Here is a 57,671-nt window from a genome sequence, read left to right as displayed (position 1 = left end):
TGATTGCCGCTAAGGAACCCCGGCAGTGGCCAGTTCCACATCATATGGCCCATAGATAAATACAACAGTGGCACAAGAAAGCAAAATGACGCAATCAGTCTCTTCTTAAGAACCGGTGTTATCTTATCCTTCAGGAAATCTTCATCCCGGACTTCTTTTAATTTCTCCGTTCCTTTCATAGAAGCTCCGTATCCTGCCTTTTCTACCGCCTCTATAATCTGCTCTGGTGTAGCTGTTCCATCAACTCCCATTGAGTTTGTCAAAAGACTTACAGAACAGGATGTCACTCCGTCTACTTTCAACACAGCCTTTTCTACACGGGTACTGCAGGCTGCACAGCTCATACCCGTAACGTTATACTGTTCCATTCTGATCATCCTTCTCTTACTATTTCATCAGTTTTTGAAGTGTAGCTACCAGTTCATCCACTGTCTCTTCTTTTCCTTTGCGGATATCTTCTGCTACACAGGTTCGGATATGGTTTGCAAGCAACACTTTGTTGAAACTATTAAGTGCTGCATTCACAGCTGAGACCTGTACAAGAATATCGGTACAGTAAACATCGTTCTCCACCATCTTTTTGATTCCCCTTACCTGCCCTTCAATACGGTTCAGTCTGTGGATCAAATCTTTGTATTCTTTTTCCGAACGTTCTTTCGTTTTGTGACAGCATGTTTTTTCTTCCATATTCTTCACCTCTTTCCGGTCTATATTATATACCCCGTATAGGTATATTTCAACCATTGTTTTTCATTCTTACTGAATCTTTTTTTCGATACGGATGTCAGAATTTTTTTATAATATCTTTTCGAAACCTATGCGGAGTGCACCTTTCTCCGGTCCACCTGCCAGATGGATCTCTCCGCATCTTTCAAATCCGGCTTTTCCAAGCGCTCTCTGCATCGGAATATTCCCCGGGTGGGTATCAATACGCACACTTGAAAATCCAAGTGTTTCTGCCATACGGAACCCATGCGCAAACATCTTTCCTGCCACTCCTTTTCCTTTTGCTTCCTCTGCTACACATACGCGGTGCATTGCTGCATACGGTCCCGCACTAATCCACTCGCCTTCTATTTCATAATAAGATATGTCCGGTGTTGTCTGAAATGCAAAGATTCCAAGAATGATTCCATCTTCTTCTGCCACGTAAGTACATTGGTTCTTAATATCATTCTCCCAGATTTCTCTCGATGGATATCCTTTCTGCCACTGATCCAGTCCAAGATTTTTAAGTCCATCCTTTGCCTGTGCGGTAATCTCACACATACGTTCCAGATCTTTCTCTCTTGCAATTCTAAATTCCATTTTGTTTCTCCATTTCTGTTTATTTTTCTTTGCTTTTCATTTTTTATTCTTTGAAATAATATTTGCCGCTATTATTTGCAATCATTGCATTTCATTTCTATCCTCTTCAATTTCACATACTTCAGCAACACCATCCACTACCCGGAAACGCACTTCCATTCCTGCAAAGCTCATTCCATATACCCTCTCCGGGTTTTCCTGATACGCCGGTCTTGGATCTTCTGCAAGTATTTCCTTTAAAGCCGGAATCTTTTCACGTTTTTCTTCAGATAGTGACTCTTCAATTTCAGGAGGGATTGATACTCCCAGACCGTATTCTTTTACTCGTCCTGCAAATCCAGCTTCTGCTTCCGGATACGCATCGATATGTGGTAAATATGGTTTCACATCATAAATTGGTGTCCCGTTCATCAGATCTGCTCCGCTTACGATTAGCACCGGTCCATCCTCATGTTCCCAGTCAATGGTTGTCAGTTTTACACAGGATAACCCCATTCCATTTGGACGAAATGGGGATCTAGTTGCAAATACACCGACTCTCTGATTTCCTCCAAGCCTTGGCGGGCGGACAGTCGGACGCCAGTTTGTACCCTCTGCCTCTGAAAAATCCCAGATCAGCCACAGATGTGAATACTCTTCCAGTCCACGGAACGCTTCCGGCTTGCGGTATTCCGGCAGGAAATGAATCTCTGCCTGTGTATTTACAAGGCCACTCTGCCTTGGGATTCCGAATTTTTCCGGGAAATCCCCTTCTATATATGCAATTGGCCGAATACTCTTTTCTGTCATCATAACTGAAGCCCCCGGTAACGGTTCAGACATGCGCAGAGTTCCTCTTTTCGCGGAAGTGCCAGATTGCCTGGAAGCTCACGCTCTCCAAGAACATCCTTTAACCCCTGTCTTTCTATATCTCTGTATAAAGATTCAACCAGTTCACAAATGGAAGTCTTCCCATTCATCCGATGTGTTTCCAGTTCTCTCATAAGATACCCCAAGCAGTTAAGCTGTTCTTCATCTGCCACTTGTTCTACATAACGCAGATCAATTGTTTCTGATCCCAGCATAATACCATCTTTTCCCAGTGTTTTTAATTTGATTCTTCCTCTGTGCTCCAGTCCTGTATTTTTCTTTGGACATCTTTTCATGATCGGTTTCTGAATTTCTTTTTCTAAAAACTGAAGTCCCTGATATCCGGCTGTTGCCTCTTTTGCTCTGGACGTGATCTCACGTGGCTGGTAGCGGTCCATCTGCACGATCACATCTGCCACCTGAAAATAAGCCCCGGAACTTCCTGCTACAAGTACTGTTGAGATACCAAATTTCTTATAAAAATACTGCATCCGTTCTATAAATGGTGTGATTGGTTCCATATCTTTGTGAATCACTTTCTGCATCAGCTCGTCTCTCACCATAAAATTTGTTGCACTGGTATCTTCATCAATTAAAAATGTACTCGCTCCGGCTTCCATCGCTTCAATCACATTTGCCGCCTGCGATGTACTGCCGCTGGCATCTTCCGTATCAAAACTGACGGTATCTTTCTGATTTGGAAGATCACTTATAAACATAGAAATATCTGTATGTTTAATACTTCTTCCATCTTCTGCCCGAATCTTCACAGCATCCGGATCTGTGATCACATATTCTCTTCCGTCTCCGGCTATATGAGGATAAATCCCCATCTCCAGTGCTTTCAGAAGCGTAGATTTTCCATGATAGCCTCCGCCGACGATCAACGTAATCCCGCGCCTGATTCCCATTCCGCTTATCTCACCATAATACGGAAGCTTTAAAGTCACTCTCACAGATTCCGGTGATACAAACGGTACTGCATCTTTCATCGGCTTTTGGGATACACCTGACATTCTCGGCAGTACAGAGCCATCTGCCACAAAAGCCACCAGACCATATTCCTTAAGCTGTCTGCGGATTGCTTCCTGATCCTCCGAAAGTTCCATAACATTTTCAAGTTTCCTTATATCCAAATTTTTATAATAAAGTGTCTCCTGCACGCAAGACGGCAGATATTGAAAAAAAATCTTCTCCAGTTCTCTCGCATTTACCGTTCTTCCATTTGCCGGAAAGCCCACTTCAAACCGTAGAATAACGGTTCCGTCTTCCCTTATATCTGCGGCTGTCCGCTCCAGTACTTCCTGTCCGCAGTTTGTCACACGGATCAGACCACTTTTACCGGAACCTTTTGCCTGAAACGAATATTTTCTGATCCCGGATGCAAATATACGGATAAGCGCATCTTCAAGCGCCATCTTCTTCCACTGTTTATCATACAGTCTTTCTGGCAATCCTGCTGTTTTCTCCTCAACTTCTATATGTACTCTGGACGGTGCCGCAAACGGATCACCCTGCACATGGTCAATTCCAAGCACATATCCTGAAAACCGGTAACTGCCTTTCAGATTTTTGTATGCCGGATAGCTCTTACGATCGATCTGTCCTAATAAATTTCTTAATTCTTCTGCTGTTTTCATCTCTAATATGCCTCTGCTTCTTCTCTTGTCATCCAGAAATGGATACCGGTTGTGGAATCCATCCACCGGTCTTCGTTAAAATCTTTTACTTCCACCCACTCACCTCTTTTATATTCAAAGTTTTCATCTACGAGAGACCATGCCTCATCATAATTTTTTTTGAAATCGAAACTCTTGATCGTCAGGACCTTGGCTTTGTTGCACCGGCAGGACGGCAATGTTGCTGACGTGCGAAGTGCATCTGCCGGAATCAGAAGCTGTACCATCCGGTCATTAATGCATTTCTTATATCCTAAAAATGCTCCCGTCTCCGGGCAGCGCAGACGGAACCACTGTGTCGCTTCGTCCGACTGTATATTTGTAAGATCTGCATTTTCCAACACAGCCCCATAGAGGTTTGCGCCTTTTATATTGCAGTCACTCATATCGCAGAACCGGAAAGATGCGGTCCTCATATTTGCATTTTCAAAATTTGCACCGTGCATGGAGCATCCGTCAAACAACGCATTCTCCACACTGCTATAGCGGAAATCTACATTATTTAACATCACGCCATCAAAGGAACACAGTGTAAAATCCGTATTACTTAAATCCGTTCCGCTTAAATCTCCTTTTTCCAGCTGTACTTCACGAAATACAAGCCGTTCTCCCGATTTCCTGTTTTCAAGCTTCTCTTTCAGGTCGGATAATTTCAATTCCTGCATCCTGTCATTCATATACTCACATCCTTTTACAAATCAACAATTTTAGCTCTGTGATGAATATGCGGCAAAAATTTCTTCACCAGATCTTCTGTCTTAATCTTCAAATGCGTCGTATTGATTCCTGTATTGCATACAAAATACTCGCCCTCAGCCACCTCTTTATCAAGAATAAGCTGTACATAATCATCTTCATCATTCAAAAGTCCGACAACACTTGCAGATCCCGGTTTTGTTCCCAGATGCTCCCACATATGCTCCGGTGAAGCAAATGACATATGTGATACGCCTAGTTTTTTACTGAATGAGGACGCGTCAAAGTCTTTCTCCTCCGGCATTACAAGAAGGAAAAATGTAGTCTTCTTCCGGTTACACAAAAACACATCTTTCCGCACCGGTGCGCCAAGAACTTTACCGATATCCCTACACTCTTCCATGGAAGATGCCGGATCGTTATCGACTCTTTCAAATGGGATTCCAAGCTTGTCAAATACTTTATACACTTTCTGCTCCAGCGGCACACGCTCGCTGACATTTTCCGGTACTGTTGTTACAATTTCACTGATATACATTTCTATGTTCCTCCTGTCTGTTTCCTATTTTGCTATTATAACACAACACGCTTTTCTTCCAATATGGTCTTTCTATTTTTCTTATAATATAATAGCATTTTTCATTCGGTTTTTCAGAAAATACAAACAGTACTGTAATTAACTACAGAAAAAATATTGATTTTTACTTTCTTAGGGAAAACTGATATAATATGAAAGAATTTTCAAAGAAAGGAATTTTATTTATGAAATATATTTTAGCTTCTGCTTCTCCACGTAGAAAAGAACTGCTCAGAAAAACCGGCATTTCATTCGAAATCATGCCATCTTCCAAAGAAGAAGTCATTACCGAGGAATTACCGGCTGATGTTGTTACTGAACTGGCTTATCAGAAAGCCGCAGATATTTTTAGTCTTTACCACAAAATTCATGACGAAGATTTTACTGTCATTGGAGCAGATACTGTTGTTTCTTATAAAGATGAAATACTTGGCAAACCTGCCGATGAACAGGAAGCATTGGATATGCTTTCTATGCTCGCCGACCGTACCCACCAGGTCTACACAGGTGTTTCACTTCTAATCTGGAAAAATGGCAGAAAAATAATACGAACTTTTTATGAAAAAACAGAAGTTACATTCTACCCGATTATGAGAGAAGATCTGCTGTCTTATATCGCCACCGGCGATCCAATGGATAAAGCGGGTGCCTACGGCATCCAGGGGGATTTTGCTATCCATGTAAAATCTATCAATGGCGATTATAATAATGTAGTAGGTCTTCCAATCGGTCATCTGTATCAGGAATTGAAACTTGCATTTTAGCCTGCAAGTTTCAGCTCTTCGTATTTTTCTGCTGCGTCTGCAATGGCAGCTTTCATAATGATCATCAGTTCATCAATCTGTTTCTTTGTAACAATAAGCGGCGGGATCATACGGTTAACGCTGTCTCCGATCGCTGTGATCAGTGCCATGCGGTCCAGGCAGCCATGTTTTACTTCCAGTGCGATCGGTATATCATACTCACATCCAACAAGAAGTCCACGTCCTCTTGCTTCTTTTACATGTGGAAGTTTTGCAAGCTGTTCTTTCATATATTCTCCCATTTCTTTTGCATTTCCACTCAGATCGTTGTCCAGGATTTCACTGACTGCTGCATATGCTGATGCGCAAGCAAGTGCGTGTCCGCCATAAGTAGATCCGTGTGTTCCTGCTGTAAATGCTTTTGCAACTTTTTTTGTTGCGCAGCATGCTCCGATCGGCATTCCGCCACCCATTGCTTTTGCCATGGACACTGCATCCGGTTTTACGCCATATCCCATATATGCCATCGGCGCTCCGGTACGTCCCCATCCGGTCTGTACTTCATCAAACAGAAGTAACATATCGTTATCATCACATAATTTGCGGAGTCCTTCGATAAATTCCTGTGTTGCAGGATGTACACCACCCTCGCCCTGTACAGGTTCGATCATGATCGCGATTGTATTTTTTGTAACTTTGGATGCAAAATCTTCCAGATTGTTATATTCTGCATAAGAAAATCCTGGAAGCATCGGTTTGAACCCCATCTGAATCGCATTGTCTGTCTGACCGGTTGCAGACATTGCTCCGTAAGTTCTTCCGTGGAAACCATTTTTCGCTGTGATGATATGATATCTTTCCGGTCCGAAATTATCTGTTCCATATTTTCTCGCCATCTTGATCATACATTCATTTGCTTCTGTTCCGGAGTTTTGATAAAATATCTTATCCATTCCGATCGTATCACAGATTTTCTTTGCAAGTAATGCCTGCGGGATTGTATATGGATAGTTAAATGTATGTACAATGTCACCTAACTGGTCTTTGATTGCAGCTTCTACTTTTGCATTTCTATTACCTGCACTGTTTACAGCAACACCGCCGTAGAAATCAAGGTATGCATTTCCCTCTTCGTCATATATATACATTCCTTCAGCACGTTCTGCGATAAAATCATATCTTTCGTAAGTTTCTACCATGTATTTGTTGACAATTGCTTTCAGTTCCTTTGCTGATAAACCTGTATCTTTTAATCTCATTGTCTCATTCCTCCTAATAATAAATTTATCTTCCGCTCCGCGCAGGTGCGCATCCTGCGAAGCATTTTTATATATCTTTCAAGATATATTTTTGTTACACAGAAAATAGAATTTTCTGTGTACAGCGATAAAACACGCTTCGCGAGTTTTATCCGCTGATTAACGGTCGTCAAATGCTGCCATGCAAGCATGTCGCATTTTCCTCGTCGTTATAACAAAAAAGGACACTGTATCATCTGATACAGCATCCTTGCTTTGCACATATTAGTTATATTTGCGCTTTCTTGCAGCTTCTGATTTTTTCTTACGTCTTACGCTTGGTTTTTCGTAATGCTCTCTCTTACGAATCTCCTGCTGAATACCAGCCTTTGCGCAGTTTCTTTTAAATCTGCGTAAAGCGCTATCTAACGTTTCGTTTTCTTTAACGATTACATTTGACATAGTCTCACACCTAACCTCCCCTCCAGTCCTATATTGTGCATCATACGACTGATCGGGTATTTTTATTGCACTACATAAGATTATAGCACATATTTTCTTTACGTCAATGTTTTTCTTTAACTTTGGGAAAACTTTCCAATTTTTTATGCCATCTGATGCTGTTTCATCATCATTGTTACTACACTGTAATACAAACTGAATGCAATCACTGCACACACACCGGTTGTCACAATATATTGTGGTATCCGACTTATGAACAGCGCAGTAAATGATGTTTCGTACAGCATGCTCAAAGCATACGTTGAGACAAAGAGCACTGTAACCAGATTACTTACTGCTGTTGCAACAACAAAACGCATACAGCTTTTTTTCTCCCATCCCATCTGTTTTTCATTCTGTTCTGTTTTTTGCACTTCTTATAACGTGGCTTGCAAGCACGGACGTTGTTACACTGCCCACTCCTTTTGGAACCGGGCTGATATAAGAAGCCTTCTCCTTTACCTTCTCATAATCTACATCACCGCACATATTACCGTTTTCGTCAATGTTAATTCCTACATCCACCACAACAGCTCCTTCTTTTATCATATCTGCAGTAATAAATTTTGCTTTTCCTGCACAGGCAACGACAATATCTGCGTTCCTACATTCTTCTTTCAGATCTTTTGTTCTTGTATGACATACCGTGATCGTTGCATGATCTTTTAACATCATCATAGCCAATGGTTTTCCAACCACCATACTGCGACCCACGATCGTCACTTTCTTTCCTGTCAGATCTATGTGAAAATGACGAAGCATCTCCATAACAGCCTGTGCTGTGCATGGTGCATGTCCTTCATTCTCACCTAAAAATATTCTCGCACTGTTGAACGGACTCATGCAGTCCACATCCTTCTCCGGATGTATCATAAGCTTCACCGGTTCTTCATCCAGGCCTTCCGGCAATGGACGGAATAATAAAATTCCATCTACTTTCGGATCGTCATTTACTTCTGCAAATGCGCGTTCGAAATTCTCCTGTGAAATTGTCTTCGGAAGTTCTACAACCTTACAGTCAATTCCTACCATTTCCATACGTTTTTTTGCGCTTCTTTCATACGCAAGGTCATCTCCTCTGGCGCCAACACGGATGATCGCAAGGCATGGATGGATTCCTTTTCCTTTTAACAGTTCCACATCCCGAATCAGCTCTTCCTTCATGGTCTTCGCCACTTCTGTTCCAAGCATTACTGTACTCATAGCCTTCTCCTCCGTATTAACTTTTAAGCTGGACACAGACACCGGCATAAATTCTTTCTTTGTATGCCTGCCCCTCAGCAATAAGCCGGTTTGCAGTTTCATTCAGTTCGCAGGCACGTTCCGCGTTCTTCATTAGACCTGTATTGATAAATACATTCAGTGAAGCACCCTCCAGTGCCGCCTGCGCAAACAGGATTCCAACACCGACATCACTGATCGCGATGCGGCTGCCCTTCTCTCCCAGTATCTCCAGAAGTTTCATGGATTCCAGAACTGTTTTCATGATCTCCATCGGAGTCAGACTTGCCTCGTACAAAGCCTGCTCCAGGATCCGCTCTTTCTCCGCCTTCTCCTCCGGCGTATTCTTCGGAAGTCCATATGCTTTTGACAATGGTTCAAATGCTTTTGCATCCTCATCTGTAAGTACAATAAGACGATCTCTGATCTTCTCTAATCTTCCACATATCTCAATCATTTCTGCTTCTACATCCGCATACTTTTTCTTTCCGACTGTCAGATTGGCAACCATCATGCCAAGTGCAGCCCCAAAAGCACCAACAGCGGCGGAAGCTCCTCCGCCGCCTGGAACGGGTGCAGAAGAAGAAAGAACATTCAAAAATTCTGTTGTTTTCTTCTCCAGCATCATCCTTCATTCCTCCTGCCTTTTTATGCATTTCCCCAATAGCCGGAAGATGATATTGGAAATTCAGCTTTCGGCACTTTTTTCATTATATTTTAAAGTGCTGTCTGTTGCAACTAAATTTCTTCTATTTGGATGAATTCCTGTTAATTTTTATTTTATTTTTTCTTTTTTGGTGCAATATGGATTGCTCCACCTTCCAACTCTTCCAGTGCCTCCCCAATACCTTCATTGTAAGTCGGATGTGCGCGCATTCCTTTTAACAGCTGCGCTACTGTCATTTTATTTGCAACTGCTGTTGCGATCTCGCCGATCATATCTGTTGCACGTGCACACATCATCTGTGCTCCGAGAACAACATCTGTCTCTTCATTTGCAACAATTTTAATAAAACTTCTCTCTTCTTTTGTGATTAATGATTTTCCGTTGGCGCTCATAATGAACTTACCTGTTTTTACCGGAATTTCCGCTGCCTTCGCATCATCCTCTGTTATACCTACCGAAGCAATCTCTGGCTCTGTATATACACAGCCCGGCACAACTGACAAATCAATGGATGGATCTTTTCCGTTCAAATATTCGATCACAACCACCCCCTGTGCACTTGCTGTATGTGCTAACTGCATTCCCTTGATCAGATCACCGATCGCATATACTCCCGGGATGCTGGTCTTGAAATGTTCATCTACAACAATTCTACCTCTTTCCATCTCCGGCACAGCATCTTCCGCAAACAATCCTTCTGTATTTGGAATACGTCCGACTGCGCAGAGAACATACTGGGCAGATGCTTCGCATTCTTTCTCCTTTTCGGTATATTTGCAAACGTATGCGCCGTCTCTTTCCTCTACGGACTGTACGCCGGCAGATGTATGCACATCAATACCTCTCTTTTTCAGCAGCATCTTAAGGCTCTGTGAAATCTCTTTGTCCATATTCGGTACAAGTCTTGGCATTGCCTCAAGAATCGTTACTTTACATCCGAGTGCTGAAAATGCAGTTGCGAACTCGACACTGATAACTCCACCGCCAATAATTACGAGACTTTCCGGCATTTCTTCCAGCTTGAATAATTCATCACTGGATAATACCCCCTTAAGATCCATTCCAGGAAGTGGAAGCATAAATGGTTTACTTCCTGCTGCAAGAATAATATTTCTAGCTTCAAGTACCTGTATTTCTTTCCCTTCCACCTGTACTCTATGACTTCCAAGCAATGTTCCATGTCCGGATACAAGTGTTACTCCGTTCGCTTTTAAGAGCTGCTCGATGCCCTGAACAAGCTGATCGGTTGTTCCCTGTTTGTATTCCAGAATCTTACTGTAATTAAAAGAAACATCGGATGCCGACACACCAAATTTTTCTGCTTCCTTCATCTCTCTGTACAGAGAGGATGCATGAATCATTGCTTTTGCCGGAATACAGCCGCGGTTCAGGCATGTTCCTCCAACACGGACATTCTCTACCAGCGCAACCTGCATGCCTTCTTTTGCTGCCTTGATTGCAGCCACATAGCCACCCGGTCCTCCTCCGACAACAATTACATCAAATTTATCACTCATGTTCTCGATCTCCTCTACAATCTGATTACCATTCGACGGTTTTTAACCAGGCAATAATGTCTTTCATCATTTGGTTTTCACCGTCATCTTCCGACCAGTACAGCCCAAGTTCTGTACAAATATTATCTTTTTTATACTTGATTCCCTTTAAATATTTTGGAATTTCTTCTGCTATTGCCGGCTTTAACGCATCTGTATACACAATAATATCTGCAATCCTACCTTCCTGCACACACATATCCAGTGATATCTGTCCCCAGTTAAACCGATGTGTAAGTGTCTCGTCAAACGGAATTTTACGCCCAAACTTCCAGTTCCATGAACCCAGACGTTCTGTAATATTATTAACCTCAGCCGGTTCTGATTTTTCCATTGACAGCACTTCAGCCTGCCCGCCATATACTTCTTCGAATGCTTCTCTAAGCGCTTCTTTCATGCGGTCCACTGTAATATCCGGAACCAGCTCTTTTATATTCACTACCCTGGATTTTACAGAATTTACACCTTTGGACTGTAATTTTTCTTTAGAAACTGTCAAATATTTTGACATCTCATCCAGCTTTACATCCAACATGATTGTTCCATGATGATAGCAACGTGAACCTTCTTTGTAAAATGCATTTCCGGAAAATTTTCTTCCATTAATTAGAATATCATTTCTTCCGGATTTTTCAGTACAGACACCGAACTTTGCTACCGCTTTTTGAATAACTTCAAGCTGTCTGTCTACATTATAATTTTCTTCATTTACAAGGAAAGTAAAATTCAGATTACCAAGATCATGATAGACTGCGCCGCCGCCGGATAACCTTCTTGCCAGATATCCACCTTCATTTTCCAGCTTCTCTGTCAGACATTCTGCCCATGCATTCTGATTCCGGCCGATCACAACCGTATGCTGATTCTGCCACAGATATAAGATACATTCTTCTTTTTGACAGTGGAAGAAAAGATATTCTTCCACTGCCAGGTTTTTATAAGGATTATACTGCTCGCTCTCAATATATGTTAACTTATTAACCACTTTATTATTCTCCTGCCATTCTTATTAGTCTTCAAACTGATATCTAAGAATCGGATGTCTTGCTGCTCCTACTTCATCCATTCTTGTTACTGGTGTTGTCATCGGAGCATTATGAAGACTCTCTGCATCCTCACCGGCAGTCTCATACAATTTGCGGAATACTGCAATCGCCCCATCCATTGTCTCTTTAGACTCTGTCTCTGTAGGCTCAACCATTAATGCTTCGTCCACGATCAGAGGGAAATACATTGTCGGTGGATGGATTTCGAAGTCGAGAAGTCCTTTTGCAATATCCATTGCTGATACACCTGTCTGTTTTTTCAGATCTGCAAGACTCATAACAAATTCATGCATACACACTTCATCATAAGCCATTGTATAGAGATCTTTTAATTTATTCATCATATAATTAGCGTTCAGAACTGCATTCTTGCTTGCTTCCGGAATTCCTTCTTTTCCAAGTGTCATAACATAAGCCAGGGCACGCACTACAACAAGGAAATTTCCATAAAAGTTCTTCATCTCACCAATACTGTCTTTTTCTTTTACAGCAACCAGTTTGTCTTCACCTTCTACAAGAATCGATGGAAGGAATGGAACAAGGAATTCCTTGCATCCTACCGGTCCACTTCCCGGACCGCCTCCACCGTGCGGAGTTGAGAATGTCTTATGAAGATTCAGATGGATAACATCAAATCCCATATCTCCAGGTCTTACTGTTCCCATAACTGCATTTAAGTTTGCTCCGTCATAGTAGCAGAGTCCTCCACAGTCATGAATAATCTTTGTGATCTCAAGAATATTCTTGTCAAACAGACCTACTGTATTCGGGTTTGTAAGCATAAGCCCGGCTACATCATCGCCTGCAATTTCTTTTAATTTTTCAATATCTACGCATCCATCCGGTCCTGAAGGAACACTCACTACTGAAAATCCTGCCATTGCTGCACTTGCCGGGTTCGTTCCGTGTGCAGAATCAGGAACGATAATCTTTTTACGTTTTTCATCTCCGCGGCTTTTATGATATGCTTTGATCAGAAGAAGTCCTGTAAACTCTCCATGCGCACCTGCTGCCGGTTGGAAAGTCATACGCTTCATTCCGGCGATCTCGCACAGATAGGATTCCAGTGTTTTTAATACTTCCAGACATCCCTGCACAGTCTCTGTCGGCTGTAACGGATGAATATCTGTAAATCCTTCCAATCCTGCTGCTACTTCATTAACTCTCGGATTATATTTCATAGTACAGGATCCCAATGGATAGAATCCATCGTTCACACCATGTGATTTCTTTGCCAGTTCTGTGTAATGTCTGCTAAGCTCGCCTTCTGAAAGCTCCGGCAGATGTAATTTCACTTCTCTTTTATCTTTTGCATCTAAAGTAACGACTGGTACATCGCACTCCGGAAGGTTCTGGCATTTTCTTCCTGTTTTGCTTTTTTCAAAAATCAGCATCCACTACACCTCCTTTAAGATCGATACTGCTTTGTCGATCTCTTCTTTTGTGTTCATCTCTGTACAGCACCAGAGAATCCGCTTGTCATCCAGTGGATATCCACCAAGGATGTCTTCGTCTTCCAGTGCCTTCAGTACTTTTTCAGAAGGTGTATCTGATACAGTTACAAATTCATGGAAGAAATTCTGTTTGTTTTCCACCTTAAATCCTGCTCCCGCAAGTTTCTCTGCCATGTAATGTGCTTTGGACATGCTCTGCTCGGCTGCTTTTGTCACACCTTCATTTCCCATGCAGGAAAGATATACACCAACAGCAAGTGCACAAAGTGCCTGGTTTGAACAGATGTTGCTGGATGCTTTCTCACGACGGATATGCTGCTCTCTTGCCTGTAATGTCAGAACATAGCCTTTCTTTCCGTTGTAATCTTCTGTCTCTCCGACAACTCGTCCAGGAAGCTTTCTCATCATACTTTCCACGCATGTCATGAAGCCGAGATATGGTCCGCCAAATGCAATTGGAAGTCCGAGTGGCTGTCCGTCGCCAACTGCAACATCTGCGCCATACTCTCTTGGTGTCTTCAGTGCTCCAAGAGAAATCGGATTCACACTCATAACGTATTTAGCACCTGCCTCGTGTGCCACTTCGCCGATTGTCTGTGCATCTTCCAAGCTTCCATAATAATTTGGATGCTGGATCAGCACACATGCTACCTGTTTATCAATATGTTCTTTCAGATAATCAATATCTGTCACTCCGTCTTTTTCCGGAATTACTTCGATTTCTAATTCGTTACCGAAGCAATATGTTTTAATAACTTCTAACACACTTGGCATTACTGTTGCTGAAACAAATGCTTTCTTACGTTTTCTGTCAGCACACATTGCAACCGCCTCTGCTGCTGCCGTAGCTCCGTCATAAACAGATGCATTGGATACATCCATTCCTGTAAGATCTGCCATCATTGTCTGATACTCAAAGATGGACTGCAGGATTCCCTGACTGATCTCTGCCTGATACGGTGTATATGCAGTCTGTAAATTTTCTTTTGAAATGACATTGTTTACCATAGCCGGAATATAGTGTCTGTATGCGCCTGCACCACGGAAGATTGTCGGAAATACTTTATTTTTCTTTGCGATTTCTTTCATCTTTTTCAGAACTTCCATCTCTGACATTCCTTCCGGAATATCTAAGCCGCCCTGGATCTTAACCTGCTCCGGGATGTGGCGGAATAAATCATCGATGCTCTCATATCCGATTTCATTCAGCATCGCTTTTCGCTCATCTAATGTGTTTGGAACATAACTACCCATGTTCTTTATCCACCGCCTTTCTTCACATTCTTATGTATTAAGCCTCTTCGCTTTCTACAAATGCTTTGTATGCGTCAGCATCTAACAGTTCTTCTGTCTCTTTTACTTCACCAACTTTTACAAACCATGCATCATAAGGTGTTTCGTTGATAGATTCCGGAGCATCTAACAGTTCTTCGTTGATCTCTGTTACAACACCTGAAACCGGTGAGAATACATCAGATACTGCTTTTACAGACTCAACATCTGCGAATGCTTCTCCGACTGTTACTTCATCTCCAACTTCCGGAAGGTTTATAAATACAAGATCTCCTAATTCAGACTGTGCATAATCTGTTAATCCGATCACGCTTACGTCTCCATCCTCTTTTATCCACTCGTGTGATTTTGAATACTTTAATTCTGCTCTTAATTCCATTGTTTTAATCTCCTTTTCTTTTATGATATAATATGCCCCTGTTTGTGATACCCTCGGTTTCAGACCTTTTCCCTGGCATCCTTATATTTATTTTGCTCTCTTATAGAACGGAAGTGCTACAACTTCTACATCAACCATACGTCCTCTGACATCCACCTGTAATTTTGTTCCGACATCTGTATAGTCAGTTTCCAGTAATGCCATTCCGACAGCCTTGTCAATGAAAGGACCTTTTGTACCGGATGTTGTATGTCCGATCACTTTGCCGTCTGCATATACATCCTGATGTTCACGGATGATTCCTCTTCCAATAACTTCCAGACCTACTCTTTTTCTCGTTAGTTCTGCATGTTCTTCCAGAGCTTTCTTACCGATAAAGTCATCTTTTTTCATCTTCACTGCGAATCCAAGTCCTGTCTCCAGCGGTGAAACATCATCATCCATCTCGTGACCGTAAAGTGGCATTGCTGCTTCCATACGAAGTGTATCTCTTGCTCCAAGACCACACGGAATAAGTCCTTCTTCTTTTCCATTTTCAAGAAGTGTATCCCACATCTTCTCTGCATACTCGCTTGGCAGATATAATTCTACTCCATCCTCACCTGTGTATCCTGTCTTGGAAATGATACATGGGATTCCGGCTACTTCTGTGTCGAATACTGCATGGTAGTATTTCTGAGGAATGTTCTCTTCTGCTGTCAGCTTTCTTAAGATATCCATTGCTTTTGGTCCCTGCAGTGCAAGCTGTGCATACTGAGCAGATACGTCTGTAAATTTGACTTCTCCAAACTGATGATTTAACATCCACTGATAATCTTTATCTTTGTTTGCTGCATTGACAACAATAAAGTAATGATCATCGGAATGTTTGTAAACAATCAGATCGTCTACTGTTCCGCCATGTTCATTACACATCGGACTGTATCTTGCCTGTCCATCCACCATATTGTCAAAGTTATTCGTCAGTATCATCTGGATATTTGCAAGTGCATCCTTTCCCTCGCATAAAACTTCTCCCATATGAGATACATCAAATAGTCCTGCCTGAGTACGAACAGCCATATGTTCTTTGATTACACCTGCTTCATACTGTACCGGAAGAAGGTAACCTCCAAATGGTACGATCTTACCTCCTGCCTTCACATGTGCATCATAGAGTGGCGTTTTTAATTCCATGATAAAAATCCTCCTTTTTTCTCATCATGAACTGCTCTGTCAGCGGGTCTTGTTCCGTTAAAAGTTTGTCGGAGCAAAAAAATAAGAGACATATCCTATTTCAGGACTTTCTGCCTCCCTGTCTGCTTTCTTTCAGAGCTTCGTCCGAACCCAATTCTTCTGCCTGAGAGTTTCGAATTACTTCTTGCCCCTTCGGCGCTATTGCTTATTGCTAATAATCTCTCTTAGGTTCATCACCCGATCACTTTTCTTTTATTTTGACAGGCTTATTGTAACAGCCCTTAAATTATCTGTCAATAATTGTTTATTTTTTAACTTTTCTGTTATTTATAGGCAATTGCAACAGTCATTATAGTTATTATCTATAAAAAAGAAAGATACATTTTCACTTTTTTGTAGAAAATCTATCTTTCTTTATTTTCATTGTATTTTATTGTACTATTATCTGCGTATTTTCATACTTCTAAAGTGCACTTATGCAAGCTGTTCAGCCAGTACTTCTTTCGCTTTTGTGAGTGCATCATTCATGCCTTCCGGCTTCTTGCCCCCAGCTTGGGCCATATTCGGGCGGCCACCACCACCACCGCCAACGCATGATGCACAAGCCTTGATCAGATTACCTGCATGTGCGCCTTTATCAATTGCTCCTTTGGTAGCCATAGCCATCAGGCTGACTTTACCATCTGTAGCCGATACAAGCACGACAACACCTTCGCCAAGCTTGTCTTTTAACTGGTCACCAAGATCACGGAGTCCGTTCATATCCACGCCTTCTACCTTTGCGGCGAGCAGTTTCACACCGACAACTTCTGTCACCTGATTCATCACATCACCTATAGCATCTTTGGCAAGCTTGCCCTTCAGGCTCTCCACTTCGCTCTTTAATGCCTTATTCTCAGCCTGCAGATGACTGATCTTCTCTTCTATATTATCCGGAGTTGTCTTCAACATCTTCGCAGCTTCGTGAAGTTTCTGCTCCTGTTCCTCGTAATAATCCATCAGTCCTTTGGAAGTCAGTGCTTCAATACGGCGCACACCGGCTGCGACACCGGACTCGGAAAGGATCTTAAATGCCATGATATCACCGGTATTTGCCACATGTGTACCACCACAGAACTCAATAGAGAAATCTCCCATGCTGACAACACGTACAATATCTCCGTATTTTTCACCAAACAGAGCCGCTGCTCCTGTCTTTTTCGCTTCCTCGATCGGCATGTTGCGCACAACAACCGGAAGATGATTACGAATTTCTCTGTTGACGATTGCCTCTACTTCTTTGAGCTGTTCTTCTGTCATAGCAGAAAAATGCGTAAAGTCAAACCGAAGTCTGTTCGCATTGTTCAGAGATCCAGCCTGTTCTACATGTGTTCCAAGCACCATGCGGAGTGCTTTCTGTAACAGATGTGTTGCACTGTGGTTATTTGCAGCAAGTGCACGGTTCTCACGATCAACTTCCAGTGTCACTTTATCACCGATTTTGATCATGCCTTTTGTCACATGACCGACATGTCCGAATTTGCCACCGAGAAGTTTTACAACATCTTCTACTACAAATTCACCGTCTGCACTGCGGATCACACCTTTATCAGCTTCCTGTCCACCGCTTGTTGCATAGAGCGGAGTCTTCGCTACAATGACCGTTCCTTTTTCTCCGTCAGAGAGTGCATCTACAATCTCTTCTTCACTTGTAAGTGCTGTAACTTCTGACTCTGCTTCCATATTGTCATATCCGACAAATTCTGTTGTCAGTTCCGGATCAAGCGCATCATAAACGCTTGCGTCTGTACCACTGTAACTGTGTGTTCCAAAAGTTCCTTCGGACTTCGCGCGCTGTTCTTTCTGTGCTTTTTCAAAGCCTTCTTTATCATATGTCAGTCCCTTTTCCTCCAGGATCTCACTTGTCAGATCCACCGGGAATCCATAAGTATCATAAAGCTTGAATGCATTCTCTCCGGAAAGTACGGTTGTACCTTCTGCTTTCATATCTGCTTCCATGTCAGCAAGAATAGACAGTCCCTGATCGATCGTCTTGTTAAACTGCGCTTCTTCTTTTGCAATGACATTGAAAATAAAGTCTTTTTTCTCTTCCAGTTCCGGATATCCATCCTTGGAACCATCGATAACAGTCTGTGCCAGTTCTACGAGGAATGCTCTCTCAATGCCAAGCAGTCGTCCATGACGGCAGGCACGACGCAACAGACGACGCAGCACATAACCTCTTCCACTGTTGGACGGCATAATTCCGTCAGAGATCATAAACGTGACAGAACGGATATGATCCGTGATAACACGGAGAGAAACATCTGTCTCATCGCTTGTTCCATAAGATACACCTGTAATGCGGCATACATGGTCGCGCAGTGCTTTCATTGTATCGATATCAAACATAGAATCTACATTCTGCACAATACATGCAAGACGCTCCAGTCCCATACCGGTATCAATATTCTTCTGTTCAAGTTCTGTGTAGTTGTTGTGTCCGTCATTGTCAAACTGTGTAAATACGTTATTCCAGATTTCCATGTACCGATCACATTCACATCCTACTGTACAATCCGGACGTCCGCAACCATATTTCTCACCGCGGTCGTAATATACTTCTGAACATGGACCACAAGGACCTGAACCATGCTCCCAGAAGTTATCTTCCTTGCCAAACTTGAAGATTCTCTCCGGTGCAATCCCAATCTCTTCATTCCAGATCTTCCACGCTTCATCGTCCTCAAGATAAACAGATGGATACAGACGATCCGGATCAAGACCTACAACTTCTGTCAAAAACTCCCATGTCCAGTGAATTGCATCGTGTTTAAAATAATCTCCAAACGAAAAGTTACCAAGCATCTCGAAGAACGTACCGTGTCTTGCAGTCTTTCCTACATTCTCGATATCTCCTGTACGGATACACTTCTGACAGGTTGTCACTCTCTTTCTTGGTGGAATCTCCTGTCCTGTAAAATATGGTTTTAACGGCGCCATACCGGAATTGATAAGCAACAGACTCTTGTCATTGTGCGGCACCAGTGAAAAGCTTTTCATAGCCAAATGTCCTTTACTTTCAAAAAATTCAAGGAACATTCTACGTAATTCATTTACTCCGTATTTTTGCATAATTTCCTCCTCCAAACTCACTATCTCCTAATTATAATAAGATACCCGCCGTTTGTCAACGACAGGCATCTTTGCACATTTCTTCTTTTTTACTTTAATTCAATCTCTGCCAATTCTTTTGGCGGAAGTTTTTTCGTGGATGCTTTTACAAATTCTTTGATATTCTTCTGCGCTTTCGGAACCGGAATATTTGTTCCTGCACCTGCCACGCATCCTCCTGGGCATCCCATTCCTTCAATCAGGCATCCGTTCATGCGTCCTGCTTTTGCAAGAGCAAGCATCTTCTTACACTCAGCCAGTCCTTCCGCATGTTCGATATTTACTTCTACATCCGGATAATACTCATGGATACATTTCTCGATTGCCTCTGCAACGCCTCCTGCTACTGCATACCCTCTTCCTGCTCCGGTCGCATCATGGAAAGACGATTCTGCTTCATACTGTGTCAGGTCAATATTCTTAGCATCGAACATTGCCTGCAGTTCTTCAAATGTAATAACAAAATCCACATCACTTCGCACATCCCGGCGCATCGCTTCCAGCTTCTTTGCCGCACACGGTCCGATGAATACCACTTTGGCATTCGGATGCTTCTGCTTGATCGTACGTGCAGTCGCAACCATCGGCGTTAACTCCTGTGATACCTGATCAATGAGATCCGGAAAATACTTCTTAGCAAGCATCGCCCATGACGGACAGCAAGATGTAAGAAGGAACGGCAGTTCTCCTGTCACAACTTTTTCCACATAATGATGCGCCTCCGCAACAGCACCAATATCTGCTCCAAGTGCAACTTCATAAAATTCCGAGAAACCAAGTTCCTTGAGTGCCGCTTTTAGATTTCTCGGCGTGATATTATCTCCAAACTGTCCTGCATATGCCGGAGCAATCTCGGCAACAATCTCTTCACCATCTTTCAGTGCATGCGCTAACTGGAAAATCTGCGATTTATCAGAAATCGCACCAAACGGACAGTTTACCATACACATTCCGCAGGATACGCATTTATCATTGTTAATGTAAGCTCTTCCCATAGCATCTGACTCAATTGCTCCTACACCACATGCCATTTTGCAAGGTCTTGCCTTACAGGAGATTGCGTCATACGGACAGGCGGATTTGCATTTTCCACACTTGATGCATTTTTCCTGGTCAATGTGAGATTTACCATTTACCATGGAAATTGCACTCTTCGGACAGACTTCCATACACGGATGTGCCAGACAGCCCTTACACATATTGCTCACTTCATATCCACGTTCCTCACATGCTGCACACGCTGACGGTATGACCTGCATAAGCGGCGGCTCATAGTATTTGTCCGAAATATTACTCGCCTCCACACCGGCAGTCAGATGAACCGGTTTGTTCTCCGGACGGAGTGACAATCCCATAGCAAGACGAAGACGCTCCCTGACAACTGCTCTGGCTCTGTAAATGCTGTCCCTGTAAACAGGGCTTTCTTCATTCACCATAGCATATGGAATTGCTTCCATGTCGTCACAAAGCGTCTCATCATTTGCCTCGAAGCCAAGTCTTGCAACTTCTTCGAATACTTTCCGTCTCAAACGTTTGACTGTCGTATCTAATCCTCTGATCATATTGACACATCCTCCTGATTCTCTTTCCTAATAGAATTTCTCATAAACTCCTTTAAGTATAAAAAATCGTTAATACAGTGTCAATATTCCCGCATGTACAGAATTAAATACAACTTACAGTAATACGATATTATGCTCTTTGCATGTCTTTTTCATTTCTTCCGGCCAGATACTTGCCTGAACCTCTCCGACATGGGCACGATCCAGAAGCAGCATACAAAGTCTTGACTGACCGATACCTCCACCGATCGTATACGGCAATTCTCCATTTAAAAGCATCTTATGATACGGCAGTTCTTTGCGTTCCTCGCATCCGGCTTTTTTTAGTTGTTCTGCAAGAGATTTCTCATCTACACGGATACCCATGCTGGAAATCTCCAGTGCACAGTTCAGATTTTCAAACCAGAATAGGATATCTCCATTTAACTGCCAGTCATCATAATCCGGTGCACGACCATCATGCGGCTCCCCGCTTGCCAGCTTGTCACCGATCTGCATAACAAATACACAACCGTATTCTTTCGTAATCAGATTTTCTCGTTCTTTTGGTGTCTTATCCGGATAACGGTCTTCCAGCTCCTGGGAAGTGATAAACGTCACTCCGTCCGGCAGATGTTTCACTGCCTGTGGATACTTATACCATACTTCATGCTCCATATGTTTGATCACTTTGAAAATTGTACGCACGGTATCTTTTAATGTCTCAACTGTACGCTCTTCTTTTGTAATTACTTTCTCCCAGTCCCACTGGTCAACATAACAGGAATGAAGATTATCCAGTTCTTCATCGCGGCGGATTGCATTCATATTTGTATAAAGTCCTTCGCCTGGTTTGAACCCATATTCATGAAGGGCCATACGTTTCCATTTTGCAAGAGACTGTACAACTTCTACATCTTCTCCTTTGATCCCTGCAATATCAAACTGTACCGGACGCTCCACGCCATTCAAATTGTCGTTCAGTCCGCTCTTCTTTGTAACGAAAAGAGGCGCTGAAATTCTTTCCAGATTCATCTCTTTTCCAAATTCTTTCTGAAATGTGTCGCGAATGTACTTGATTGCTTCCTGCGTCTCTCTTACCGAAAGATGAGGGTCATATTTTTCAGGTAATATTAATGCCATGTTTCTTCCTCCTAGCTGTGACTTGTTTTATGTTTGCTCTATTGTTATGAATCTTCTTATCTGTCTATTCCCGTCCGAATACTTTCTGTGCATAGTATACGGATTGCATTGCATCTTTTCCATAGAAATCTGCATGGATCTGGTCTGCATAATCCTGATTTAGGACTGCACCGCCTACCATAACTTTACAATCCGGCTTTTCTTTGTTGAGCTGTCTGATCGTTTCTTCCATGCTGACTACAGTTGTCGTCATAAGCGCACTTAATCCAACCAGTTTAATATCTTCTTTTACTGCTGTCTCAACAATCAATTCCGGCGGTACATCTTTTCCAAGATCCAGAACATCAAAGCTGTAATTTTCAAGAAGTACTTTCACGATATTCTTGCCTATATCGTGAATATCTCCTTTTACAGTTGCAAGAATGATCTTGTCTTTTTCCTCTTCTTCTGTGCCGCTCTTTGCCAGTTCATCCTTCAATACCGCAAATGCAATCTTAGCAGCATCTGCACTCATCAAGAGCTGCGGAAGGAATACCGTACCTTTTTCAAATCCTTTTCCAACTCCGTCTAAAGCCGGAATCATCTCCTCATTGATAATATCAAGCGGTGCCATCGTCTTTACAAGCTCATAGGCTGCATGATGCGCTTCTTCTTTTAATCCTTTTTCAATTGCACTCTTGAGCGTAATCTGCGTATCTTTGGCAACAGGTTTGTCTGCCTTTACGCTTCCGTATTGTCTGATATATTCTTCACAGTTCTCATCATAGTTCATCAATGCACAATAAGAATAGTATGAACGCATCATATCTTCTGACAGAGGATTGATAATTCCTGCACTCAGACCGTTCTGCATTGCCATTGTGTAGAAATTGGAATTGACTGCCGGGCGGTATGGAAGTCCGAATGAAATATTCGATACTCCAAGCACCGTACAGACTCCATATATCTCCCTGACTTTTCTCAGAGATTCCAATGTAATCCGGGCGCCTTCCGGTTCTGAACTGATCGTCATTGTAAGAACATCGATAACAATATCTTTCTTCGGGATGCCATATTTTGCTGCTTCTGTAATGATCTTTCCGGCAATCTCCACACGTTTTTCAACTGTCTGTGGAATCCCGTCTTCATCAATTGTCAGCGCTACTACTGCTCCGCCATACTTTTTGATCAGTGGGAATACCTGATCCATGGACTCCTGCTTTCCATTCACGGAGTTTACCATCGGTTTTCCGTTATAGATACGCATAGCGGCTTCCATTGCCTGCTGGTCAACTGTATCGATTTGAAGTGGCAGGCTTGTAATACTCTGCAGGTTCATGACAACTTCACGCATCATCTCTACTTCATCAATATCCGGAAGTCCGACATTGACATCCAGGATATGTGCTCCATGATCCTGCTGGGAAATCGCTTCACGCAGAATATAATCCATGTCGTGATCTTTGAGCGCCTGTTTAAACTTTTTCTTACCGGTTGGATTGATACGCTCTCCGATGATCAGCGGCTTCTCACCTAAAAATGCTGCTTTTCCGTAGGAAGATACGATCGTTCTCTCACAAACTTCCGGCAGTTTTCTTCTGCTCCATGCATCGGATGCTTTCACGCTTGCAATCATCTGGCGGATATGCTCCGGTGTTGTACCGCAACAGCCTCCGATCACAGCAGCGCCTTTCTCAACAATCTTTATCATATATTCGGAAAATTCTTCCGGATCTACATCATAATAAACTTCTCCGTCCTTCTGTTTCGGAAGTCCGGCGTTAGGCTTGACAATGACCGGAACGGAAGTATATTTTAAAATCTCATCAAGGATCGGCATCATCTGTTCCGGTCCCATACCACAGTTAATACCGAGTGCATCTACGCGGAGCCCTTCCAGCATCGCAACTACAGACGGAACATCTCCACCTGTGAGAAGTTTTCCTTTTTCATCAAAGATCATCGTTGCAAATACAGGTAGTGATGTATTCTCTTTTGCAGCCAGTATTGCCGCTTTCACCTCATAAGTATCGCTCATTGTCTCAATGTGGATCAGGTCTGCACCGGCTTTTTCTCCATAAATGGTAACTTCTTTAAATGCATTATAGGCATCCTCAAAGTCCAGATCTCCCATTGGTTTTAATAATTTACCGGTCGGTCCGATATCAAGTGCTGCATACACTTCTCTTCCATCCGTAACACCTTCTTCTGCCGCTTTCTTTAAATTTGCAACAGAAGCATTCACAATCGCTTCCAGTGAATACTGCGAATCGTGAAACTTCAATGCATTTGCGCCAAATGTATTACTCAGTACAATATCGCTTCCAGATTCATAATATTTTTTATGAATCTGAACCATTATATCTGGATGCTCAATGCTCCATGTTTCCGGAAGTTCTCCCGGTTTTAATCCATTTTCCTGCAAAAGAGTTCCTGTTCCTCCATCAAAAAACAAAAGCTCTTTCCCCAGCCTGTCTAATAGCATATTCTTGCTCCTTTATCTTTGATTTTCTATGATTCTCTGCGATAAATGCAGTCCTTCTTTCCACAGACCTCGCAACCTTTCTGATGACAGTTCTCCTGCGTCGTACTAAGACCGATCAAAGCGGTTACTGATTTTGTCGGTGTGAGCATACTGCTTTCTGTCATCGTCAGACCAATCTTCTTCGATGCCTCCATCAATGTTAAAATCTCTCGCTGGTGAAGAATGGAAAAATCACCGTATCCCGGGCTGAATCGCGGGCGCAGATACAAGTTCTGTTTTTTCATCTCTGTGCGTATCTCTTCCTGCCTCTCATCCAAATACTCTTCTAACAGTGCTGCTGCACACGCCTGCATTACAACAGCTTTTGCCATTTCCGTATAAGAATATCTCTTAATGAGATAGTCCACTTCAATCCCCAGTGTCCCGCACAGCAGAACGACCTGACGGCAGCCTTTCAGATTCTTTGAAAGATTCCTGCTATGTATTTCCATCATCTCTATCCGGATCGTATCTGTCTGCTTCCACTGAAGTTCAAATGTACGATATATGCTTCTCGGTTTCGCAGTTTCATCCAGTTCTCTGAACGCATCTGCCACCAATCCAAGCGTCTGTTCATCCGCTTCCTGTCTTCCATATCCAAGATAGCGGATTGCTTCTTTGGTTCTGTTATCCATTCACTATCACACCTATCCGTTTTTTACGATATCAGATAAATTGTGCATAATTGCTGTTGCTACTGCCGGATTATTCATAGAATATACATGCACATGATTGATTCCATTTGCAAACAGATCAATAATCTGATCGGTTGCATATGCAATACCGGCCTGCTGCATTGCTTTCGGATCTTCGCCGAAACGATCCAGTACATCACGGAATCTCTGTGGCAGCACTGTTCCGGACATCTCACTGATTCTCTTCATCTGGTTGCCTTTTGTTACCGGCATAATTCCCGGCACAACCGGAACCGTAATTCCGATTTCACGGATTCTATATAAGAAATTGTAGAAAATTGTATTATCAAAAAACATCTGTGTTGTAAGGAAATCCACACCGCAGTCCACTTTTTTCTTCAGATTATAAATGTCATCTTTCTTATGTTCTGCTTCCATATGACCTTCCGGATAGCATGCAGCTCCGATGCAGAAATCACCCTTGCTTTTGATCTCTTCAACCAGCTCATATGCATATCTGTAATGATTCGGAAGTGGGAATTCAGATTCCTTCGGAATATCCCCACGGAGTGCCAGAACATTTTCAATATTATTCTTCTTCAACTCGTCAATTACGCGTGCTACATGTTCTTTTGTAGAAGAAACGCATGTCAGATGCGCCAGACTGGTAAGTCCCAAGTCGTCCTTGATATGTGATGCAATATTTACCGTATTCTTGCTGGTTCCTCCACCTGCTCCATAAGTTACACTCATGTAAGATGGTTTTAATGCACCAATCTGATCCGTAGCAGATAATACACTTGCAAATCCGGCATCTGTCTTCGGTGGAAATACTTCAAAAGATATGTGTGGTGTCTTTTCTTTTAAAATGTCTTTAATCTTCATATAATCTCCTTTTCCTTCTATGTAAATATATAATTATTCCTATAAAGGCTTTATTATATACGATAAAACAAATTTGCATAAAATGCAAGAAAAACATCCTTCTCATTCATATTCATTCATATGAACAGAAAGGATGTTTTCTCTTTTTAATACATTATTATATAATATTGTGGTTAGAACTCATTCACTATGATACCTGTGAATGTTTCATAATCTATGCTCCTGCAAACTTCTACATACTTTCATATAAGTCTTCATACTGTTTTGCAGAATTCTTCCATGAAAAGTCCCGTTTCATGCCACGTTCTACAATCTTATTCCAGTCTCTCTTCTTATCATAATAGATACGTTCTGCATAGCGGATTGTTCCAAGCATCTCATGTGCATTATAATTCATAAAGCTGAATCCAGTTCCTGTCTTTTCATATTCATTATATGCTTCTACAGTATCTTTCAGTCCTCCGGTCTCTCTTACGATCGGAACTGTTCCGTATCTTAAGCTCATAAGCTGACTCAGTCCGCATGGTTCAAAGAGTGACGGCATCAGGAATGCATCACAGGATGCATATACTTTATGCGACATCTCTTCGGAATAATAAATATTCGCAGATACTTTATCCGGATACTTCCATGCAAAATGACGGAACATATTCTCATACTGTTCTTCGCCAGTACCGAGTGCCACGATCTGCACAGCATCCTGACAGAGCTCGTCCATCACATATGCTACCAAGTCAAAGCCTTTCTGGTCAGTCAGTCTGGAAACGATACCAATCATCATCGTCTTATGGTTCTTCTCCAGATTCAGTTCTTCCTGAAGCGCTGTCTTGTTCTTGATTTTCTCTCTCCGGAAATTCGATACATCATAGTTCTTCACAATGCTTGGATCTGTTTTCGGATTATAATCCTCATAATCGATTCCGTTCACAATACCGGACAGACAGTTCGCTCTTGCATTCATCAGACCGTCCAGGCGTTCTCCATAGAATGGCATCTTAATCTCTTCTGCATAAGTATTGCTTACGGTTGTGATCCGATCTGCATAGACAATTCCACCTTTCAGATAATTGGCATCCTCATATGCTTCCAGCTTATCCGGTGCGAAATAATACTGCGGCAGTCCCGTGATGTCACGAATCCGCTTCGTATCCCATGTGCCCTGAAACTTCAGATTGTGAATGGTCATGATCGTCTTGATTCCTCTATACCACTCATTACCATAGCGGAAATTATCAAGGTATACCGGAACGAGTCCTGTCTGCCAGTCATGACAGTGGATGATATCCGGTCTGAAATCAATAAGCGACAGTGCACTTAAAACTGCTTTTGAGAAAAATGCGAACTTCTCAACATCTGTATAGGTATCTCCATATGGCGCGAAACCATTAAAGTAATATTCGTTATCTATGAAATAAAAAAGGATTCCCTCATATTTCATCTGAAGAATTCCTACATATTGTTTTCTCCAGTTCAGATCCATATAAAAATGTGTGACGTATTCCATCTTCTCTTTCCATGTCTCTTTCATACACATGTACTTCGGTAACATAACACGTACATCATATTTATCTTTATCAAAATACTTTGGCAGTGATCCAACTACATCGGCTAATCCACCTGTCTTGATAAATGGTACTGACTCTGAAGCTACAAATAGTATTTTTTTCATATTGCTTCCCTTCCTCTCGATCCACGATATACAATCATTATATCGTATTTTTGTCAAGAAGAAAAGTGTTATCTGTTCTTATATTCCAATCGAATCGTATCTGCGATCAGTGCTATAAACTCTGAATTTGTCGGTTTCCCCTTTCCAGTGCTCACCGTATATCCAAACAGATGATCCAGTGTATCCAGTTTTCCTCTGCTCCATGCGACCTCGATCGCATGTCTGATTGCACGCTCTACGCGGCTTGCTGTTGTCTGATGCATCTTGGCAACTGTCGGATACAGCACTTTTGTGATTGCATTTAGCACATCCATATCTTCCACTGCCATGATGATCGCATCTCTAAGGTAATGATACCCTTTGATATGCGCCGGGATTCCGATTTCATGGATCATATCTGTTACCCGGTTTTCAAGCTGCATCTGTGGCTGTGCCGGAAGCACACCGCCTTCTTTCGCAACCGGCTTTATATTTTTTGTCATATTCTCTCCGGCATTTTTTATCCTTTTTATCACCGTATCGTTGTGGAACGGTTTCAGGATATAATAACTTGCCCCTTTCTTGAAAGCATCTTCCGTGATCCGTTCCTGTCCGATTGCCGTGATCACAATAAAATCCGGATGCTTTCTTAATTCCTGATCATTGTTTACCTGATCCATAACACTTAGTCCATCCATCTTCGGAAGGATCAGATCCAGTAATACTACATCCGGCTGTTTCTGCCTGATCATTTCATAGGCATCTTCTCCATTGTTGGCTTTTCCGACCAGCTTCAAGTCCTTATCCGCATCAATCATATCGCCAAGTAAATCCAAAATTCTCTCATTATCATCAGCAATTGCTACGTTTATCTCATTCATTGCTCGAAATGCCCCCTTTCCGTTTGTCACAGGTTCTTTCTTTTTGTTAATTGTCATTATAAAGAGTGCCAAAATGTAAATCAAGAATTTAATGTCGTAAAAATCTGACGGTTTACGACTGCATTTTCCATTCATTTTCCATGTTCTACCGGGAGAGCATATTTTCTATGAAAATTGCGTAACCTTTTGTCAGATTATTAACCAGTACATGTGTCACCGCACCCACAATTTTTCCATTTTGCAGTAATGGGCTTCCACTCATTCCCTGGACAATGCCACCTGTCACTTTCAGAAGTTCCGGATCTGTCACTTCCAGAAGTATTCCTTTATTTGCTTCTTTCGCTTTTGTATTGATCTCCAGAATACGCACCTCATACTCTTTGACTTTTCCTTCTACAGCACAGCGGATCTTTGCTTTTCCTTTTCGGATCTCTTCTTTTTTTGCCGTTTCTACCGGCTTCTGTTCCGTAAAAAGCGTATCAATCCGTTCGACTTTTCCAAAAATTCCATTTTCCGTATTCTCACTGATTTTTCCAAGGATATTGTAGTTATTGTAAACAATGATTCCTTCCATGCCGCCGGGTGTTCCGTATTTTCCTTTCTGGATATCGCGAATACTCGTCGCATACACCCTGCCTTCTGAAATACTTAAAAGCTTATTCGTATCTACATCATGAATACCATGACCGAGCGCTCCGAAATGGCTGTCCGCATCCAGATACGTGATTGTCCCAAGTCCCTGTGCATTATCTCTCACCCAGATTCCGAGCTTGTATTCTTTTTTTACATCCCTGACTGCTTTTGTTTTAATCCGGATATTTTCACGGTTCCGCCGGATTGTAAGGACAACTTCCTCTTCTTTCAGTTTTTTCATCTCTTCGATCAGTTCATTTTTAGTCTTTACTGTTGCATTATTGACTTTCTGGATATAATCTCCTGCCTTTACAAGATGACTGGAGGGATTCTCTTTCACACCGTCCTCACGCTCAATTGCATCTGTTCCAAGCACCATAACACCTTTTGTCTCCAGATAAATACCGATTGGCATCCCGCCAGGTATCACCAGCTTCTTGTCCATCGGACTGGCATTTACCTCCTTTTCAAAATCTTTCTGTCTTAATCGGATATAAGAATAGCTGCCACCTACTGACAATACAAAAACAAGTATTATGATCCACATTTTACGCCACCAGTATTTCCGCATAGTTTTCGCCCTTTCCCATTTATAATAAATCGAGCAGGCTGACTCCTGTCCGATTCGTATATCAGCACTTATCGCCATAATTCATAACATAAATAAAGATGGATATCACAAATGTAATATCCATCTTAGTATATGTTTCTTTTTCAATTCTATGCTTTCATCTGTCTTGCAAGTGTCTTCATTTCTTTTGCATTTTCTCTGACTGCATCTGTAATTTTTGCCCCACCTAAGATTCTTGCCAGTTCTTCCACCGACTCTTCTTCAGTAAGCTCGTGGATCCCGGTTGTCGTATCCAGATTGCCGACTGTCTTCTCAATCATGAAATGGTGATCTGCCATCGCTGCTATCTGCGCAAGATGTGTAATACAAATGACCTGATGATTCCTTCCGATCAGTGCCATTTTCTCGGAAACTTTCTGTGCAGTGCGCCCGCTGATTCCCACATCAATCTCATCAAAGATCAATGTCTCTGTGTCATCTTTGTCCGCCAGCACGGTTTTGATCGCCAGCATAATGCGCGACAATTCGCCACCAGATGCAACATTCGTAAGTGGTCTTACCGGCTGTCCCGGATTCATTGAAATCATGAATTCCACTTCATCCATTCCTGCCGGAGTACATGCATCAAGAGTGCGAAACTGAATCTCAAATTTTACATCTGCGAAGTTCAGCTCTTTTAAGCTCTCCCCAATAGATTTCTCCAGCATTTTTGCCTGTTTTCTGCGGATTTCAGACAATTTTCCAGCTGTCTTTTCCATCTTTTCTTTTGCTTTCTGACAGTTTTCATTCAAACTGCGAATGTAATTTTCATAGTCTTCCAACTTCTTTATTTTCTCCTGCTGCTCATCATAATATGACAGAATATCCGAAATCTGACTGCCATATTTTAATTTGAGATGATTGATCTCGTTGAGTCTCTGTTCCGTCTCATAAAGTTCCTCTTCGGAACATTCACAGGAATCCCTGTATTCAGACAAATCTCTGTTGAAATCATTTAACAGACTGTCAATCTCCGACAACTGGTCAAAAAGTCCCTGCACGGTATCATCGTAATCGCGGATTTCTCCAAGTGCACGGATTGCCCGGCTTAAGCTTTCGCTTGCATTTCCTTCTTCCTGGCTGGTAAATGCATAGGCCTCTGCCGCCCCGTCTGCGAGCTTCTTACTGTTGACTATAAAACGATAAGCCGTCTCCAGCTCTACATCTTCCCCTTCACGAAGCTCTGCCTTTTCGATCTCTTCCGTTTCAAACTGCAGGAAAGAAAGCTCTTTGGCTCTGGACGCCTCATCCTGATCTGCCTCTTCCAGTTCTTTCATCCAGCTCCGGTACTCCCGGTAGTTTTCAGTTATCTTTTTTTTCAGTTCACTGATTTCATCCTTGGCAAATGCATCCACAATTGCCAGATGATTCTTCTTGTAGAGAAGTGACTGATGCTCGTGCTGTCCGTGAATGTCTATCAGCACCGATGCCACTTCTTTTAAAAGTGTCATCGTCACAGTCTCTCCATTGATCCGGCTTACACTTCTGCCTTCCATCAGACGTCTGGAGAGAACTACCATTCCATCTTCCGGGTAGACATCCAGTTCTTTCAGCCTGTGCAGTTGCTTTGCATTTTCAATCTGAAAATTCAATTCAACAAATCCATATTCTGCTCCTTTGCGGAGCATATCTTTGCTGTATCTGGCTCCAAGCGCCAGATTGACAGATCCTAAAATAATAGATTTACCTGCTCCTGTCTCACCGGTCAGAATATTCAGTCCGTCTTTTAACTCTACTTCGATCTCATCGATCAATGCAAGATTTTTCACATATAAACGTTGTAACATGCAGCCTCCTACAAGACAATTTTTCGAATCTTATCCATCACTTTCACAGTATCTTCCACACTTCTGACTGCACACATGATCGTATCATCCCCCGCAATACTTCCGACAATCTCTGTCCATTTCATTGCATCCAGCGCAGCACATACTGCCATTGCCATTCCTGCAACTGTTTTGATCACAAGAATATTCTGTGCCATGTCCATAGATACATATCCGTCTCTTAGAATACGGATATATTTTTCACTCATGCCATTTTCCGTCCCCTGATGGATTGCATAACACTGCTTTCCATTTTCAGACGGAACTTTTGTCAACTTCAGATCACGGATATCCCGTGATACCGTTGCCTGCGTAACTTTGAATCCTTCCTTATTCAGATGATCTGCAAGTTCTTCCTGCGTCTCGATCTGAAATTTACTAATCAGTTCAATAATTTTCGCATGTCTGTTTACTTTCATGACCATTAATTTCCTTTCATTTTTCTACGCAATGTTTCCAGAAAACTGACTTTATTCAGTCTTAAGATTTCTGTTCTGGTAGCGGATCTGCGGATGGTAATCCGCTCTCCTGTATGCATCATAAGCATCTGGGTTCCGTCAAAAGATACCAGCACTTCCTCTTCTGTACCGTTTCTGCCTTCTCCGATCTCAATCTCAATCTCATCTTCACCGGATAAAATCACACTGCTCGTATTCAGTGCATGCGAACAGATCGGTGTGACTACAAGCAGCGATGCTGTCGGTTCTACGATCGGTCCGCCCGCAGAGAGATTGTATGCGGTAGAGCCGGTCGGTGTCGAGATAATGATTCCGTCCGCTTCATAGCAGTTCAGCAATTCTCCATTTACCCATATACGGAAATGAATGATGCGAATTCCACCGTTTCTTGATACAACAATATCATTCAGTGCAACGTCCTTCACAGACGCTCCGTATACTGCTTCCAGCATCATTCTGGATTCCAGCGTATATTCTCCTCTCAATAGCTTCTCAATGGACTCGTCCAGATCTGCAAGCTCTACTTCTGTCAGATAACCGAGTGTTCCCATATTTACCCCAAGCATCGGAACATCCCTGTCATGCAGAATCCTTGCAGCTTCGATAAAACTGCCATCGCCTCCAATTACGATCACACAGTCAATGCCATCCGGAATACTCTCTTCAATTATTTTCTTTTCTTCATCTTTACGACAAACCGAACAGGTTTTGCCGTAATCTTCGATTATTTTTTTTATGTGTCTTGTCACAGAATGATCTTTGTCTTTTCCATCATTCGTGACAATGAATATATGCTCCATATCTGTTACCTGTATTATTTGGTCAGGGATTCAAATGCACGCTTTGTTATTGCTTCTATATCGAAATTTTCTGAAATCTCTGCCTGTCCTTTACTTTTTTTCAAGTGTACAAGATACTCAATATTTCCCTCCGGTCCGCGGATCGGTGAGAATTCCAGTTCCAGTACATCAAAACCGATGGAAACTGCATACGCCGTAACCATCTCAATGACTTCTACATGGGTACTTCGTTCTCTTACGACACCTTTTTTTCCGACTTTCTCTCTTCCTGCCTCGAACTGTGGTTTGATAAGCGCAACAATCTCCCCGTCTTCCGTCAGGTAATTGTAGATTGGGAGAAGCACTTTCGTAAGCGAAATAAATGACACATCAATGGACGAAAACTGTACCGGTTCCCCAATATCTTCCGGTGTCACGTAACGGATATTTGTCTTTTCCATGCAGACAACACGGTCATCCTGTCTTAATTTCCAGTCAAGCTGACCACGTCCGACATCAATCGCAAATACTTTGACTGCACCATTCTGTAGCATACAGTCTGTAAATCCACCTGTTGAAGATCCGACATCCGTGCATGTCTTTCCTTTTACACTAACGTCAAAATTCTTCAGTGCTTTTTCGAGTTTCAATCCGCCGCGGCTGACGTATGGCAGTGTATGTCCGCGCACTTCAATCTTGCTTTCTTCTTTAAATAATGTTCCCGGTTTGTCTTCTTTCTGGTCATCCACATAGACATTACCGGACATGATGATCGCCTTGGCTTTTTCTCTGGACGCCGCCAGATTACGCTTTACAAGCAAGACATCCAAACGTTCTTTCATATCTGTAACTCCTTATATGTTTCCATGATTTTCTCTGTCACTGACTGTGCATCAATACCAGTCTCTTTGCGAAGCACTTCCACACTTCCGTGTTCTACATAATTATCCGGAAGTGCAATCGGCAGAACGTGGCAGGAAAGCTGTTTTCTCGCTGCACATTCCAACACCTGCATTCCATAGCCGCCAGTTATAACATTTTCTTCCAGTACAGCGATCAGTTTGTGATTTTTTGCAAGCCTTGCAATACATTCTTCATCTATCGGCTTTACAAAACGTCCGTTTACAAGCGTGCAGGAATACCCTGCATCTTTGAGATTCTTTCGTACTTTTACCGCTTCTTCAAACATATGTCCCATACTGATGAGTGCGATCCCACTCTCCTCGCAGATCATCTCGCTTTTGCCATATTCGATCGGTGCACGATATTCAACATACTGATCGTACGCTGCACCTCTTGGATAACGGATTGCAACCGGACCGTCAGATTTCAGTGCAAAGCGAAGCATGTCTGCCAGTTCCCATTTATGTTTAGGTGACATCACTGTCATATTCGGAATACTGCTTAAAAATGACAGGTCAAAAATTCCCTGATGTGTCTCTCCGTCACTTCCGACCAGCCCTGCTCGGTCAACGGCAAATACAACAGGGAGCTTCTGAAGTCCCACGTCATGGATGATCTGGTCATATGCTCTCTGCAGAAAAGAAGAATAAACCGCCACAACCGGGCGCATGCCTCCCGCTGCAAGTCCTGCCGCAAATGTCACAGCATGCTCTTCTGCAATTCCTACATCAAAAAAGCGATCAGGGAACATACTGTGGAAACGGGACAACCCGGTTCCATCTTCCATTGCAGCTGTAATTGCTGTAATGTCCGGATTCTCTTTTGCTTCTGCACACATAACTTTTCCAAACACATCGGTATAGGTATCCTTTTTCTTCTTCTCTGATACCTCACCTGTCGCAATGTCAAACGGGCTAATGCCGTGGAATTTGCCTGGATGCTCTTCTGCCGGCGTATAACCTTTGCCTTTCTTCGTCAGAACATGGACAAGAACCGGTCCTTCTATTCTCCGTGCTTCGGAAAATACACGGCAAAGCGTAGGAAGATCATGTCCTTTTACCGGTCCGAGATATGTAATTCCCATATCTTCAAAAAACATACCCGGAACGATCAGCTGTTTGATACTGCTCTTCGTCCGGCGGATCTGCTCGATCAGAGAATCCCCGACCTTCGGGATCTTCTCAAGCGTCGTTGTCACGCCTTTCTTCAACCCGGTATAAAAATCTGCTGTCCGGATCTTTGCCAGATATCTGGACATTCCTCCGACATTTTCAGAGATCGACATATGATTGTCATTCAGCACAATAATAAAATTACTGTTCAACTGGGACGCATTATTAAGCGCCTCAAACGCCATTCCACCCGTCATCGAACCGTCACCGATCACGGAAATCACACTATAGTCTTCTCCTTTCAGGTCTCTCGCTCTTACATAGCCAAGGCCTGCTGATATGGACGTAGAGCTGTGTCCGGTATCAAATGCATCACAATCGCTCTCCTTACGCTTCGGGAACCCACTCATGCCGCCGTATTTACGCAGGTTTTCAAAACCATCTTTTCTTCCGGTCAGAATCTTATGGGTATAAGACTGGTGTCCGACATCCCAGATAATCTTATCTTCCGGCATTTGGAATACAAGGTGCATTGCCATTGTAAGCTCTATAACGCCAAGATTCGATGCGAGATGTCCACCTGTCTTGCTGACCGTCTCTACAAGAAATTCACGAATCTCCTCTGCCAGTACCGGGAGTTCCTCTTTTTTTAAATTCTTTATATCATTTGCTTTCTGAATTCGTTCCAACATCACGAACGTCCTCTCTTATTTCACTCTATGGATTAGTTTGATGATCAACTCTTCCAGATAATCATTCTCTCCCGGAAGTTCATGTAAAAGAGCAATTGCTTCTTTTGATCTTTCTTCTACAACTGCTGATGCTTTCTCTATACCATACAGAGTTACATATGTAGTCTTCTCATTCTTCTCATCACTGTGGATTGGCTTTCCAAGCACTTCTTCCGTACTTGTCACATCCAAAATGTCATCCTGTATCTGGAATGCGATACCGATATTCGATGCCATCTGCTCAACTTTTTCAAGCTCCTCATCTGTAGCACCTGCAAGGATCGCTCCAACCATCATAGATGCTTCGATCAGTGCAGACGTCTTCAGTTCATAGATCGTATCCAATACTTCCCTGTCGATCTGTTTTCCGGTCTCTTTTACATCAATGACCTGTCCTCCGATCATTCCATGAATGCCGGCTTTTTCCCCCAACACCTGAAGTGCTTTTCCAATCTTAAGGCTGTCCTGCGGACAAAGCTCAAATGCGTGAAACGCTGTCTCAAATGCATAATTTAAAAGTGCATCTCCCGCAAGGATTCCCATATCTTCGCCATACACAACATGGGTAGTCTTTCTACCTCTTCTGTAATCGTCATTATCCATCGCCGGCAAATCGTCATGCACAAGGGAATACGTGTGAATCATCTCAATTGCTGCCATAAACGGTTCGATCGCTTTCATTGTTCCTCCAAAAAGCCGGAATACTTCCTGCATCATCATCGGACGAAGCCTCTTGCCACCTGCCATCAGACTATATTCCATAGCCTCCGTGATAATCTTCTGATAACCGCTTTGCACCGGCAGATATTTCCGCAGTAATTCTTCTATCTCTATTACCTTTTCCTGTTGTAACTGTGCAAAATTATTGTTCAAACTCATGCGTTTCTCCTTCATTATCCAGCACCAGTATCTTTTTCTCTACTTTATCTATCTTTTCATTACACATCTTAAGTGTATCCACGCCTTTATGATACAGTGCAAAAGCTTCTTCCAAAGAGACCTCACCCTGCTCCATCTCCCGGATCACATCTTCCAGTTGTGTAAATAACTTTTCCAGAGTCTGTTCTTTCTCAGCCATGTCTCTCCTCCTTCGTCTCTTCTGCACATACTTTGATCGTACCATCCGTGACATAGATTGTAAGCTTATCTCCCACGTCTACCTGTCCGATTCTTTTCACTGCTTTTCTGTCTGCTGTTTCTACGTAAGAAAATCCTTGATTCAGCTTTTCAAGCGGAGACAGCTTCTTCATTTTCTCCAGATCAACCGTAAAGCGCATCTTATTCTTCTGCAGACTGTTCTCCATAAGAAGACGCAGTTTCTCTTCGTAATCTACTATGCGTTGTCTGTAGTCACGCACCTGATTTTCCGGATGGAGATACATAAGCTTCGTCTGATATTCCCGCAGACGCAGACGCTGCATACGAATCTGCTGTTCCAGAAGTCTTGTGGCTTTCTCACGATATTCAATCATCGTCCGTTCTGTCAAGCGGTAGTCATAAACTGCAAGTTCTGCAGCCGCAGACGGTGTCGGTGCCCGAAGATCCGCCACATAATCAGCGATTGTCGTGTCTGTCTCATGTCCGACTGCGGAAATCACAGGTGTCTCACATTCAAAAATCGCTCTTGCAACTGCTTCTTCGTTAAACGCCCACAGATCTTCGATCGATCCGCCTCCACGTCCAACAATCATTACATCTACGCCATATGCATCCAGTGTCTGTATTCCTGTAACAATACTCTGCACTGCACCTTCGCCCTGCACAAGCGCCGGATACAGGATCAGCTGTACAAATGGATTCCGCCGCGAAGAAATATTCATAATATCCCGGATCGCAGCGCCGGTCGGTGCTGTCACAATTCCAACAGTTTTCACAAAAGACGGAATCGTTTTCTTATATTCAGGGGCGAACATCCCCATCTCACCAAGCTCCTGTTTCAGTGCCTGAAAACGTTCATAGAGTACTCCTTCGCCATCCAGACGAATCTCTCTTGCATAAAGCTGGTAAGAACCACTTCTTTCATAAACACTGATTCCGCCAAATACAACAACCTGCTGTCCTTCTCTCATATGAAAAGCGAGCCCGCCTCGCTGCCCGGCAAACATAACGCAGGCAATCGTTCCGGACTCGTCCTTTAACGAAAAATATATATGTCCCGATGTGTGGTATTTACAGTTGGATACTTCGCCTTTTACATAGATACGGTTCAGCATATAATCCTGCGTAAACATATTCTTAATGTATGCATTTACCTGTCTGACCGTATATACGTTCTGTGTCATGCTACACCTCTTCTACGCCTTTGCCAGTTTTGCAAGCACGCCATTTACGAAAGACGGACCTTCGTCACTGCTGTATTTTTTAGCAAGTTCTACTGCCTGATCGATCGCAACACCAACCGGAACCTCATCGTCCCATTTCATCTCATAGACTGCGACACGCAGGATGCTTAAGTCTACTTTGTTCATACGACTTGTCTTCCAGCCTTTCGTATGTGTATTGAGCAGCGCATCAATCTCTTCTCTCTTCTCGGCAATATGTTCTGCTTTCTCACGGATGTACTCCATGTCTCTTTCTTTTACATCATCCAGCTGTTCAAAATAAAGCTGGATCTGCTCCGGAATCTCTTCGCCTTCATTAAAATCCAGTCCGAAAACCATCCGGAAAATGTGTTCTCTTAATTCTGATCTTCTCACTTAGTCTTCCTCCGGTACTTTCACGCCTGCAACGCGAATATTCACATCTGCAACTTCCAGTCCTGTCATGTTCTCGATGGAAGATTTGACCTTCTCCTGTACTTTTACAGAAATGTCTTTGACTCCATATCCGTATAATAAATTGAGTGTCAGGGATACTGTAACAATACCGTCCAGAACATCTACTTTCACACCTTTGGAAAGAGACTTCATTCCAAGCTTACTGATCAGTTCTCTTGTTGCATTGCCTGCCATAGAAGCAACACCCTCTACTTCCATCGCAGCCAGTCCTGCGATGATTGCAACAACTTCATCTGCAATCTTCACTTCTCCGATGTTGGCGTCATTTTTTATTGTATAAGCATTTCTTTCTTCTTTTCCCATTTCAGAAACCTCCTGTCTGGTTTATTCGTTCTTATCATTATAACAAATTTCTATTCTTTTGCAAATAGCCAGCACAAAAAACTTCCATCTGCCGACTTCCTTTTCTCGCAATCTCCCGGATTAAGATCTTCCAAACTCCTCCAGTATCAGTCCGTCGTTTCTCTCCTGTGTCATACGGATGCTCCACTCATTTACAAACAGAAGCAGCGGTCTTCCTTTGAGATCCTTGATCTTCTTCATATCCGATGTTCCGGAAAGTTTGTCCATATCCACTTCCTCATTGCCGATCCAGCGGATGTATTCATATGGAAGACTGTCCATACGGATCTCTACGTTATACTCATTCTCCAGACGATATTTTAATACGTCAAACTGCAGAACACCGACAACGCCGACGATAATCTCTTCCATGCCTGTATTGTATTCCTGGAAGATCTGAATCGCACCTTCCTGCGCAATCTGGTTGACCCCCTTGATAAACTGTTTTCTCTTCATCGTATCTACCTGACGGACTCTTGCAAAATGCTCCGGTGCAAATGTCGGGATACCTTCATATGCATACCTCTTTGCTGAAGTCGTCAGTGTATCACCGATTGAGAAAATGCCCGGATCAAACACACCGATAATGTCTCCGCCATAAGCTTCCTGCACCAGATGTCTCTCGCTAGCCATCATCTGCTGTGGCTGCGACAGACGTACCTTCTTGCCGCCCTGAATATGGAACACATCCATTCCTGCCTCGAATTTACCGGAACAGATACGCATAAATGCGATACGGTCTCGGTGCGCCTTGTTCATATTTGCCTGGATTTTAAATACAAATGCTGAGAAATCTTCTTCCTCCATCGGATCAATGAGACCTGCATCTGATTTTCTCGGAAGCGGTGAAGTTGTCATTGCAAGGAAATGCTGAAGGAATGTCTCTACACCGAAGTTCGTAAGTGCAGATCCGAAAAATACCGGTGAAAGTTCTCCTTTGCTGACCAGCTCCTGATCGAACTCGGCTCCTGCACCGTCCTGCAGTTCAATCTCTTCTTCTAACTGGCTCTTCTGATCCGCTGTAATAAGATCTGCAATCTCCGGATCGTCAATGTCGATCTTGCGCACCTCACCTTGTGTTGTTCCTTTTCTTGTATCTGAGAACAGCTCGACTTTCTTTGTATTTCTGTCATAGACACCGCGGAACTCCTTACCGGAACCGATTGGCCAGTTTACCGGACAGGTTGCGATTCCCAGCTCGTTCTCGATATCATCTAATAATTCAAATGTATCCATCGCTTCGCGGTCCATCTTATTGATAAAAGTAAAAATCGGGATATGACGCATCGTACATACTTTGAACAGTTTTCTTGTCTGCGCCTCTACACCTTTGGATGCATCAATGACCATTACAGCTGAGTCTGCCGCCATCAGAGTACGGTAGGTATCCTCCGAGAAATCCTGATGTCCCGGTGTATCCAGGATGTTGATACAGAATCCATCATAATTAAACTGTAATACCGATGAAGTTACAGAAATACCTCTTTCCTTCTCAATCTCCATCCAGTCTGATACTGCATGCTTTGCTGTTGCCTTTCCCTTGACACTTCCTGCCTGGTTAATGGCTCCTCCGTAAAGCAGGAACTTCTCTGTTAAAGTTGTCTTACCTGCATCGGGATGGGAAATAATTGCAAACGTTCTTCGTTTTTTAATCTCATTTGTTATTTCATTTGTTATCTCTGACATATATTCCAACACTCCTACATTAGTATATCCGTTTATAGACACTGTTAGTCAGTATAACATATCCTCTGCAAATGCTCAAACAAAAATCCCGCTGCTGCGGGATTTTCCATATATTTTATTCTATTTTTTACTGCCTGCCGGTGTGATCACAATATTTTCAGCTGCCATTCCGGTCTTCCTTATAACAATGTCTTCAATTTGTGCCCGGTTTGCTTCACTTAATTCTTTGGCATTTACCACAACATCTGCGGATTCTTCGGAAAGACTGACTACACTGTCTGTAAATCCTTTGGCAGAAAGCATCGTCTCCGCAGCTGCCTCTTTTTCTGCAATTTTTGTAAGCTCAACCATTTCATTTACCGCTTTTTTCTTCTGCTCTCCTGTCAGTTGTTTATTGTCTATGATCTCCTGCAGGGACTCTTTATTTTTAGCCCGCACCTGTTCTCTTGTGATCTTTGCCTGTGATACGATGGATGTGGCATCTCCTCCTGTCAGTACCGCCTCGCCCGGCGTACTCGTCTGCGCTTCATTATCCCCGTCCTGACTCTTAATATCCGAGGATGCCCTCTGACTGTCCTCCTGTGAAATATCCAGAAGTTCCTGACTTGCCACTTCACTTCCTATCTCACTGGATTTTGCCTTATCCGGGAACAGGCGTCCGGAATAATTCAAATATCCTGCTGCCGCTATCATCACCGCCAGCGCTGCAATGATCACCTGATTTTTCTTAAACACTCGTTTCACGTTCTCTCCTCCTGCCTTTTATGGTTTCTGATTCTTTTTCATTATTCTAATCTTATGCGTGTCTATTCCAAATAATGCCTGCACCGCTTCCGTAATATGTTTAGCTACTTCAGGATTATCACCCCCTGTGGCAAGCACGACAACACCTTCAACCTGCGGTGTCAGTTCTTTCGTTACATATGGGCTGTCTCCATTACTGTTTTGCTTTTTATATACCGTTTCTTCAGACAGGGAATCTTTATCTGTCGTACGCTCTCCGCCCTGATGATCGGACTCTTTTACCTGCTCACTCTGGGTGTCACGATCTTTCTCTATCACTTTTTCCGCTGTTGATGCAAGTGTCAGCATCACTTTCACTTCCCCGGCGCCATCCATCTGCGACAACATTTCTTCCAGTTCCTGTTCCATCTCTTTTGTATAACTTTCACGGTCTGTTATCACACTCTGCCCGGTTCTGCTTCCGACAGTTTTCCTATTTTCTTTTTCCTTACCGGCAGGCAATGTAATAACTAATAAGAGTACTCCGGTAAGAAACAGGATCAGAAGCTGGTCTTTCTTCAGTTTTTCCCCTTTCCACAGCAATTCTTTTAACATCTTAAGGTTGAACTTCAATCTCTTTCACCTCTATTTTTTTCTGCTCATCCTGCGCTTTCCCGTTTTCTGCTGCATCTGCTGTTTCCGTCATCTGCTTCCGGACTTTTGTTTCTGTCTTCTGAAGCTTATCCTGAAACTCCTGCCAGTCTGCATCCTGCAAAATCTCTGTCTTCAAGTCGCCTGCGTGCACCGTCTTAAGGACCGGGGTAAGAAGCAGTGCAATCAACACAAGTCCTGTAAAAAAACGGATATATTTCCGGTAATCGCTGTCCGGAAGCATTTGTAAAAGAGCCGTTACAAGAACCAGATAAAAGCTTAAGTTCTTCACCCATTCATAGATTTTGTCGATCATTTTCCCTCCTATTCTCCGGTTGTAGCTGCGACCACAACAATTGTCAGAAGAAATAAAAGCCCTGTTGTAAACAGCACACGCATAAAAAGCCGTAGTCCGTCTCCCACACTTTCAATACAGCCGATCACACGCGCATCGGAAACCGGCTGCAGAAGAGCCGCCGTGAATTTATAAAGTAGCACGACCAGCCCGACTTCTACGAGCGGAACCAAACATAAGAGTACCGCAAACAGTGCGCCCACGACTCCAATTCCATTTTTGACCAGTACGAGTGTACCGATCGTCACTTCCGCAGCGCCGCCCAGAAGATCCCCCACACCCGGTATGGCTTCCATTCCTCTTGTCACAAGACTCTGCTTCACATCATCGACGGACGGACCGATCAGTCCCTGCACCAGATTCCATCCGACTACAGCAGCTAACATTGTCCGGAGCGTCCAGGAAACAAGCATTTCCAGAAAGCCGGCAAATTTGCTCAGATAATCTTCTTTCGACAGATAATTGAGCAGTCTCAATATCATGTAAATATGGATCATCGGCAGCAGGATCTTGGCAATTACAAGTTCTACCAGATAAATAATAAAAAGCACAAGCTGATAAAATGCGATCGCTGTTACACTGCCTTTCGCAATCGCTACAGCAAGAAAATACAGCGGGCAGAATACACCCATAAATGCAGTCAGTCCTTCTACACCGGCGCTTACCCATTCCGTTACCGCAAGAAATACTTTCAGACACAACGCGATCAGCAAAAGATACAGAACATAGAAGCCGGTTTCTGAGAGCTGGCCGCTTTCAAACACCTGTGAAAAATTATGAAACAATGCCGCCAGAAATGCCAGAAATACAATCGGAATCAGATATTTTCTTCCGCTTTCCACAGCCTGAAAAAGCTTGTCTCTTAACATTTTTCCTGCCTGGCTTAAAAATTCTTCATAATCCCCTTCTGTAATTTTCCGGAGCATCTCTTCTAAATTATAATTCTTTTCCGGAAACATCTGATCTATGTAGTTCTGCATCTCATCGAAGGAAAACTGCTGTATCCATTTTTCTGTCTCTGTCTGTGCATCTTCTGATATTCCTGTTTCATATGCCGGTTCTGCTGCATACACATATTCCATCTGAAAACCTGCCGGAAATCCAGTCAGCAGTATAAACAGGATTGTAAGTCCAGGTACTATTTTCCCACAGCGCATCTTTTTCTGTTTAACCTTTCTTCTCATGACAACACCTTCCGGATCGTGTCCAGAATCGCAAGAAGCACCGGAAAACTAAGCACCATGATTGCAAGTTTCCCGAAAATCTCAATCTGTCTTGCAATCGTCTGATATCCCGCATCTTTGCAAATATTCGATGCAAATTCTGCCACATAAGTAATTCCAAGCATTTTGAACAATGTTCCCATATACATATCATCAACCGATATATATGTACCGATTTTTCGTATTACTTCCGCGATTGTTTCTATTTTCTCGAGTACAGAAAAGAAAATAAGAAGACTCAGCGCTATGCTGATATAGATTCCATACTCCGGTTTCTGCGCTTTAAACTGCACAGCAAGCAGCATACCTGCAACAGCAGCTGCGCAAATCTGTATGATACTCATATGCCCCCTTCTTTCCTACAGGTAAAATAACTGCCGGATATTCTGAAACAACTGGTAAATGTATGGCACGATCCAGAACAATACAAGCAGAAGTCCTGCAAAACTTGTTAAAAATGCCTGTTCTTCCCTGCCACTATGTTTCAGCACCTGACTGAGTACCGATACTAAAATCCCGACAGCCGCAATCTTAAATATCAGATTTACATCCATCTCTTCCTCCTTCAGATCAGAAGCACGACTGTCAGAATCCCGCCCATGATCCCCATAAGATAATAAAGTCTCATCTTCGTGTACATCTGTTTCTGTATCTGCCTTAACGATTCCTCCACTTTCTCTTCATACAGCTCCAGAGAACGGATCTGCATCTTAAGATCCAGATTTCCAAGTCTTGCACCGACTTCTTTCAGATTCTCTTTTTCTTTTCTTGAAATCATCAGACCCACAAGACAGACATCTGCCGATTCCTGCCATATTTTTACGAATCGTTTTTCTTTTTTACATCGCATTTCATTTCTCATCATAAGAAGCCAGTTACGGTACGGATCTTCACATTTTTCTGCAACGGATGCAAACACTTCTTCCAGGCTGGACCTGGCATAGCAGATCTCACTTTTTAATAAAGAAATAAGATACCGTATCTTTTGCAGTTCTTCGTATTCCTCACGAATCTTATGTGCATGCCTTGTCCCTTCCATGGAAGCCGAGAAAAGAATAAGAAAAGCGCCTATGGCTTTCCACATTTTTCATCACCTGCCATGCCGGTATAGCCCGCTGTGTTGGACTGTCCGACAAAAGAATACAGTGTATTCCCCCTGTCATCATAGATGCCGCCAACTTCACCGACTTTTCCTTCTCCTGATAAGACAATATATCTTTCAAAACGCTTCTGTTTGATCAATGTGCCAAGTACCGGCTTTCTCTTCACTTCCTGCATGGATTCTCCATGTACGGTCGCAAGCATTTTGCAGCCACAGTGCATTGCATACTCTATGGCATGTACATCCTGCGCCGTGCCGATTTCATCAACAGCTACGACTTCCGGTGTCATGGAACGGATGAGCATGATCATTCCTTCTGCCTTCGGGCAGGCGTCCAGGATGTCTGTCCGCATCCCGACATGATTCTGCGCAACGCCCTGATAACATCCTCCGATTTCCGAACGTTCATCTACAATACCCACTGTTTTCCCGCTGATGTATGTATTCCCTTCCGAAATCTGCCTTACAATATCACGCAGAAGTGTTGTTTTTCCCTGTCCCGGCGGTGACACGATCAGGGTGTGAAAAAGCGACCGGTTTCGTGTTATATATGGAAAAATCCAATCGGCACATCCCATCACTTCATGGGCTATCCGGATATTTACGGACGAAATATATTTTAGATTCTTCACATGCCCTCCTTCTAAAATCGCCTGTCCTGCAAAACCAATCCTGTGCCCGCCCTCCACAGTCAGAAATCCCTGCCTCATCTCTTCTTCGTATGCATACAGCGAATAATGGCTCACATATTCCAGCAATTCCCGCACTTCTTCTTTTGTCGCAATATAAGGTCTCCCCCACTCATCTTTCAGCATATATTCCCTGCCGTCCTGAAAATAAAAAACCGGCTTCTCAATGCGTACTTTGATCTCCTGCAGTTTTTCATAATCTTTCACGATCTTCTGCATCTGGATTCTTAATTTCCCCGGTAGTAACGATAAGATACATTCTTCTTTCATGTTTTGTCCACCTCTTATCTCCAATATATGCCCGGGACAGTTATTTATTCCTGAAATCCACAAAGGACCGTACCGGATAACCCGGCACGGTCCTTATTTATCATACTGTCTTTTATTTTACAACGTATCACGCAGCAATTTATTCTGCAACATCTTTCATGCTGAATGAAAATCTTCCCATCTTGTCTTTTCCAAGGCATACAACTTTGACTTTATCGCCAAGTGTCAACACATCTTCAACATGGTTTACACGCTCTTTGGAAATCTTGGAAATGTGAACCATTCCTTCTTTTCCCGGTGCAAACTCAATAAATGCTCCAAATTCTTTGATACTGATAACATGTCCTTCCAGAACCTGTCCTGCTTCATAATCTGTAACAATGATGTGAATCAGCTTCTGTGCTTCTTCCATGCTCTTGGCATCTGTTCCGCAGATAGATACTGCTCCGTCATCTGTAATATCAATCTTCACACCAGTCTGCTCGATGATCGCATTGATCGTCTTGCCTCTCTGTCCAACAACATCACCGATCTTCTGAGGATCGATCTGCATCTGGATAATCTTCGGTGCAAATTCACCAACCTCTGTTCTCGGCTCTGCGATTGCTTTTGACATACACTCATCCATGATGAACAGACGAGCCTGTCTTGTACGTGCGATTGCTTCCTCAACGATCGGTCTTGTAAGTCCGTGGATTTTAATATCCATCTGGATTGCTGTGATACCCTTCTTTGTACCAGTTACCTTAAAGTCCATATCACCAAAGAAGTCTTCCAGTCCCTGTATATCTGTAAGTACCAGATAATCATCATCTGTATCTCCTGTTACAAGTCCGCATGAGATACCTGCAACCATAGCTTTAATCGGAACACCTGCAGCCATAAGTGACATACAAGATGCACATGTAGAAGCCATTGATGTAGATCCGTTAGACTCAAATGTCTCGGATACGGTACGGATTGCATACGGGAACTCTGTCTCACTCGGAAGCACCGGAACCAATGCACGCTCTGCAAGTGCTCCATGTCCGATCTCACGACGTCCCGGTCCTCTGGATGGTCTTGTCTCTCCAACAGAGTATGACGGGAAGTTATAGTGATGCATATAACGCTTTGTTGTCTCTTTTTCATCCAGTCCGTCAAGTCTCTGTGCCTCTGACAGTGGAGCCAGTGTGCAGATATTACAGATCTGTGTCTGTCCACGTGTAAACATAGCAGAACCATGTACTCTAGGAATCAGATCTACTTCTGCAGCAAGTGGACGAATCTGGTCGATTGCTCTTCCATCCGGACGCTTGTGATCTTTCAGGATCATCTTGCGGACAGTCTTCTTCTGATACTGGTAAATTGCATCTCCAAGAACAGCAAGCCATTCTTCATTATCAGCAAACGCTTCCTCTAACTTATCTGTAATCTGACGGATATTTTCTTCTCTTACCTGTTTATCATCTGTAAATACAGCTTCCTCCATAGTCTCCGGCGGTACGATTTCTTTGATTGCTGCAAATAATTCTTCCGGAATCGCAAAACTCTCATAGCTGTGTTTTTCTTTTCCGCATTCTGCAACGATTGTATCAATAAATGCGATTACTTTCTGGTTCACTTCATGAGCTGCGTAAATCGCTTCGACCATCTGTGCTTCCGGAACTTCATTCGCTCCTGCTTCGATCATGATAACTTTCTCTCTTGTAGATGCAACCGTCAGCGCCATATCAGATATTTCTTTCTGTTCTGCTGTCGGATTAAATACAAATTCACCGTCAACCAGTCCAACCTGTGTTGTAGAGATCGGTCCGTCAAACGGGATATCAGAAATTGTAGTCGCAATTGCTGCTCCAAGCATAGCTGTCAACTCCGGTGAACAATCCTGATCTACAGAAAGTACCAGGTTCTCCAATGTAACATCGTTACGGTAATCCTTTGGGAACAGTGGTCGCATCGGACGGTCGATAACACGGCATGTCAGGATCGCATTCTCAGATGCTTTTCCTTCTCTTTTGTTAAATCCTCCCGGGATCTTACCTACGGAATACATTCTCTCATTATATTCTACACTTAACGGGAAGAAATCGATTCCTTCTCTTGGCTTCTCAGAAGCAGTTGCTGTACAAAGTACAGTTGTATCACCATAGTGCATTAAAACTGCACCGTTCGCCTGCTTCGCTACTCTACCAACATCTACGCGAAGTGTTCTTCCGGCTAATTCCATCTCATACTTCTTATACATAGTATTCTCCTTTTATCTTCATTCATCTGTTCTGCGAAAGAAGGATACCGAAACTACTGAAAAAGACACTCTCTTTTCGCTACCACCGGACAATATCCTTTTCAGTGGTCTCGGATTATATCTCCCTCGTCCACAATCCAATATATTATAGCATATCTTATGTAAATACACCATATCTTTTTTCTACAAAAAATTCCGACTGCATAACGCAATCGGAATTTTTATTAAAATCATTATTATTTTCTAAGTCCAAGTTTCTCGATCAGAGCACGATATCTGTTGATATCTGTCTTCTTCAGGTATGCAAGAAGTCCTCTTCTCTGTCCTACCATCTTAAGAAGTCCTCTTCTTGAGTGATGATCCTTCGGGTTAGCTTTGAAATGATCTGTCAGGTCATTGATTCTTGCTGTCAGGATAGCTACCTGTACTTCCGGTGAACCTGTATCTCCTGCTGTTCTTCCAAAGTCTTTAATGATCTGTTCTTTCTGTTCTTTTGAAACCATTGTGATTTCCTCCTTTTAATTCTCTTAATTATCGCCTGGTATTAAGCAACGGTTGGAGTATCCTGTTACCGAACACCGGCTGTTCACACCAGATGAGTATAACACAACACTTATCCTCTGTAAAGGATTATTTTACTCTTCTTCTTCATCAGATTTGTATTCATCCGGTACCATGATCGCAAATGCGATATTGGTTCCATGGTCGGCTACACGCTCCAGACCGGATACTGCATCTGCAAAGATCATTCCTGCTTCCGGTGTACATTTGTTCTTCGTCAGCCGCTTGATATGTGATCTTTGCAGTTTCTTTTCCAGCTCATCAATGGCATCTTCCAGTTCCAGAATCTCACGCATATGTTCTTGATTTCCATTTGTAAACATATCCAATGCATATTCCAGAAGTGTCTGTACCGACTTCATCATATCATTCATCTGACGTATCGCCTTGTCGCTTAATTTTACGCCGGAATCAATTCTCTCTCTTGCAGCCTCAGCCATATTTTCTGCATGATCACCGATTCTTTCAATATCATTTACTACATGGAACAGTCCTCCCAGCTTATCTGCATCTGCAGTCGGAAGTTCCAGCTCATTTGCTCTCACAAGGTAATCCGTGATCTTACTGTTCATAAAATCAATATATTTTTCGGTTTTGTATACCTTTTCAATTGCTTCTCCGTCCAGCTCACAGAGTGCATGCATGGACAGTTCCAGATTGCTCATTGCAACCTTTCCCATATGCTCGATCTCATGGATTGCATCCATAACTGCCGTTGCAGGTGACATCATAGACTGTTTGATATAATTCAGTTCATACTCATCTTCGTCTGTATCATCATTTCCCGGAACTACTTTGTAAGTCAGCTTCACGATCCAGCCCATAAACGGGAACAACATAGCCACTTCTATGATTTTCATCAGAGAATGTGTATTGGCAACCGCACGTGCCACATTTCCACCGGAAATTCCAAGCAGTGCACCTGTGATCGGTTTGGTAAATATAAAGATCACAGTAAACATAATTGCAGATCCGATCACGTTAAATAAGAAATGAATCATCGCTGCTCTCTTTGCATCTTTTCTTCCGTTCAGGCTGGCAAGAAGTGCAGACACGCAAGAACCGATGTTACAGCCAAGAATTACAAACGGACAGATCATAAACTGGATCAGATTCTGTGATGCCATCAAAATAATAATACCAACCGTTGCCGAAGAACTCTGCAAAATAGAAGTCGCAATAAATCCGACAAGGATCGCAATAAACGGACTGCTTAAAGAGCTTAAAAATTCTTTTACAACCGGTGACTGTTTTACAATGGTCAAGGATTCACCCATAACTTTCAGCCCCATAAACAAAATGCCAAATCCCAGAATCACATCACCGGCTCTCTGCACCTTCTGGTTCTTACAGAACATGGACATAATCACACCGATGATTACAAATAGCGGCGCTATGTCCGACAGATTAAATGCGATCAGCTGTCCGGTGATTGTAGTTCCGATATTGGCTCCCAGAATAATTCCGGTTGCCTGCATCAGATTCATCAGTCCGGAGTTTACAAAACTCACGACCATAACTGTTGTAGCATTGGATGACTGGATGATCGCTGTAAAAATCATACCTACCAGCAGTCCGATAAATCTGTTTTTCGTAAAGACTGCCAGAATACTTCTCATTTTGGCGCCGGCTGCTTTTTCAAGGCTTTCGCTCATCTGGCTCATACCATATAAAAACAGTCCAAGTCCGCCAAACAGAGAAAATATAGTTATTATATTCATCTGTTTCTCCTTTTACTCTTTTTCAAAGTATTCTCTGACATACTGTATATCCTGACGGACTCGTACCTGCATTTCCTTAATGGAAGAAAATTTATGTTCCGGGCGTCGGAATTCCAGTAATTCAATTTTAACGTTTTTTCCGTATGCATCTCCGCTATATCCATATAAATAACTCTCGATCAGCACTCTGTTTTCATCTGATACGGTTGGCTTGACTCCGATATTGGATATTGCGCCATAAACTTCCCCATCAATATAAACACGGCTTACATACACTCCTTTTGGCGGCAGTACTTTATGCGCCGGCCATTCTACATTACATGTGGGAAATCCCAACTCACTTCCCAGATGTTTTCCATGTTCTACAATTCCTTCTACCGGGTATGGATATGTCAGAAGGTAATTCGCGGTTGTAATGCTTCCATCTTTGACCAGACTCTTAATAAAACTGCTACTGATCTCCCGATGCTTAAACCGTGCTTTTTCAACTACGATTGCCTTATAATGATATTTTTCGGCATACGCCTCCAGCATATGCGCATCGCCTTCTTTTCCATATCCAAAATGAAAATCAGTCCCTACAACCACATATTCAGCATGAAAAACACCCTTTATAACTTTTTTAATAAAATCTTCCGCACTCATGTGCCGGAGTTCATCTGAAAACGGACATTCCACAAGATAGTCTATTTTGCCGTCCATTCTTTCTCTTCTCTCATCCGGAGTCATAAGAATGTCTTTTTTATTCATCTCAAATGCACACAAAACACTTTTTATATTTCCATTTGTGCAGCATCTGAGCACTTCTTCAACTAACTTCTGGTGGCCCTTATGCACTCCGTCAAACTTTCCAAAGGTCACTGCTGACTTTTCGGTTTCTGTATATTCATTCAGACCTTCTATATATTGCATATTTTTCCCTCTCATGTTCTATACATCCGGCGTATAAAACATTTTTACAAGTTTGTATTTATTTTCGCTTTTCTTATAATCGTACAGACCGATAAACTCCTCCTTTGAATTGTAGAGCCTCACTCTGTGGACGTCCGAAATGCTGTGCCCGTCTGGCACATCCCCCACTGCATCCTTCGGAAGTGCGTTACCATTATATGCGAATTTGTCCCATTTTTCCGTCACACACAATGCCGGATAGTGTGCAAACATTGCGTCGACCGGTGTTATGATTTCAGAAAGTCTGCCGTCTGACACAAAATTTTCCACTTCTGCAAGCGTCTTCGCTTCCGTGAGCACAAAAGAACTCACCTTAGTACGGACAAGCTCTTCCATACAGCCGCCGCATCCTAACTTCGCACCGATATCATTGCAAAGCGTACGGATATACGTGCCTTTGGAACAGTGCACCCGCATCTTCACATGCGGCAGATCCATTTCCAGAATATCAACAGAAAAAATTTCAACATTCCGCGGTTTTCTCTCCACTGTCTTTCCTTCTCTTGCAAGCTCATAGAGCTTCTTTCCACCAATCTTAATTGCCGAATACATCGGCGGAGTCTGCGCATAAGCACCGACAAAAGAAGCCACCACACTTCTTACATCTGCCTCTGTCACAGTACCGGTCTGCTTTTCACTCAGTACAGTTCCGGATATATCCTGTGTATCTGTTTCCCGCCCAAGCAGCAGTACCGTTTCGTATGTTTTATCTTTGTCTGTTAAAAGATCACATAATTTTGTTGCTTTACCAAAGCAGACCGGCAGCACACCGGTCGCATCCGGATCCAGTGTTCCTGTGTGTCCGATTTTCTTCTGCCCGACAATTCTGCGTAATTTTGCAACGACATCATGTGATGTATAGCCTTTTTCTTTGTAAATATTTATAATGCCATGAATCATAGTTACTCCTCAAGCTGCGCTACGATCTGTGCGGAGACATTGTTCAACACATCAAACGGCTGACCTGTCATTGTAAAGCCTGCCGCTTTTTTATGTCCGCCGCCGCCAAAATACTGTGCGATCTTGCTGACATCCACATCGTCATTCGAGCGGAGACTGACTTTGAATTCATTCAGCTTTAATTCATACATGAAAATCGCAACTTTTGTATCTTTTGTATTGCGCAACTGACTTACGATTCCTTCCAGATCTTTCGGTTTTACACCATAGAATTCCATCTCTTTCTGCCGCACATAAGTTGCAATGCACTGTCCATCCAGGAGAAGGATACTCTCTAAGAGTGCACGTCCTAAAATCTGGTTCTGGTTGTATGTTTTTTCATAAAATGTATCATGAATAATCTCCGGCGCATCGATTCCTTTTTCCATCAGTACTGCCGCCGCCCGCATCGTATCCGGTGAAGTGCAGGAATACTGGAATACACCGGTATCGTGTACGATTCCAAGATATAACGCTTCTGCCGTCTCTTTGCTGATACGCTTCTTATCCAGCAGTTCATACACCAGTTCCGATGTAGAACTTGCATCCGGCCGGATCACATTATCCATCGCAAAGCTCACATTGCTGATGTGATGATCCACACAGAATGTGTGTGCTGCCTGTTCAAAAAGCGGTGCTGAAAATCCAAGTCTTCCCTTATCTCCACAATCCAGGCAGATAAAGAGATCATAGACTTTATTCTCCGGGATTTCTGAACGGATTTCCTCAATTCCTTTCAGGAATTGAAAAGAATCTGGGATTTCTTCCAGATATACCGTCACTTTTTTATCTGGATAATTCTCAATGATATACTGACGCAGTCCCATACAGGAACCTACACAGTCTCCGTCCGGTCTTACATGACCACCGATTGCGATTTCTTTTGCTCCGCTCAGTACCTTATTCAGCATCTTCGTCACCTTCTGTTTTCATTCCTTTTGTCACTTCATCGATCTTTTTGGACATATTTACACCATATTCGATCGACTGATCCAGAACAAATGTAATCTCCGGTGTGTTGCGCATATTTAATGTATACGCAAGCTCCCGGCGGATATAACCTTCTGCACTCTGTAAACCTTCCAGTGTATCTTTCTGTGCTTTTTCATCACCGAGCACACTGATATAGGCTTTACAAGTCTTAAGATCCGGTGCGACTTCTGCCGCAACAACAGAAGTCCATGGAGCAACTCTCGGATCTTTGAGCCCGCCCCGGATAATACTACTTAATTCGCGCTGTACTTCTGTATTTACTCTTGTATTCTTAATGCTACGTTTTCTCAAATTGCTCTCCTCTTTTCTTCCTATCTAGGAATCTCAACCATCTTGAATGCTTCTACAAGATCGCCTTCTTTTACATCATTGAAGTTTGCAAATACGAAACCACACTCATAGCCTGCTCTGACTTCTTTCACGTCATCTTTGAAACGTTTAAGGGAAGCAAGTGCACCTTCAAATACGACGATGCCATCTCTTGTGATACGCACAGAACAGTCTCTTTCAAATGTTCCATCCAGTACATAAGATCCTGCGATCGTACCAACACCGGATGCTTTGAACAGCTGACGTACTTCTGCATGGCCTAGTACTTTTTCTTCAAATACCGGATCCAGAAGTCCTTTCATGGCTGCTTCCACATCTTCGATCGCATTGTAGATGACACGATACAGACGGATATCTACACCTTCACGGTCTGCGGTTTCTTTTGCTGTTGCATCCGGACGTACATTAAATCCTATGATGATCGCGTTAGATGCAGATGCAAGGCTTACATCAGATTCATTGACCGCACCAACACCGCCATGGATGATTTTTACAACAACTTCATCATTGGAAAGTTTCAGAAGACTCTGTTTGATTGCTTCTACAGATCCCTGTACGTCTGCTTTTACAACGATGTTTAATTCTTTTAAGTTACCTTCCTGAATCTGGTTGAACAGATCATCCAGAGACAGTTTTGATTTTGTTTCTTCCAGAAGTTTTACTTTGCTCTGTGAAATAAATGTCTCAGCAAAGTTTCTTGCTTCTTTATCATTTGCACATCCGACAAATACTTCTCCGGCATTCGGTACATCATTGAGTCCGAGAATCTCTACCGGCACAGACGGACCTGCTTCTTTGACGCGGCGTCCTTTGTCGTCCATCATTGCTCTGACTTTACCATGTGCAGATCCTGCTGCGATCGCATCTCCGACACGCAGTGTTCCTTTCTGTACAAGGACTGTTGAAACCGGACCTCTTCCTTTGTCGAGCTGTGCTTCTAGGACAAGTCCTCTTGCACGTCTGTTTGGATTTGCCTTTAATTCCATTACTTCTGCAGTCAGTACGATCATTTCCATCAGATCTTCCAGACCTTCTCCTGTCTTTGCAGATACCGGGACAAAAATCGTGCTTCCGCCCCAGTCTTCCGGAATCAGTTCATACTCTGTCATTTCTTGTTTTACTCGCTCGATATTAGCGCTTGGTTTATCGATCTTATTAACTGCAACGATGATCTCAACACCGGCTGCTTTCGCATGGTTGATTGCTTCTACTGTCTGCGGCATTACACCATCATCTGCTGCTACAACAAGGATTGCGATATCTGTAGAGCTTGCTCCACGCATACGCATTGCTGTAAACGCCTCATGTCCCGGTGTGTCAAGGAATGTGATCTTCTCACCTTTAACATCTACGACATAAGCACCGATATGCTGGGTGATTCCTCCGGCCTCGCCGCCTATTACATTCGTATGACGGATTGCATCCAGAAGAGAAGTTTTACCGTGGTCAACGTGTCCCATAACACATACAACCGGCGGACGTTTTTTCATCTTCTTCTCATCTTCTTCCTCTTCTTTTAAGAGTTCTTCGATAACATCCACAACTTCTTCTTTTTCACATAATACATCAAATTCCAGCGCGATCTCTTCTGCTGTATCATAATCGATCTCCTGGTTGACTGTTACAACTTTGCCCTGCATAAACAGCTTTTTAACAATCACAGAAGGGACAACTTTCATCTTGTCAGCAAGCTCTTTGATCGTCAGAACTTCCGGAATTACGATAGACTTAATCTCTTCTTCCTGTTTCTGCTCCTTCGGCTGTGGTTTCTGCATTGGCTTCTTGTTATTCTTTGGCATTCTTTCTTCTTCATCACGGCGGTAATCTTTTTTCTTATGCTCATCCTTGCCTTTGCCCTTGTTACTTCTCTGTGGCTTCTGTGTCGGTGCCTCAGGTGCCGGAATTGAAGGTCCGTTATTTCTTCTGTCATTATTTCTTCCGCTGCGGTCGTTTCTTCTATCATTATTTCTTCCGCCACGGTCGTTTCTTCTGTCGTCATTTCTTCCGCCGCGGTCGTTTCTTCTGTCATCATTTCTTCCGCTACGGTCATTTCTTCTGTCGTCGTTTCTTCTGTCATTATTTCTTCCGCCACGGTCATTTCTTCTGTCATCATTTCTTCCGTTGCGGTCGTTTCTTCTGTCATCATTTCTTCCGCCGCGGTCATTTCTGTTATCGTTACGACCGCTTCTATCACCGCGCTCTGATCTTGTTGTACGCTCAGAATTCGGTCTGTCGTTATTTACACGTTTCTCGTTATTCTTCACTACTTTTTCTTCTCTCTTTTCTTTATTCTCTTCCTTTATCTCCGTTTTCACTGCCTGTTTCTCTGCTGTCTTCACTTCTGCTGCTTTGGCTTTCTCTGCTGTTTTAACTCTCTCTTCTGTCTTCGGTGCTTCCGGTTTTACCGATCCTTTTGCCGGTCTTCCGTTGTTCACCTGCATCGGACGCCCCTGGGTCATGGTCTGCTTCGTCCCCTGACGTCTTCCATGCTTATTGCCATTCTGTGTATTCTGCGGCCGGAATACATGAACGATATTTTTCTTTTTCGGTGCTTCACCGGATTCCCCCTCAGATTTCCGGTTCTTACTGAAATGTTCTTTTACCTGACCGGCAGCAGTCTCTTCCAATGCACTCATGTGATTTTTCACTTCTATTTTTTTGCTCTCCAGGAACTCCAGTACATCCTTACTCTGTACATTCAGCTCCTTAGCTAATTCATATACTTTGATTTTTGCCATATATTAACTACCTCCTTTATGCAATTATTCTTCTTCCGTTTCCAGATGTCTGCGAATTCCCTTTGCAAGACCTTCATCCAGAATTGCAAGGGATGCACGAAATTCTTTTCCCATTGCATGCCCTAAGGTATCTTTATCTTTGTAAAAATAAATCGGTACCTGATAAAATTCACACATATTGCGGAATTTCTTCTTTGTATTCTCAGACGCATCTCCTGCTACGATCACAAGATATGCTCTTGCGGATTTTACTTCCTTTTCTGTACTGAACTCACCACTGGCAACTTTTCCGGCTTTTGTAGCAAGCCCGATCATTGACAATGCTTTACTGTGACTCAAGATGCTCCATCTCCTTTTCCAGCGACTCATACACTTCTTTCGGAATTGCCTGCTTAAAAGAACGCTCCAGTCCTTTGCTCTTAATTGCCTGTGACAGGCACTCTCTGTTCGGACAAATATACGCTCCTCTGCCATTCTTCTTGCCGGTTGCATCCAGAACAAATTCCTGTTCAGAAGTACGGATCACCCGGATCATCTCTTTTTTATTCTTCATTTCCCGGCATCCTACGCACTGACGCATAGGTATTTTTTTATTCGCGCTCAAACAATCACCTATTCTTCTGTTTCACTGATTTCTTCCGGTTTCTCAGTTTCTTCTACAAGATCCAGATCCATATCTACATCTGCGATCTCTTCTTCGTATCCGTCTTCCACTTCTTCTTCAAAGACACCTTCGCTCAGTTCCATATAGTTTTCCGGAAGTTCTCCTGATTCAATTGCCTGTGTTTCACTCTTAATATCAATTTTATAACCGGTCAGCCTTGCCGCCAGCCTTGCATTCTGTCCTTCTTTACCGATTGCAAGTGAGAGCTGGTAATCCGGCACGATCACGCTTGCGACCTTCTCATCCGGATCTGCCATTACGGAAATAACTTTCGCCGGGCTTAAAGCATTCTCGATCAGGATTGCCGGGTTGTCACTCCAGTTGATAATATCGATTTTCTCACCGCGGAGTTCATTTACGATTGCATTAACTCTTGCACCGTTCATTCCGACACAGGCTCCTACCGGATCAACATCCGGATCATTGGACCATACAGCAATCTTTGTTCTGCTTCCGGCTTCTCTTGCAATACTCTTGATCTCTACGATACCATCTTTTACTTCTGTTACTTCTGATTCAAAGAGACGTTTTACAAGTTCCGGATGTGTACGGGATACAAGGATCTTCGGTCCCTTCGTTGTATTCTTAACTTCTACGATATATAATTTGATTCTCTCTGTCGGTTTGAATACTTCACCTTTTACCTGTTCGTTCTCTGTCAGCATCGCATCTGCTTTACCAAGATTAATACTCACATTCTTGCCAACATAACGCTGCACGATACCTGTTACGATATCTTTTTCTTTCTCAAAGTACTGATCATATACAACTTTCCTCTCTTCTTCACGAATTTTCTGAAGAATCAGGTTCTTGGCATTCTGTGTTGCAATTCTTCCAAATGATTTGGATTCGATCGGTACATGTACGATATCTCCAATGTCATATTTACCATCCATCTTTCTTGC

General features: G+C 42.8%; 58 protein-coding genes and 1 riboswitch (2 of these 59 cut by a window edge). Of the genes, 1 reads left to right on the top strand and 57 read right to left on the bottom strand.

Features of this window, described 5'->3' with window-relative positions; translation table 11 throughout:
- The 7 genes from H8S07_RS05645 to H8S07_RS05615 form a co-directional block, all read right to left on the bottom strand.
- On the bottom strand, positions 1-368 hold the start of the coding sequence (locus H8S07_RS05645; RefSeq protein ID WP_186855624.1) for a heavy metal translocating P-type ATPase. 2,209 nt of this gene lie to the left of the window's left edge; the window shows 368 of its 2,577 coding nt (coding positions 1-368); the start codon lies at positions 366-368; its stop codon lies beyond the left edge, outside the window.
- Between the two features lie 19 nt (positions 369-387).
- Entirely contained in the window at positions 388-687 is a 300-nt protein-coding gene (locus H8S07_RS05640) for a metal-sensing transcriptional repressor (RefSeq protein WP_021859948.1), read from the bottom strand.
- 108 nt (positions 688-795) lie between these two features.
- The gene (locus tag H8S07_RS05635) at positions 796-1,308 is read right to left on the bottom strand and encodes a GNAT family N-acetyltransferase (protein ID WP_186855623.1); all 513 of its coding nucleotides are present in this window, start codon (positions 1,306-1,308) and stop codon (positions 796-798) included.
- Positions 1,309-1,389: 81 nt separating this feature from the next.
- The gene (gene tsaA, locus H8S07_RS05630; protein ID WP_021859950.1) at positions 1,390-2,130 is read right to left on the bottom strand and encodes a tRNA (N6-threonylcarbamoyladenosine(37)-N6)-methyltransferase TrmO; all 741 of its coding nucleotides are present in this window, start codon (positions 2,128-2,130) and stop codon (positions 1,390-1,392) included.
- Positions 2,097-3,797 (bottom strand): ABC-ATPase domain-containing protein, encoded by a 1,701-nt coding sequence (locus tag H8S07_RS05625; RefSeq protein WP_186855622.1) that lies wholly within the window; start codon positions 3,795-3,797, stop codon positions 2,097-2,099. Before H8S07_RS05625 ends, tsaA begins: the two co-directional genes overlap by 34 nt.
- 2 nt (positions 3,798-3,799) lie before the next feature.
- Positions 3,800-4,513, bottom strand: a complete 714-nt coding sequence (locus H8S07_RS05620; RefSeq protein ID WP_021859952.1) for a pentapeptide repeat-containing protein — start codon at positions 4,511-4,513, stop codon at positions 3,800-3,802.
- A gap of 14 nt (positions 4,514-4,527) precedes the next feature.
- Positions 4,528-5,070, bottom strand: coding sequence for a prolyl-tRNA synthetase associated domain-containing protein (locus tag H8S07_RS05615; protein ID WP_186855621.1), 543 nt, complete (start codon positions 5,068-5,070; stop codon positions 4,528-4,530).
- A 224-nt stretch (positions 5,071-5,294) separates the two neighbouring features.
- Here H8S07_RS05615 and H8S07_RS05610 point away from each other — a divergent pair, with 224 nt between their 5' ends.
- Positions 5,295-5,873 carry a Maf family protein gene (locus H8S07_RS05610; RefSeq protein ID WP_021859954.1) on the top strand — a complete coding sequence of 193 codons (579 nt, stop codon included), beginning with the start codon at positions 5,295-5,297 and terminating at the stop codon, positions 5,871-5,873.
- Here H8S07_RS05610 and H8S07_RS05605 read toward each other — a convergent pair.
- The 50 genes from H8S07_RS05605 to nusA form a co-directional block, all read right to left on the bottom strand.
- Positions 5,870-7,111 (bottom strand): aspartate aminotransferase family protein, encoded by a 1,242-nt coding sequence (locus H8S07_RS05605; protein WP_021859955.1) that lies wholly within the window; start codon positions 7,109-7,111, stop codon positions 5,870-5,872. The genes H8S07_RS05610 and H8S07_RS05605 overlap by 4 nt on opposite strands.
- A 264-nt stretch (positions 7,112-7,375) precedes the next feature.
- Positions 7,376-7,552: a 30S ribosomal protein S21 gene (rpsU, locus tag H8S07_RS05600; RefSeq protein ID WP_004054229.1), complete on the bottom strand. Its 177-nt coding sequence runs from the start codon at positions 7,550-7,552 to the stop codon at positions 7,376-7,378.
- Positions 7,553-7,695: 143 nt separating this feature from the next.
- Positions 7,696-7,935 carry an ECF transporter S component family protein gene (locus H8S07_RS05595; protein WP_186855620.1) on the bottom strand — a complete coding sequence of 80 codons (240 nt, stop codon included), beginning with the start codon at positions 7,933-7,935 and terminating at the stop codon, positions 7,696-7,698.
- A gap of 7 nt (positions 7,936-7,942) precedes the next feature.
- Entirely contained in the window at positions 7,943-8,794 is an 852-nt protein-coding gene (locus tag H8S07_RS05590) for a bifunctional 5,10-methylenetetrahydrofolate dehydrogenase/5,10-methenyltetrahydrofolate cyclohydrolase (RefSeq protein WP_186855619.1), read from the bottom strand.
- A gap of 16 nt (positions 8,795-8,810) precedes the next feature.
- Entirely contained in the window at positions 8,811-9,437 is a 627-nt protein-coding gene (locus H8S07_RS05585) for a cyclodeaminase/cyclohydrolase family protein (protein ID WP_117537412.1), read from the bottom strand.
- A 155-nt stretch (positions 9,438-9,592) separates the two neighbouring features.
- Positions 9,593-10,996 (bottom strand): dihydrolipoyl dehydrogenase, encoded by a 1,404-nt coding sequence (gene lpdA, locus H8S07_RS05580; RefSeq protein WP_186855618.1) that lies wholly within the window; start codon positions 10,994-10,996, stop codon positions 9,593-9,595.
- A 25-nt stretch (positions 10,997-11,021) separates the two neighbouring features.
- Complete coding sequence (locus H8S07_RS05575; protein WP_186855617.1) at positions 11,022-12,020, bottom strand: lipoate--protein ligase; 999 nt, start codon at positions 12,018-12,020, stop codon at positions 11,022-11,024.
- Positions 12,021-12,044: 24 nt separating this feature from the next.
- Positions 12,045-13,475 (bottom strand): aminomethyl-transferring glycine dehydrogenase subunit GcvPB, encoded by a 1,431-nt coding sequence (gene gcvPB / locus H8S07_RS05570; RefSeq protein ID WP_186855616.1) that lies wholly within the window; start codon positions 13,473-13,475, stop codon positions 12,045-12,047.
- Positions 13,476-13,478: 3 nt separating this feature from the next.
- Positions 13,479-14,789, bottom strand: a complete 1,311-nt coding sequence (gene gcvPA / locus H8S07_RS05565) for an aminomethyl-transferring glycine dehydrogenase subunit GcvPA (RefSeq protein ID WP_186855615.1) — start codon at positions 14,787-14,789, stop codon at positions 13,479-13,481.
- 37 nt (positions 14,790-14,826) lie between these two features.
- Positions 14,827-15,207, bottom strand: a complete 381-nt coding sequence (gene gcvH / locus H8S07_RS05560; protein ID WP_186855614.1) for a glycine cleavage system protein GcvH — start codon at positions 15,205-15,207, stop codon at positions 14,827-14,829.
- Between the two features lie 87 nt (positions 15,208-15,294).
- Positions 15,295-16,383: a glycine cleavage system aminomethyltransferase GcvT gene (gene gcvT, locus H8S07_RS05555; protein ID WP_118660449.1), complete on the bottom strand. Its 1,089-nt coding sequence runs from the start codon at positions 16,381-16,383 to the stop codon at positions 15,295-15,297.
- A gap of 141 nt (positions 16,384-16,524) precedes the next feature.
- Positions 16,525-16,620, bottom strand: a riboswitch (glycine riboswitch).
- A gap of 237 nt (positions 16,621-16,857) precedes the next feature.
- Entirely contained in the window at positions 16,858-19,497 is a 2,640-nt protein-coding gene (gene alaS, locus H8S07_RS05550; RefSeq protein WP_186855613.1) for an alanine--tRNA ligase, read from the bottom strand.
- Between the two features lie 89 nt (positions 19,498-19,586).
- A complete protein-coding gene (locus H8S07_RS05545) occupies positions 19,587-21,098 on the bottom strand; it encodes a 4Fe-4S dicluster domain-containing protein (RefSeq protein WP_021859966.1) in 1,512 nt (503 codons plus the stop codon).
- Between the two features lie 114 nt (positions 21,099-21,212).
- A complete protein-coding gene (gene asnA, locus H8S07_RS05540) occupies positions 21,213-22,220 on the bottom strand; it encodes an aspartate--ammonia ligase (RefSeq protein WP_021859967.1) in 1,008 nt (335 codons plus the stop codon).
- 64 nt (positions 22,221-22,284) lie between these two features.
- Positions 22,285-24,684, bottom strand: a complete 2,400-nt coding sequence (locus tag H8S07_RS05535) for a homocysteine S-methyltransferase family protein (RefSeq protein ID WP_186855612.1) — start codon at positions 24,682-24,684, stop codon at positions 22,285-22,287.
- Between the two features lie 26 nt (positions 24,685-24,710).
- Positions 24,711-25,358, bottom strand: coding sequence for a vitamin B12 dependent-methionine synthase activation domain-containing protein (locus H8S07_RS05530; protein WP_186855611.1), 648 nt, complete (start codon positions 25,356-25,358; stop codon positions 24,711-24,713).
- A 12-nt stretch (positions 25,359-25,370) separates the two neighbouring features.
- Positions 25,371-26,243: a methylenetetrahydrofolate reductase [NAD(P)H] gene (gene metF, locus H8S07_RS05525; RefSeq protein ID WP_186855610.1), complete on the bottom strand. Its 873-nt coding sequence runs from the start codon at positions 26,241-26,243 to the stop codon at positions 25,371-25,373.
- 232 nt (positions 26,244-26,475) lie between these two features.
- Positions 26,476-27,912, bottom strand: coding sequence for a glycogen synthase GlgA (gene glgA, locus H8S07_RS05520; protein ID WP_186855609.1), 1,437 nt, complete (start codon positions 27,910-27,912; stop codon positions 26,476-26,478).
- 68 nt (positions 27,913-27,980) lie between these two features.
- Positions 27,981-28,772, bottom strand: coding sequence for a sporulation transcription factor Spo0A (gene spo0A / locus H8S07_RS05515; RefSeq protein ID WP_118519426.1), 792 nt, complete (start codon positions 28,770-28,772; stop codon positions 27,981-27,983).
- Positions 28,773-28,917: 145 nt separating this feature from the next.
- Positions 28,918-29,976: a SpoIVB peptidase gene (gene spoIVB / locus H8S07_RS05510; protein WP_186855608.1), complete on the bottom strand. Its 1,059-nt coding sequence runs from the start codon at positions 29,974-29,976 to the stop codon at positions 28,918-28,920.
- A 149-nt stretch (positions 29,977-30,125) separates the two neighbouring features.
- Complete coding sequence (recN, locus tag H8S07_RS05505) at positions 30,126-31,802, bottom strand: DNA repair protein RecN (RefSeq protein WP_186855607.1); 1,677 nt, start codon at positions 31,800-31,802, stop codon at positions 30,126-30,128.
- Positions 31,803-31,810: 8 nt separating this feature from the next.
- Entirely contained in the window at positions 31,811-32,260 is a 450-nt protein-coding gene (gene argR, locus H8S07_RS05500) for an arginine repressor (protein ID WP_117537290.1), read from the bottom strand.
- A gap of 5 nt (positions 32,261-32,265) precedes the next feature.
- Positions 32,266-33,099 carry an NAD(+)/NADH kinase gene (locus H8S07_RS05495; protein WP_118519275.1) on the bottom strand — a complete coding sequence of 278 codons (834 nt, stop codon included), beginning with the start codon at positions 33,097-33,099 and terminating at the stop codon, positions 32,266-32,268.
- A 14-nt stretch (positions 33,100-33,113) separates the two neighbouring features.
- On the bottom strand, positions 33,114-33,920 hold the full coding sequence (locus tag H8S07_RS05490; RefSeq protein WP_021859977.1) for a TlyA family RNA methyltransferase: 807 nt from the start codon (positions 33,918-33,920) through the stop codon (positions 33,114-33,116).
- Positions 33,917-35,785 carry a 1-deoxy-D-xylulose-5-phosphate synthase gene (gene dxs / locus H8S07_RS05485; protein WP_118660462.1) on the bottom strand — a complete coding sequence of 623 codons (1,869 nt, stop codon included), beginning with the start codon at positions 35,783-35,785 and terminating at the stop codon, positions 33,917-33,919. Before dxs ends, H8S07_RS05490 begins: the two co-directional genes overlap by 4 nt.
- Positions 35,786-35,800: 15 nt before the next feature.
- On the bottom strand, positions 35,801-36,703 hold the full coding sequence (locus H8S07_RS05480) for a polyprenyl synthetase family protein (protein WP_186855606.1): 903 nt from the start codon (positions 36,701-36,703) through the stop codon (positions 35,801-35,803).
- Complete coding sequence (gene xseB / locus H8S07_RS05475) at positions 36,687-36,902, bottom strand: exodeoxyribonuclease VII small subunit (protein WP_021859980.1); 216 nt, start codon at positions 36,900-36,902, stop codon at positions 36,687-36,689. The genes H8S07_RS05480 and xseB overlap by 17 nt, the downstream gene beginning before the upstream one ends.
- A complete protein-coding gene (gene xseA, locus H8S07_RS05470) occupies positions 36,895-38,106 on the bottom strand; it encodes an exodeoxyribonuclease VII large subunit (RefSeq protein ID WP_186855605.1) in 1,212 nt (403 codons plus the stop codon). The genes xseB and xseA overlap by 8 nt, the downstream gene beginning before the upstream one ends.
- Before the next feature lie 12 nt (positions 38,107-38,118).
- Positions 38,119-38,520 (bottom strand): transcription antitermination factor NusB, encoded by a 402-nt coding sequence (gene nusB / locus H8S07_RS05465; protein WP_021859982.1) that lies wholly within the window; start codon positions 38,518-38,520, stop codon positions 38,119-38,121.
- Positions 38,521-38,904, bottom strand: coding sequence for an Asp23/Gls24 family envelope stress response protein (locus H8S07_RS05460; RefSeq protein ID WP_117537292.1), 384 nt, complete (start codon positions 38,902-38,904; stop codon positions 38,521-38,523).
- A 120-nt stretch (positions 38,905-39,024) separates the two neighbouring features.
- Positions 39,025-40,629, bottom strand: coding sequence for a peptide chain release factor 3 (locus tag H8S07_RS05455; RefSeq protein ID WP_021859984.1), 1,605 nt, complete (start codon positions 40,627-40,629; stop codon positions 39,025-39,027).
- A 120-nt stretch (positions 40,630-40,749) separates the two neighbouring features.
- The gene (locus H8S07_RS05450; protein ID WP_186855604.1) at positions 40,750-41,373 is read right to left on the bottom strand and encodes a SpoIIIAH-like family protein; all 624 of its coding nucleotides are present in this window, start codon (positions 41,371-41,373) and stop codon (positions 40,750-40,752) included.
- A gap of 18 nt (positions 41,374-41,391) precedes the next feature.
- Positions 41,392-41,985, bottom strand: coding sequence for a stage III sporulation protein AG (locus tag H8S07_RS05445; protein WP_243175970.1), 594 nt, complete (start codon positions 41,983-41,985; stop codon positions 41,392-41,394).
- On the bottom strand, positions 41,969-42,319 hold the full coding sequence (locus H8S07_RS05440; RefSeq protein WP_186855603.1) for a stage III sporulation protein AF: 351 nt from the start codon (positions 42,317-42,319) through the stop codon (positions 41,969-41,971). The genes H8S07_RS05445 and H8S07_RS05440 overlap by 17 nt, the downstream gene beginning before the upstream one ends.
- An 8-nt stretch (positions 42,320-42,327) precedes the next feature.
- The gene (locus H8S07_RS05435) at positions 42,328-43,542 is read right to left on the bottom strand and encodes a stage III sporulation protein AE (RefSeq protein WP_186855602.1); all 1,215 of its coding nucleotides are present in this window, start codon (positions 43,540-43,542) and stop codon (positions 42,328-42,330) included.
- Positions 43,539-43,925 carry a stage III sporulation protein AD gene (gene spoIIIAD, locus H8S07_RS05430; RefSeq protein WP_021859989.1) on the bottom strand — a complete coding sequence of 129 codons (387 nt, stop codon included), beginning with the start codon at positions 43,923-43,925 and terminating at the stop codon, positions 43,539-43,541. Before spoIIIAD ends, H8S07_RS05435 begins: the two co-directional genes overlap by 4 nt.
- A 15-nt stretch (positions 43,926-43,940) precedes the next feature.
- Complete coding sequence (gene spoIIIAC / locus H8S07_RS05425) at positions 43,941-44,135, bottom strand: stage III sporulation protein AC (protein ID WP_021859990.1); 195 nt, start codon at positions 44,133-44,135, stop codon at positions 43,941-43,943.
- 11 nt (positions 44,136-44,146) lie between these two features.
- A complete protein-coding gene (locus H8S07_RS05420; protein WP_021859991.1) occupies positions 44,147-44,665 on the bottom strand; it encodes a stage III sporulation protein AB in 519 nt (172 codons plus the stop codon).
- Positions 44,650-45,642, bottom strand: a complete 993-nt coding sequence (spoIIIAA, locus tag H8S07_RS05415) for a stage III sporulation protein AA (protein ID WP_021859992.1) — start codon at positions 45,640-45,642, stop codon at positions 44,650-44,652. The genes H8S07_RS05420 and spoIIIAA overlap by 16 nt, the downstream gene beginning before the upstream one ends.
- 139 nt (positions 45,643-45,781) lie before the next feature.
- Positions 45,782-47,869 (bottom strand): polyribonucleotide nucleotidyltransferase, encoded by a 2,088-nt coding sequence (locus H8S07_RS05410; protein WP_021859993.1) that lies wholly within the window; start codon positions 47,867-47,869, stop codon positions 45,782-45,784.
- Between the two features lie 236 nt (positions 47,870-48,105).
- Complete coding sequence (gene rpsO, locus H8S07_RS05405; RefSeq protein ID WP_021859994.1) at positions 48,106-48,372, bottom strand: 30S ribosomal protein S15; 267 nt, start codon at positions 48,370-48,372, stop codon at positions 48,106-48,108.
- Between the two features lie 132 nt (positions 48,373-48,504).
- Positions 48,505-50,151, bottom strand: coding sequence for a Na/Pi cotransporter family protein (locus H8S07_RS05400; protein ID WP_186855601.1), 1,647 nt, complete (start codon positions 50,149-50,151; stop codon positions 48,505-48,507).
- Between the two features lie 12 nt (positions 50,152-50,163).
- Complete coding sequence (locus tag H8S07_RS05395; protein WP_186855600.1) at positions 50,164-51,063, bottom strand: bifunctional riboflavin kinase/FAD synthetase; 900 nt, start codon at positions 51,061-51,063, stop codon at positions 50,164-50,166.
- An 18-nt stretch (positions 51,064-51,081) separates the two neighbouring features.
- Entirely contained in the window at positions 51,082-52,002 is a 921-nt protein-coding gene (gene truB / locus H8S07_RS05390; RefSeq protein WP_186855599.1) for a tRNA pseudouridine(55) synthase TruB, read from the bottom strand.
- Positions 52,003-52,004: 2 nt separating this feature from the next.
- On the bottom strand, positions 52,005-52,952 hold the full coding sequence (locus H8S07_RS05385) for a DHH family phosphoesterase (protein ID WP_186855598.1): 948 nt from the start codon (positions 52,950-52,952) through the stop codon (positions 52,005-52,007).
- On the bottom strand, positions 52,942-53,325 hold the full coding sequence (rbfA, locus tag H8S07_RS05380) for a 30S ribosome-binding factor RbfA (RefSeq protein ID WP_186855597.1): 384 nt from the start codon (positions 53,323-53,325) through the stop codon (positions 52,942-52,944). The genes H8S07_RS05385 and rbfA overlap by 11 nt, the downstream gene beginning before the upstream one ends.
- A gap of 20 nt (positions 53,326-53,345) precedes the next feature.
- Entirely contained in the window at positions 53,346-56,102 is a 2,757-nt protein-coding gene (gene infB / locus H8S07_RS05375) for a translation initiation factor IF-2 (protein ID WP_021860000.1), read from the bottom strand.
- Between the two features lie 24 nt (positions 56,103-56,126).
- On the bottom strand, positions 56,127-56,417 hold the full coding sequence (locus H8S07_RS05370) for a L7Ae/L30e/S12e/Gadd45 family ribosomal protein (protein ID WP_186855643.1): 291 nt from the start codon (positions 56,415-56,417) through the stop codon (positions 56,127-56,129).
- A 10-nt stretch (positions 56,418-56,427) separates the two neighbouring features.
- A complete protein-coding gene (gene rnpM, locus H8S07_RS05365) occupies positions 56,428-56,682 on the bottom strand; it encodes an RNase P modulator RnpM (protein WP_117537298.1) in 255 nt (84 codons plus the stop codon).
- Between the two features lie 32 nt (positions 56,683-56,714).
- On the bottom strand, positions 56,715-57,671 hold the 3' portion of the coding sequence (gene nusA, locus H8S07_RS05360; protein WP_118660474.1) for a transcription termination factor NusA. The gene runs 237 nt beyond the window's last position; only the last 957 of its 1,194 coding nucleotides appear in the window; its start codon lies beyond the right edge, outside the window; it ends in the stop codon at positions 56,715-56,717.

Source organism: Dorea hominis (assembly GCF_014287705.1).
GTDB classification, from domain to species: Bacteria; Bacillota; Clostridia; order Lachnospirales; family Lachnospiraceae; genus Dorea_D; species Dorea_D hominis.
This window is presented reverse-complemented; position numbering and strand designations above follow the sequence as displayed.

Excerpts from the sequence above, each read along its gene's own strand:
- gcvPB (WP_186855616.1), bottom strand. The coding sequence starts at position 13,475 with ATGCTGATTTTTGAAAAAAGCAAAACAGGAAGAAAATGCCAGAACCTT.
- argR (WP_117537290.1), bottom strand. The coding sequence starts at position 32,260 with ATGAAAGTAAACAGACATGCGAAAATTATTGAACTGATTAGTAAATTT.
- H8S07_RS05435 (WP_186855602.1), bottom strand. The coding sequence starts at position 43,542 with ATGAGAAGAAAGGTTAAACAGAAAAAGATGCGCTGTGGGAAAATAGTA.
- H8S07_RS05595 (WP_186855620.1), bottom strand. The coding sequence starts at position 7,935 with ATGGGATGGGAGAAAAAAAGCTGTATGCGTTTTGTTGTTGCAACAGCA.
- spo0A (WP_118519426.1), bottom strand. The coding sequence starts at position 28,772 with ATGAATGAGATAAACGTAGCAATTGCTGATGATAATGAGAGAATTTTG.
- H8S07_RS05610 (WP_021859954.1), top strand. The coding sequence starts at position 5,295 with ATGAAATATATTTTAGCTTCTGCTTCTCCACGTAGAAAAGAACTGCTC.
- H8S07_RS05460 (WP_117537292.1), bottom strand. The coding sequence starts at position 38,904 with ATGGGAAAAGAAGAAAGAAATGCTTATACAATAAAAAATGACGCCAAC.
- rpsO (WP_021859994.1), bottom strand. The coding sequence starts at position 48,372 with ATGGTTTCAAAAGAACAGAAAGAACAGATCATTAAAGACTTTGGAAGA.
- rpsU (WP_004054229.1), bottom strand. The coding sequence starts at position 7,552 with ATGTCAAATGTAATCGTTAAAGAAAACGAAACGTTAGATAGCGCTTTA.
- asnA (WP_021859967.1), bottom strand. The coding sequence starts at position 22,220 with ATGGCATTAATATTACCTGAAAAATATGACCCTCATCTTTCGGTAAGA.
- H8S07_RS05545 (WP_021859966.1), bottom strand. The coding sequence starts at position 21,098 with ATGATCAGAGGATTAGATACGACAGTCAAACGTTTGAGACGGAAAGTA.
- gcvT (WP_118660449.1), bottom strand. The coding sequence starts at position 16,383 with ATGGAATTAAAAACGCCACTCTATGATGCACATGTGAAGGCAGGAGGT.
- alaS (WP_186855613.1), bottom strand. The coding sequence starts at position 19,497 with ATGCAAAAATACGGAGTAAATGAATTACGTAGAATGTTCCTTGAATTT.
- recN (WP_186855607.1), bottom strand. The coding sequence starts at position 31,802 with ATGTTACAACGTTTATATGTGAAAAATCTTGCATTGATCGATGAGATC.
- H8S07_RS05395 (WP_186855600.1), bottom strand. The coding sequence starts at position 51,063 with ATGCAATATATAGAAGGTCTGAATGAATATACAGAAACCGAAAAGTCA.
- spoIIIAD (WP_021859989.1), bottom strand. The coding sequence starts at position 43,925 with ATGAGTATCATACAGATTTGCGCAGCTGCTGTTGCAGGTATGCTGCTT.
- spoIVB (WP_186855608.1), bottom strand. The coding sequence starts at position 29,976 with ATGCGGAAATACTGGTGGCGTAAAATGTGGATCATAATACTTGTTTTT.
- xseB (WP_021859980.1), bottom strand. The coding sequence starts at position 36,902 with ATGGCTGAGAAAGAACAGACTCTGGAAAAGTTATTTACACAACTGGAA.
- H8S07_RS05585 (WP_117537412.1), bottom strand. The coding sequence starts at position 9,437 with ATGCTGGAGAAGAAAACAACAGAATTTTTGAATGTTCTTTCTTCTTCT.
- H8S07_RS05495 (WP_118519275.1), bottom strand. The coding sequence starts at position 33,099 with ATGGAGCATATATTCATTGTCACGAATGATGGAAAAGACAAAGATCAT.
- infB (WP_021860000.1), bottom strand. The coding sequence starts at position 56,102 with ATGGCAAAAATCAAAGTATATGAATTAGCTAAGGAGCTGAATGTACAG.
- H8S07_RS05400 (WP_186855601.1), bottom strand. The coding sequence starts at position 50,151 with ATGAATATAATAACTATATTTTCTCTGTTTGGCGGACTTGGACTGTTT.
- H8S07_RS05635 (WP_186855623.1), bottom strand. The coding sequence starts at position 1,308 with ATGGAATTTAGAATTGCAAGAGAGAAAGATCTGGAACGTATGTGTGAG.
- H8S07_RS05615 (WP_186855621.1), bottom strand. The coding sequence starts at position 5,070 with ATGTATATCAGTGAAATTGTAACAACAGTACCGGAAAATGTCAGCGAG.
- H8S07_RS05640 (WP_021859948.1), bottom strand. The coding sequence starts at position 687 with ATGGAAGAAAAAACATGCTGTCACAAAACGAAAGAACGTTCGGAAAAA.
- truB (WP_186855599.1), bottom strand. The coding sequence starts at position 52,002 with ATGATTCATGGCATTATAAATATTTACAAAGAAAAAGGCTATACATCA.
- H8S07_RS05480 (WP_186855606.1), bottom strand. The coding sequence starts at position 36,703 with ATGAGTTTGAACAATAATTTTGCACAGTTACAACAGGAAAAGGTAATA.
- H8S07_RS05455 (WP_021859984.1), bottom strand. The coding sequence starts at position 40,629 with ATGTCAGAGATAACAAATGAAATAACAAATGAGATTAAAAAACGAAGA.
- dxs (WP_118660462.1), bottom strand. The coding sequence starts at position 35,785 with ATGTTGGAACGAATTCAGAAAGCAAATGATATAAAGAATTTAAAAAAA.
- rnpM (WP_117537298.1), bottom strand. The coding sequence starts at position 56,682 with ATGCGTCAGTGCGTAGGATGCCGGGAAATGAAGAATAAAAAAGAGATG.
- lpdA (WP_186855618.1), bottom strand. The coding sequence starts at position 10,996 with ATGAGTGATAAATTTGATGTAATTGTTGTCGGAGGAGGACCGGGTGGC.
- tsaA (WP_021859950.1), bottom strand. The coding sequence starts at position 2,130 with ATGTCTGAACCGTTACCGGGGGCTTCAGTTATGATGACAGAAAAGAGT.
- gcvPA (WP_186855615.1), bottom strand. The coding sequence starts at position 14,789 with ATGGGTAGTTATGTTCCAAACACATTAGATGAGCGAAAAGCGATGCTG.
- spoIIIAA (WP_021859992.1), bottom strand. The coding sequence starts at position 45,642 with ATGAAAGAAGAATGTATCTTATCGTTACTACCGGGGAAATTAAGAATC.
- spoIIIAC (WP_021859990.1), bottom strand. The coding sequence starts at position 44,135 with ATGGATGTAAATCTGATATTTAAGATTGCGGCTGTCGGGATTTTAGTA.
- H8S07_RS05605 (WP_021859955.1), bottom strand. The coding sequence starts at position 7,111 with ATGAGATTAAAAGATACAGGTTTATCAGCAAAGGAACTGAAAGCAATT.
- H8S07_RS05385 (WP_186855598.1), bottom strand. The coding sequence starts at position 52,952 with ATGCTGAATAAGGTACTGAGCGGAGCAAAAGAAATCGCAATCGGTGGT.
- H8S07_RS05530 (WP_186855611.1), bottom strand. The coding sequence starts at position 25,358 with ATGGATAACAGAACCAAAGAAGCAATCCGCTATCTTGGATATGGAAGA.
- xseA (WP_186855605.1), bottom strand. The coding sequence starts at position 38,106 with ATGACACAGAACGTATATACGGTCAGACAGGTAAATGCATACATTAAG.
- H8S07_RS05490 (WP_021859977.1), bottom strand. The coding sequence starts at position 33,920 with ATGAAAGAACGTTTGGATGTCTTGCTTGTAAAGCGTAATCTGGCGGCG.
- H8S07_RS05590 (WP_186855619.1), bottom strand. The coding sequence starts at position 8,794 with ATGAGTACAGTAATGCTTGGAACAGAAGTGGCGAAGACCATGAAGGAA.
- H8S07_RS05440 (WP_186855603.1), bottom strand. The coding sequence starts at position 42,319 with ATGATCGACAAAATCTATGAATGGGTGAAGAACTTAAGCTTTTATCTG.
- H8S07_RS05410 (WP_021859993.1), bottom strand. The coding sequence starts at position 47,869 with ATGTATAAGAAGTATGAGATGGAATTAGCCGGAAGAACACTTCGCGTA.
- glgA (WP_186855609.1), bottom strand. The coding sequence starts at position 27,912 with ATGAAAAAAATACTATTTGTAGCTTCAGAGTCAGTACCATTTATCAAG.
- gcvH (WP_186855614.1), bottom strand. The coding sequence starts at position 15,207 with ATGGAATTAAGAGCAGAATTAAAGTATTCAAAATCACACGAGTGGATA.
- H8S07_RS05535 (WP_186855612.1), bottom strand. The coding sequence starts at position 24,684 with ATGCTATTAGACAGGCTGGGGAAAGAGCTTTTGTTTTTTGATGGAGGA.
- metF (WP_186855610.1), bottom strand. The coding sequence starts at position 26,243 with ATGAAGATTAAAGACATTTTAAAAGAAAAGACACCACACATATCTTTT.
- H8S07_RS05625 (WP_186855622.1), bottom strand. The coding sequence starts at position 3,797 with ATGAAAACAGCAGAAGAATTAAGAAATTTATTAGGACAGATCGATCGT.
- H8S07_RS05620 (WP_021859952.1), bottom strand. The coding sequence starts at position 4,513 with ATGAATGACAGGATGCAGGAATTGAAATTATCCGACCTGAAAGAGAAG.
- H8S07_RS05420 (WP_021859991.1), bottom strand. The coding sequence starts at position 44,665 with ATGTGGAAAGCCATAGGCGCTTTTCTTATTCTTTTCTCGGCTTCCATG.
- H8S07_RS05370 (WP_186855643.1), bottom strand. The coding sequence starts at position 56,417 with ATGATCGGGCTTGCTACAAAAGCCGGAAAAGTTGCCAGTGGTGAGTTC.